Below are 56966 nucleotides of genomic sequence, written 5' to 3'. Positions count from 1 at the left end.
TAGTAATGATATCGCCCGCTTGAAGTCCTGACTTGGAGGCGGGGGAGTTGGGCAATACACCGGTGATGTATAACTTGTCATTATAGAAACGAAGCGTAACTCCGATCCCAACGAATTCCTGATTTACGCCATTCTCGAAGTCCTGCAGCTCCTCTTTGGAGTAATAATCGCTATAGGGGTCGTCCAACGAATAAACCATGCCGCGTATCGCATGATCCAGAAATTCCTGACGCTCCACGCCTTCAATATTGTAGGCTTCCAAATAGTCCAAGACTTCCTGAAGCGCTTGGAGGTCGGAGGAGGTTTCCGTTGAACCGAGATGAATAATCGTTCCGGCCTCGGCGGTCAGGGGCGTTCCTGCCGCAGCTGCAGCCCCTGCTGCTCCAGCAGCTTGCGGCAACCCCAGCAGCGTTAGGGACAACATCGGGATTAATGCGTACTTACGGAATGAAGTTAAGATCATATTCAGTTCTTCCTTTACATAGTTTTCGACATTCGGGAGCTTGTCTTCCCCTCGACTAGTCTAGGAATGCATTACGTACCCGGCTCCAAAAAGGAAACGGCCGATAGCGGACAAAGCTGATTTTCTGCTCGGACACCTGGCAGCGAACGGAGACCAAATCATCCATCGGCAGGTTGACGTGGTCAATCGTCAGCAGCAAATTTTGTTCCTTGCGCGAATAAATATCGCAGTGATGGTGCTTCGGCAGCACCAACGGGGAGCCCAGCGTTCGGAACACCCGATTGTTGATCGAAGCGATCTCCGTGATCTGCAGCGCTTCAATCGTTGGATGGATCATCGCCCCCCCCAAGCTTTTGTTATAGGCGGTACTGCCGGAAGGGGTGGATACGCAAATGCCGTCGCCGCGGAACATTTCGAATATTTGATCATTGATATCCACTTGGGCTACGACGGTGCCGTCGACGCCCTTCAGCGTAAACTCGTTTAAGCAGATATGGGAGGAGGACCCGGACTTCTTCTGGATCTCCAGCTCGATCAAGGGATAACGGACGATACGTGGCCTCAACAAGCCAGGATCCGCATGCCCGCTCATCATTTGCACCAGCTCGGGAATTTCGTCAGCTTTCCAGTCGGCATAGAACCCCAAATGGCCGGTATGAATCCCAACGAAGGCAATCGAATGGATTTGATCGATAAACGTATGGAAGGCATGAAGCATCGTGCCGTCTCCACCGATGGAGACGACGATATCCGGGGATTTCGCATCCAGCTCAAGCCCTTGCTGCGCAGCGAGTTCATGAAAGGTCTGGCTTAATTCGACGGATAGCTGATCCCCGCGGTCAAGTACATAGTATCTCAAGTTGACAAGCTCCTTTGAAAGAGGCTGTTCAAAAAAAATCTCCGTTTTGAACACGCGCTTGAATATCCTTTTGTAAAGATCATAATCAATTCGCCCGCAGAACACAACGTTTCATTTTCGGTGCCGCCAGCGGCGAATGAATCCGGACAAGAATGACAAAATAAGCAAGATGGCCATCGTCACCAGAAAGAATCGGAGCGCCCCCGGTACGGCTTGCCAACCGTAAAGCACTTCTTTCCGTCCATACTCGGGCACGGCCATCGCCCATGCCGGTGCCGCTCCCATGAGGGGATTCCAGATGAGCAGCAGCAGACCAGTGGAAAGGACAGCGTGAAGAAACCGCGCCACCAGGAAAGGAAAATAACGCAGGTCAGCGCCATTTAAGATGCTGGCAACCTGGGCATGGACGGATAAGCCGCCCCAAGAGAGGATAAAGGCTGCAGCTGCAGCTTTAAACATCAGGGGAATTCCCTCCGGTGCCGCCGCTGCTTTAGCGCCCAAGGTAACCTCGAACAGGCCGCCCATCAGCGGCTCGGCTAATGGGCTAGGCAGCCCCAAGAGCGGCAGCAGATCGCGAAAGCCGGTATATAAAGAGCTCATAAACCCTGAGGCTGTTAGGACCTCGAGGATGACGGAGAAAAACACCACCAGGCCGCCGACGACGGCCATCAGCTGCAGGGAAGACACGACGGCTTGACGCAGCAGCTCTCCGAGGCTGCGCCCGTCCTGAATCCGGGCCTCGTGCATGGCCCGCAGCGCCAGCTTTAGGCTGAATCGACCGGATTCGTCGCCTTTCTCCGCGCCTGCAGGCTCGTCACGGTCTGGACGATAGAATCGCATGACCAGGCCGATCAGCAAGGCCCCGCCATAATGGGCCAGAGCCAGCGCGCCGGCCAACTTCGGATTGCCGAAGAAGCCAACCGAGACCGCACCGATCAGAAAGATCGGATCGGATGACGTCGTAAATGAGACAAGCCGTTCTCCCTCGGCACGGGAAACAAGATTCTGCTCACGCAGCTTAGTTGCCAGTTTGGCGCTGACAGGATAGCCGGAAGCAAACCCCATCGCCAGCACGAAGCCGCCGCTGCCCGGGATGCGGAACACCGGTCTCATCAGCGGATCCAGCAGCTTACCGAGAAAATGGACAATTCCAAAGCCAAGCAGCACCTCGGAAATCACGAAGAAGGGAAACAGGGACGGAAACAGCACGTCCCACCAAATGGCCAACCCGCGAACACCGGCTTGCCAGGAAGCCTCCGGATAGCCGATCATCAGTACGGCCAGCAAAAGCGCGGCAAAGAGGAACAGTAAAGCGGTTAAGCGTTTGAATACCATGGGTACGCCTCCACATTAAATCATAGTGAAGTGTATGAGTGGACTGGGACAAACAGCACAAAAAAATGAAGGAAGCGGTTTCATTAGGGGCTGATATTTCGAGGCTTCTATGCTAAAATGATTCTATAAGACCAATGTGGATCTTTAGAACCAGCTAAGATTCTTTCATAAACGGTGCAGCAGCCAAATTTTGTGGATGGAGTGATGTTCATGAGCATTGTCGCAGGGATTCTCGTCTGTGCTTTTGTTTATGTAATCCGCGCCTCTCTCGTCCATTCCGGCGAAGAGGATTGGCGCAGCTACTGATAGATTTGAGACCTGCGTTTAAGTAGAAGCTCCGGTAGGAGCTTTTATTTTTTTTTGATATAATAAGGAAAAACGGAGGCGGTGAATTAATGAATCAAGGCTTAAGCCTATACGACAACCTGGGCGGCGAGGCGACGATCCGGCGGCTGGTTGAGGCCTTCTATCCCCGGGTTCAACGGGAGCCGCTGCTGGGACCTTTATTCCCGGAAGACATCACCCCGGTGATGGAGAAGCAATTTATGTTCTTGTCGCAATTCTTCGGCGGGCCTTCGCTTTATTCCGATGCCGTTGGCCATCCGATGATGCGTGCTCGGCATCTGCCGTTTCCGGTCACGAAGGAGCGTGCGGAGGCCTGGCTGGGCTGCATGCGCGAAGCGCTGGAGGAGATTGGAATCGAAGAGCCGTTGCGGGAATTCGTGCTGGAGCGGTTATCCGGTCCGGCTTTTCATTTTGTGAACACACCATAGAGGAAACAGACGATCCGCCGGGCGGACTTTTGAAAGGGAGTAGGACGATTTGGAACTAGAACCTCTATATCAGATCAAAGTCACTTGCATCCATTGCCAAAATGAGTTTTCAACCTCGCGCGTGCGCCCCAGCTTCAAACGGGCCGTACGCACGGATACGGACTTTTGCGGATATTATCAGAAGGAGAATCCGGATTATTACGTTGTTCGGGTATGTCCTTCTTGCGGTTTTGCCTCGACGGAAAACTCGGCATCCCGGTTAACCGACCGGCAGAGGGCCCTCTTCCAGGAGGCGATTGGCAGCCGGTTCAGTCAGAAGAGCTACGGCGGCCACCGCGACTGGGATGCGGCGATGGAGACCTATAAGCTCGCGTTGATCTGTGCCCAGACCATCGGAGAGACCGATCGGATCATTGCCAGCTTGCTGCATCACATCGCTTGGTTGTACCGGTATAAGAACAATGTAGAACAGGAGAAGCGTTTCATGGAGTATTCGCTGGAGGCATACATCCGCGTCTACGAGAATGAGGGCGTCGGCGGCAGCGATGCCCGCCTAATGTACCTGATCGGCGAGCTGTACCGGCGAGTTGGTAATTATAACGATGCGGTCAAATGGTTTGGGCGCGTCATCAACGACAAGCGGATCATGGATGCGGCGATGATTCGGGCCTCCCGCGAACAGTGGGCGCTGTTGCGTGAGGAAATGCTGAACGGCGGGCATGAGCTACCGGAAGAAATGCGCGGCTAACGGACAAGCATACTCCGAGATCTTACATCAAGAAAGGCCGTCTCTGTAAGAAACGGCCTTTCTTTGCGTATCGGATTGCCCTTCGGACCTTGATTCAAGCACTAGGGCTGCTGGATTTACCGGACAACCGTATCGGTTAAGAGGTAATCGTTATCGCAGTCCAGCACATGAAGCTTGTTCCCGCAGCAGGGAAAGACCAGCAGTTTTTTCTTTCCTTCATGGATCGTCTTGAGCTCGCGGGGCTTCAGCGGCAGCAGCACGTTGCTGCTGGAGCAAAACGGGCACTCATGTACATAGACGTCCCCCATGACCACGTCATAAGGCCAGGACTGATTGAAGGGGATCATGAAGGATCGGGTTCTTGACCGGCTTGACCGGCTTGGCCTGAAGCCCCGGAGTCGGAATCGACAGATGGATGAGCTGCTTCCTCTTTGGCCAGTTCAGCGATTTTTTGCATCAGAATGTGCTGCGGCATATGCATAAGGTGCTCGATTGGCACTTTGAGTTTGGCGGCTAATTTCACGGCGGTATCCGCCGAAATTTGCAACGGTTTCATCGAAATCCCTCCTGTATTCTGTAGCGGCTATATAATAGTGCAACCCCTACTAGCATACACTGTTATCCCATAAGCCATCAATAATAACGATTCGGAAAGGAAGCGAACCTATGTCACGATTCGCAGGAACGATTCAACCCACTTGGGAATTGGAAACGATTTTTCCGGGAGGCTCTGCCTCCCCGGCGCTGCGCGATCATTTAGATGCTTTGGAACGGGATATTGCCACGTTCCGCGCCAAGCTGCAAGAACAAGAGGCCCCGTCCACCTTGGAGGAGACGAAGGCTTTGGACGGTTTGATCACGGATTTGCAAGCAGCGGCAGCCCGTCTGTATGAGGCGATCAGCTTTATTGGCTGCCTGACCGCTCAAGACCAGCACGATAAGAAGGCGGTCCAACTGGACGCTAGAGTCACCTCGCTAGGGGCTTCTTATAACAATGTCATGACGTTATTCTGGAACGTTCTCCGGTTAACGAACGATGAGGTTTGGGAAGCGTGGATGAAGCGGGAAGAAATCGCACCGATTTCCTTCATCCTCTCCGAGAAACGGGACCTGGCCCGGGAGAAGCTGGCACCGGAGCTCGAAAACCTGGTCTCTGACCTGGCCGTAGACGGCTACCATGGATGGGGTCAGCATTATGATACGATCGTCGCCAAGGTAGGTGTTCCCTTTGAAGAAGCCAATGGCGAAGTGAAGACGTTATCGGTGGGTCAAGCGGCCAATAAGCTGGACGATCCGGACCGGAACGTGAGGGAGCGCGTATTTGCGAGCTGGGAAGAAGCATGGACCCAATCGGAGGATTACTGTGCCGATACGCTGAATCGTCTGGCAGGGTTTCGGCTTAAATTATACGAGAAGCGCGGCTGGGATGACATTCTGAAGGAACCGCTGGCCATCAACCGGATGTCCAAAGCGACGCTGGATGCGATGTGGCAGGTGATCGTCGAGAATAAACCGAAGTTCGTCGCTTATCTGGAGCGCAAAGCCAAGCTGCTTGGCGTAGAGAAGCTGAGCTGGACCGATGTGGATTCCCCGCTGGGCCAAGCGTCTGGCCAAGTTACATATGAACAGGCAGCGGAGGACATCGTCCAGCAATTCGGTAATTTCAGTCCCAAACTGGCCGAGTTCGCCACGATGGCGTTTAACAAGCGCTGGATTGAGGCGGAGGACCGTCCGGGCAAACGCCCGGGGGGCTTCTGTACCTCCCTGCCGAAGAGCAAGCAGACGCGGATCTTTATGACGTTTGGCGGTACGGTATCTAACGTGTACACGCTGGCACATGAACTCGGGCATGCTTATCACCAGTATGTGATGGAAGAGCTGCCGATTTTCAACCAGGATTATGCGATGAATGTAGCGGAGACTGCATCAACGTTTGCTGAAATGATTCTGGCCGATGCTTTCGTGAAAAATGCGGCGAATGATCAGGAGAAAATCGTCCTGCTCGCCGATAAGGTACAAAATTCGGTCGCCTTCTTTATGAACATCCATGCCCGGTTCCTGTTTGAAACCCGCTTCTACGAGAAACGCCGGCAGGGGGTCCTGGATGCCGCTGAGTTGTCCGAGCTGATGGAGGAAGCGCAGCGGGAAGCCTTCCAGGGAGCGTTGGGCAGCTATCATCCACATTTCTGGGCATCCAAGCTGCATTTCTATATCACGGACGTGCCTTTTTATAATTTCCCTTATACCTTCGGGTATATGTTCAGCACCGGGATCTATGCGCTGGCACAACGTGAAGGCCAAAGCTTTGCGGCCAAGTATGATGCGCTTCTGCGGGATACCGGTCGGATGACGGTGGAAGAACTGGCCGCCAAGCATCTTGGTGTGGATTTAACCAAGCCGGATTTCTGGCGCGAAGCGATGGCGGTAAATGTGGCCGACGTCGATGCCTTTTTGGAACTAACCAAGTAACCCGCTTTCATAAATAGGCCCTCGAGAGAGGACCTATTTTCTTTGTTATTTTTTGTCGGATAGTGTAGAAAGTTCGATTCTCATTAGGTATAAATAACCAAATATGTAGCATATTGTTGATGCAAAGGAAATATTATCCTATAATGTGACATAAGCCCTATATCATAGGATGCAATCTTTGGGGGAAAGGTGGGAGAATATGCTGAGAGCTGAGCAAATTTCGCTCGTTCGGCAGATCGACATGGTTTTTAAGGAACTGGAGGAGGAGTTAGCGGGATTAACTTCCGGCACCGTATTTCTGCAGATCCGGAATAATACCGTCGGTAAATTTGGCATCCGCCACAATCCGATTGCGGGAAGGAACGGGCAGCTTTGTGAAGAAACGCACGGGTTAAATGCGGAACAGATCCGTTCTTTTCGGAGGATGGCGATCCAATCACTGCAGTTTAAGCGGTACTGGACGCATGGCGAAATCAGCTACGAATTCGCGCTGCGCCAAGGTGCCGTGGTGGTCGACGCGGTGATGGAATCGAACTATAACATGGCGAATTTGCTGATCCAGCGATATCCGCATAAGGATAACGGAACAAATACATACGGTAACCTGTCCTCCTAGGAGACAAAGTGATCATTTATCGATACTGATGGGTTTATGGGAAACAGGCGATCTGCTAAGCAGACCGCCTGTTTCTATAGAGGGTAATGGGAGAATGCAAGTTACAGGTTCGAACGACCCGACAATTGCTGCTCCGCCAGTTGAACCAAACGTTTCGTGATGTAGCCCCCAAGAGATCCGGTTTCACGGGAAGTATAGTTCCCATAGTAACCGTCTTGCGGAATTTGTACGCCCAATTCCTGAGCTGCTTCCATTTTCATTTGTTGCAGCGCAGCAGTTGCTTGAGGAACAATAAGGTTATTACGGCTTCCGCGGCTTTGACCTGCCATGTTTGTCACCTCCTTTGGCGTTTGTGATGTTAGTATGGTTTGTAGGGTGTAAAATATGCGGGGAATTACAAAGCTAGGGCAGTGGTAATTATTTCTTCTGGCCGAGAAACCGCACCAGAACGCAAAAAAACCGCCTTCCAGGGAAGGCGGAAATTTTGAAAAGAGGGTTGGAATCATCCGTTATTCGGATAGATCATCTCCAAGGAAAGCTTCAATTCCAGCGTCTGTTGCGGGGTAAGCTCAATCAGTCCGGTTTCGTTCGCCGGAAGCTTCAAGTTCGGGGCGTCCGGCAGCCAGGTATAGGGCTCGATGCAGAAAAATTGGTCCGCCTCGCCCTTCGAATAGATGACCCAAAATTTAAAATGTTCCGGGTCTGCTGTGTAGCGCAGCCCATAGCCGTCATTGCGCATCATCAGGGCTTCCACCGGTTTGTCGCCAATGCGCAGCATGGTATCGCAATTCACGCCTTGCAGATTCATGCCTTGGTTTAATGCATCCCAAATCCCCAGCGGCTTGGTTTCTCCGGTAGGGATATTCTCCTCATCGGAAACAAACAGATCCGTTACAGGCAACTGCAGGTTCCAGCGACCCGGCTCGCCGTCAATCATAAACCAGGTATGCAGTCCTAAACCGAAGGGAGCGGGATTTTGCCCCAGATGGGTAATCTTAAAGGTTTGCTGCAAGCTTGCCCCCTGCAGCCTAAGCGTCATCTCCAGTTTTAACGGCTCAGGATATTGCCGGATCCATTCCGGATCGTCGGAGGTCACGAATTCAGTGGTGACGGCGCAGCCATCATCATCTTCTTCAATATCGCTCACGCACCAGCTTTGCGTACGGTGCAAACCGTGGATGTGGTTATCGTTCGCCGTGTTGCGGTCGAACTGGTATTCTTGCCCGGCATATGTAAAATGCCCTCTGCGAATGCGCCCGGGGGGAGTTAAGAGCGGGATGCCGAAATGATAGGGCTTCTGCAAATAGAAATCAAGTTCGGTCTCTTCCGGATGACGCAGCACATCGCGCTGCTGGATGTTGTCCCATATGCGAATGACGTTATTTCCAAGGCGAGGTAGCAGCGTGACTTCAAGTTCGCGGCTATGTAAGATGTACGTATCGTAACCGTTCCATTGCCCTTTGGTCACCTTTTTCATATCGTTGCTCCTTTTCCCACATAATCAGTTCCTTTAAGCTAAGACTTATCATAACACTTTTTTCGTTGGACGAAAAATGGATTTGACACCGCCGCCGCCGCAATTTATGATGAAAGGCATAACGAGAATGCGTTGATGAGGGGAAGTAAGCGAAGTATCCGACCTACAGAAAGCCGGTGGTTGATGCGAACCGGAGGAGGAGCTTGCGCCGAATGGGCCTCGGAGCGCCGGGCTGAACGCAAGGGGCGGCAAGCACCTATTGTCAGTATGCCGGCCGGGGGAATCCACGTTACGGATTGGAAAGGCTGATGGTTGGAACAGGCGTGATTGAAGCGGTCTGTACGCTCTATCTATCGGCAAATAAGGGTGGCACCACGGTCTCACGTCCCTTGCGGACGTGGGGCCTTTTTGCATTGCGGCGGCTGCCCCCGCACGATCACCGACGCTCCACAGGAACCTTAACCATATGAAGGAGGAGTTATTGTCATGAAAAAAGTATTATCCGGTATCCAGCCCAGCGGGAAACTGACACTCGGCAATTACATCGGGGCCATCAAAAATTTCGTTACGCTGCAGCATGATCACGCCTGCAACTTTATGGTCGTGGATTTGCATGCGATCACCGTTCCGCAGGAGCCTGCCGCATTGGCGGAGCAATCCGAAGCGGTGGCGGCATTGTACATCGCCGCCGGAATCGATCCGAACAAAGCGAACGTATACCTGCAATCCCATGTGATGCAGCATGCGCAGCTCGGCTGGTTGCTGACGACGCTCACCTCGATGGGCGAACTGGAACGGATGACGCAGTTCAAAGACAAGTCGGCCGGCAAGGAATCTGTAGGGGCCGGGCTGTTCGTGTATCCCGCTTTGATGGCGGCGGACATTCTGATTTACAACGCCGACCTGGTGCCGGTTGGGGAAGACCAGAAGCAGCACCTGGAATTAACCCGCGATTTGGCTGGACGGTTTAACCACCGGTTCGGGGAGTACTTTACGCTGCCTGATCCTTACATTCCGGAAGTGGGGGCCCGGATTATGTCCTTGGACGACGCCTCCAAGAAGATGAGCAAAAGCAATCCGAACCCGGGCAGCTATATCGCAATGCTGGACACGCCGGACGAGATCCGCAAGAAGATCAGCCGGGCGACCACGGATTCGGGACGCGAAGTGAAATTTGATCCGGCGAGCAAACCGGAGGTCAGCAACCTGATTACGATTTACAGCCAATGCTCGGGACTTACGATCGCCGAGGTGGAGCAACGGTACGAAGGACAAATGTACGGGCCGTTCAAAAAAGACCTCGCCGAGGTTGTTGTCAGCGTACTCGAGCCGCTTCAGCAGCGTTACCGCGACATTCGCGAGTCCGGCGAGTTGCGCAGCATCTTGCGCCAAGGTGCCGAAAGAGCGTCCGAAATGGCGGAGAAGACGCTGCAGGATGTACAGCGTATGATGGGGTTTGTTGGGAGATAAACCGAATCTAGAACAGGAAAGGGTGTGCTTGAGGCAGGCATTTTGCCTCGGGCAGGCCCTTTTTTCAGTTTCCATCGTTCTCTCGTCATTTGGAGGGGGACAAAATTACGGTGCAGGGGGACACTTAAATAACCTTACGGATGAAAGCCGCCGGACGCGTCCGGCGGCTTTTGTGTCACTAAATTGTCAAAGTTCACCGGCGATATTCCATCGATTGTCAAACACTTCTGCGTTTTGATATGATAAAGTTTATAGCGAGAGGGTTAATTTGTTGAAAATTTTATGAATTATCGATATAGATACACCTAAACTAACCCTATTCCAATTGTAGGAGGATTGAATCGCGCGTGGACAAACCATTAAGTGTTCAGGCTTCTGCGGAATCCGCTGCGTTGTCCGTGAGACCTACTCCTCCGGGAGAGACGGCGACTTGGAAAGATTTCATCGCCTTGACGAAACCGGGCATTTTGCGTTCGAATTTGATTGCCGCGTTTGCCGGGTTCTGGGTGGCTTCCCGCTGGGAGCTTGATTATATTCAACTGATTGTCATGCTGCTGGGCACGGCGCTGGTGATGGCGTCGTCCTGTGTTTTTAACAATTATTTCGACCGGGAAATGGATACGAAGATGGCGCGGACGAAGAATCGCGCCCTGCCTACGGGAAAATTGTCTCCGAAGACGGTACTGTGGTATGCGGTAATCTTAGGCATCTTGGGTTTAACCGTGTTGTTTGTCTTCTCCGGACCGCTGGCTGGGGTGTTTGGCGTAGTAGGCATGTTTGTTTACGTGGTTGTCTACACACTTTGGCTCAAACGCAGTTCGACCTGGAGCACCTCGATTGGTGCGATTTCCGGCGCCATGCCGCCCGTGATCGGTTATGTTGCCGCTTCGGGCCACGTTGATCTCGGTGCCTGGATGTTGTTCGCTTTGCTGTTCCTGTGGCAACCGCCTCACTTCTGGGCGCTGGGGATTCGCCGTACAGAGGAATACCGGGCAGCCGGCTTTCCGTTGCTGCCTGTTGTCAAAGGCATCCCGCGGACGAAGGTACAGATGATTCCTTATCTCGTCTTGCTGATTCCGATTCCGATTCTAATGTATGCCTACGGTTACACCGGCGTTTGGTTCCTGGTTATCGGTACCCTTCTGTCGGTAGCTTGGCTGTTGATGTCACTGCAGGGATTCCGGGCGAAGGATAACGATGCATGGGCGAAAAAGGTCTTTCTATTTTCGGTCAACTATTTAACGATTGCCTTAATCGTGATGATTTTGGATACGGTAAGGCTGTAATGGGGGATGGGCATGGCGGTGTTGAAGAAATATAAATGGACTTGGATTTTGCTGGCGATTTGCGCTATTCTGGCCGGGTACCTGTTGTGGACGACGTATGCCAAAACCAAGCTGCCGGTGATTCGTCCTGTCGCCGATTTTAGCATGGAGAACGTGGATGGCAAGACCGTAACGTTGCAGGATACGAACGGCAAGGTCCGGTTGTTTTATTTCTTCTTTGCGAATTGCCCCGATGTTTGCCCGATTACGACCTTCCGACTGAGCCAGGTACAGGATATTTTGAAGGAAAAAGGCCTGTTCGGCAAAGAGGCTTCCATCGTATCGATCACGTTTGATCCAGAGCGCGACACGCTGGAGAACGTGAAGGCGTTTGGCGATAAATTTAAGGCGGATTATGCCGGATGGTATTTCTTGCGCGGGGATCAGCAGAAGACGATCGATCTGGCGATGGATTCGTTTAAGATCCTGATTAATCAGGACGCGGACGGTAATTTCGTGCATATGGATCTGATCGGTCTCGTCGACCGCGATGGCCAGCTGCGGGAAATTTACCGGCCTGAGGCAACGCCGGACGAAATCGCCGCAGGTGTTGTGGATCTGGTGAAGGAGTAGCGGAGCGTAGGTAGATCCTACGTGAGCAACGGAGCGACCGTCTGAATTCAAGATTCGATGTCGAATAGACATCTTTGAAATGACATCGCGATCAAAAGCCGTAGTAGGGGGCCGGTGTTGGGGGATACAGAATGTACTCCTCCAGCCCGGCTTTTTCTAATTGCGCGATGAGATATTCGTCAGGCGTCCCTTCCACGCCGGCATAACCCCGTCGGGTATAGATTTGCACCGCATCGGGAAAAGCGTCCCGCAGCACGCCGCGAATACGTTTGCCGGAAGGATCATTGTCGAGGAACAGGAATAGCTCATCGTCCTTGACCTTTTTGCGCAAGCTTTCCAGCTTCTCGTTGTTTAACGTGCCAAATGTGCAATAAATCTGGACTTCTTCGTTAAGCAGGCGCCGCAGCTTGCTGCGGTCGTTCTTGCCTTCCACGATGATGCTGATCGACAAAAGAATCCCCTCCCGGGTCTAGAAGCGTAATAAACCAAGCTGTGGTTGTTACGCTTCTAGTTTATACCCGGCAGGGGATCTCATGCAAAACAGGTAAAAATGAAGAAAATTAGGGCAGAAATCGATTCGAATTTATTTCAGTTCAATCTCGAAACGGGATCCCGGATCTCCGATCAACACGATCGTCCCGTTTTCAGGCAGCTTCACTTCGTTGTTTCCGCTGACCACCGAGAAGTTCACGCATACTCCGGCGGCATCGTATACCGCAAAGGAGGCTTTGGCCGGCAATTCGACAGTGATTGTTTTTCCGGCGGCTTTGGCTGGAACGGTATACCAGCGAGCTTGCTCCGACGGACGCAAGGTCACCGATGATTTTTTGCCAGGGTACAGCTCCTTGACTTGATCTCCGCTCAAGTACAAGGAACCAGCGGCTTCCAGGTATTCGCTCCCCGCTTGGGTGAAGAAGCGGTACTCCGCCAAGTCACGGCTTCCTGTGGTCGGAATCTGATGCTTGCCCATCAGCGAATCGGGGCCTGTAATTTGTTTATCCAACACGTAGCCGGGCAGGCTGTCGGTCCGGGTCATTTGGACGGTTGGCAGCATGATGAAGTAGGCGATCGAGCTGTATTTTTCCGATACCAGGAAATAGGACTTCCCGTCGCGCTGCTTCCAGGCCGCCTCAACGTCCGGCGTAAGCGCGTTCTCTTCCAGCTTCTCTGCAGAGTAAAAACTCAAAGCCAGCTGTCCCAACTCAGGAACCGTAGCGTATTGTCTTTCCCACAGATAGGTACGTCCGTTCTTCTCCTTCACAAAGCTGACCTTCAGCGAACCGTCTTCGCTGACAAAAGTCCCATCCTTCGTGTACACCAGCTTGGGAAGTCCCAAGGATTCCCCTGGTGCGAACGGGGACGTGATGTTGATTTCGCCATCGGCTACATCGATGCGGATCAACTGGTTGGTTGCCCCGTAAAATCCGCTGTACTCCGTTAACTCTTCCGGCATGGTTGCTTGTTCCGGGGTACCAAAGGATTTCGCCGGCTTCCGTTCTTTAATCGTGCCATTATCCTGCAGCGCCTGAAGCAGCAATTCATTGGCGAGCAGTTGGTTCAACGAGCTGGAGCCGCCGGAGGACAGGACGGCCGCAGCCATATTCTGTTCCGGCAAAACGACGAGCTCGGCGTGGTACAGGATCGTATCTCCGCCTTTGGCCAAGGCTTGGATGCCATACTCATTGAAAGGGAACAACCTCATGCTATCCCAGCCAAGTCCGAAATCGAAGCTATTGTCGGTGTCCTTCGGCCAAACGCCCCGTTTGTATTCCGGCTGAGCCATCGCGATGGCCGCTTTCTCGGACAGGATATCCTCCGCTTCGCCCGTAAACAAGCCGGCGAATTTCACAAGATCTTCGGCGGTTGAGTAGATGCCCCCTGTTCCGATCACATTAACCGTCTCATTCGGTAATTGTTCCGTAACTCCAGGCGTATAGATTGCGGCAAGCTTGCTTACGTCTAGTTCGTCCTGCGACGTCAGCGTATGCTTCAGGCCCAACGGCTCGGTAAATTCCTTGTGGATATAGCTGGTGAAATCCATGCCGCTGACGCGCTCAACCAAGAGTTCCGCCAGCGTAAATCCGTCATTGCTGTAAACCGAATACGCGCCCGGGTCGGCCTTCAGGGACTGATCGGCCAGTTGGTCGAGCAGCGTATCATGTGCATAAGGGTCATTGTCCTCAAACAAAAACGCGTTGGTGAGGCTGGAACCCTGAAGTCCGGAGGAATGGTTCAGCAGCATGCGCGGCGTGATTTGCTTATATCGCTCGTCTTTCATTTTGAATTCCGCTATGTAATTCACTAAAGGCGTATCCAGATTGATTTTGCCTTGGTCCACCAGTTTCATGACCGCAGCGGTCGTAAACATTTTACTGGTCGAACCAATACCGTACATCGTTTCGGGGGTTAGCGGGATGTTTCCGTCAGTGTCGTTGGTACCGGTTGCTCCAGAAACGATGATCTTGCCATTGTCCACCAAGGCGTACTGGACGCTTGTTGTTCCGTAAGTGGTGGTGAGCAATGCGGCCTTCGCGGCAGCGATCTCCTCCAAGCTTTGCGGTGCGGCGTTGGTTTCGGTCGCTTCGGCGGCCATGGCGCCGGTCGGCATCAGCAGTGTAAGAGCAAGGAAGATGGCAAGAAGCGCGTTTCGTTTTTTCTTCAAACTAAAACCTCCCTAAAATTTGATATACCTTTTAGTACGTTAACAGAGCGGGGAAGGGTTCAACTTTTTCGGAAACGCTTTTAACGCACACCGGCCTGCCGAAGGGCAGACCGGTGTGCAGGGGTAAGATTAGTTATAGAGATTAGTAAAGAGGAGCACGGAGGATGATTACCAGCAAAATGTACAGCACGAGGATCGTCCCCGTTGATGTCCAGAAGCCATAACCAGGACCTACCGGTCCGCAATTATCAACGCCACCCATCTATGTTCACCCCGCTTTCAACATGATCGGTTATCGGTTACTACACGATCATCTTATGTGGGAGCATGCCCTGTAGTCTGTGCTGCAGCCTAAAGACGGGATGAAATATCCGGGGCACCTGTCCCCAATTCTAAAGACCCTGAATCAGTGGTGTCCGGTGCCGGCGCCAACCGGGGGCGGGAGGGTTCCAGCGTACTTTTTTGGCGGCACGAGAATGATGGTTAACATCAGGATGAAGAAAGCCAGAAAATAAGGAGAATGCGACCCGTGGATCGCTCCCGCGGTAATCGGGCCGATAAAGGAACCCAGCGACATGGCGATCGATTGCAGCGAAAACACGGTACCGAGCCGCTTTCCACCGCTTAAATCGATAAATAACGAAGCGATGGCCGGAAATACCACCCCTTTCGCCATCCCCAAAGCAAACAGCGATACGGGGAGCGGAATAAATTCCAGGGCGGCCATGGCGAAGAAGGATAAGGCGATCCCCAGGATACCAAGGCCCGCTCTCAGATAAGGCGAATATTTGCTCAAAAACAACATGGACAACGTCACGAGCGCCCCTAAGCTGATAATGGAAAAATAGAGTCCCGTATGCAGGATGCCCTCTGTCCCGCCAGCTTGCAGCGGCAGCTCAAAAAATAAAATGCCCTGCGAGCAGGCAACGGCGAGCGGCAACAAGTAATAGCGAAGGGGGATGACGTTGATTTTGACCGGCACCTGTGCCTTGGCCGTTCCCGATGGGGTTAGGCCTTCGGCTAACATCCGAGAGGGTTCCTTGATAGTAAACATGGCGATGATCCCCGTCGAAATCAGCAGCCAGCCCAGCATCTGAAACGTGATCGTGTAGCCGGATTGGGCGACCAGAAAAGCGCCGGCGGCCGGCGATACGACGGAAGCGACGGTATGCATCACCCCGTGACCGGCCATCAGCTTGCCCTGCTGCACCGGATTTTTGGACAGTGAGGCGAGCATCGCCAGACAGGCTGGAGATAAGAAGGCCAGCACAAACCCGCTGATCGAGCGCAACACGAGCAGCTGCCATGGCTCTGTGACATGGGCTTGAAACAGCAGGATCGCCCCGGCGGTCAGCAGGCTGAAGATCATGTACCCCTTGCTGCCGTGGCGATCAACGCCCTGGCCGGCAAGCAGGTTGCCCGGCAAATGCGTCAGCGCATAGATGCCCATCATCCAACCGATGAACGTGGGCGCAGCTCCGAGCGACAAAGCAAACGGAGTCAGGATCGGGTACTGGGCGTGCAGATCAAAGAAAGCCAGAAACATAAAGAAGTACAGCCAGAAGGCGATTTTCACGCGTCGCCCCTCCTTTTTGTGAAATGAACCGTTGTTACTACTTGTACGCTTCCCGGGACGAACTTATTACCACGGCTGACCATCATGAAGTAGAGACATTCGGGCCATCCCGTGTTGGGGTTAAGCTGACATGGCCTTGGGCCATCATGTATAATGGGATTGAATTAAAATTAAGGAAATCAAAGGTGGAGGTTTCATCATGTTTGATGTACAAGTATGGACCGAATTTCTGAAAGAAAACTGGCTGGTGATCGTTGTAGCGCTGGTCATTCTATTCCTTGTGCTGAATTTCGTCAGAACGGTCGTGAAATGGGCGCTGGTGCTGGTCATCGCCGCATTTATCATCATTTACAGCGGCATCACGATGAAAGACATCGGAGATGCGGTAACTACGGTTAAAGAACAAGCCCTCGACATCAGCAAAACCGAAGCGTTGAACATGATGAAAAACGAAGCGAAGGAAGCCGAGCTGACGCAAAATCCGGACGGGACGTTCATCATTACGACCCCAAACCTGGAAGTGGTTGGACAAGCGGGCAGCGATAAAGTGAAGGTATCTTTCCGCGGAGTCTCGCTGGGGGAATGGTCGATGAACGATACGCTGGAGGCATTTATCCAGGAAGCGAAACGGAATTCCCAGTAAAGTAGGTCATTACACACCCAGATTTGAACGGAGGAGCTCATGAAGTTGGACGTAACGACATTGCTGCAAACCTTAAGCGAATACAACTGGATCACCGTGTTGTTGCTGGTCGTATTGCTCGGCTCAGTACTGCAAGGATTGGTACGCGGCGCCTCCCGCTCGGCAGGCCGTCTGTTCGCGCTGCTTAGCGGAGGCGTGTTATCGCTGGTTGGCATCGCGATTGCCGTCCCGTTAACGATGTGGGCTTCGCCGAAGGTTCAGGTTTGGCTGTCGGCGCTGCCGTTGCCAGAGCGGGAGTTGGCCCGTTGGGAGCAGGTGATGTATACACTAGTGATGGCGGTGCGGGATTTTCCGCTGATGCGGTTCGCCGTTGTATTCCTTCTGCTCTATTGGCTCATCCGTACCTTAGCCGGCTTCGCGATGCTGTTCTTCCGCGGGGGAAGCGGCCTGTTTGGCTGGCTGTTCTCCGGCGGAGATCGTCCGGCTTCTTTGCTTAGCCGCCTGACCGGGGCCGGGATTGGCGCGGTGATTGGGGCGGCGCGTTGTCTGATGCTGATCGCCTTGCTCTTTATCGCCGTGACACTGTATCCGAACAGCGGGTTCAGCCGCTACGTCGAAGCGTCCCCGGTATATCAGCAGGGGGCAAGAACGGTGATTGAGCCGCTTACCGGGAATTTGATCAAGGAGAAGCTGCCGGTGTTCACCCGCAGTGTGGAAGCCGAGCTTGGCAGTATCCTGCAGCAGAAATATGAGGTTATTGATGCCAACATTCCCGAGTCCATCGAGCTGGCCGCGGCGGAAATTGCCAAAGACGCCGATACCGATGAGGAGAAAGCCCGCCGGCTGTACAATTGGGTTGGGACAAGGGTGTCATACGATTACGATAAAGTGAAAGACTATGAGGAAGAAGGCATCTGGCACGAGCAAACCCCGCAAATGACGTTTGATACGAAACGCGGCGTTTGCATCGATTATTCGCGGCTCTACGCCGTGATGGCGAGATCCGTGGGCCTTCAGGTGAAGGTCGTGACCGGCCTTGGTTACGACGGCCAGGGCGGTTATGGACCGCATGCCTGGAACGAGGTGTATCTGTCCGAGAAGAACATCTGGGTTCCTCTCGACTCCACTTGGGCCAAGAGCGGCGATTGGTTTAATCCGCCGGCCTTCAGCGAAACCCACGTCCCCGACAAACTCATATAAATGGTATCGCTCAGAGAAGCGATATCGACGAAAATTGCTGGTAAAGAGGTGTAACTTCACCGTGCCTTATTTCGTTATGGTACTATAGAGTAGGTTGTCACCCATGACTCATGATTTAAGGGATAGAAAGTAGGGAAACACACCTTGAAAAGCGCTTATGTGAAAGATGCTCAAGATCAGGAAATTGCTATGCAACGCCATTTTAATATACGGTTGAATATGTTTTTCTTTAGTGCTTTTGCCATTTTTACCGTGATTATTGTTCGCCTCGCCATCTTGCAGTTCGTGGAAGGGCCAACCTTGTCCCAGCAGGAGAGCAATCTCCGGGTGAAGGACGTGCCGTTATCTCCGACCCGAGGGACGATTTATGCGGCTGGGGGCGAGAAGTTAGCCTACTCCACGCCGGTCCAATCGCTCTATATCACTCTGCAGAAGGACTATAGCAACGCAACGGAAAAAGGAAAAACCAATCGTCCGGAAGCTTTGGCTTTGGCCAAAAAGCTGAAGGAGGTTTTTGATAAATTCGGTACGCCGGACACGAAAATGTCGGAAGAGGACATCATCAAAGCGATGGATCTTGATTACCGGCAAAACAATGGATTTACGCCCCGTCGGATCAAGATTGACCTGACGGCCGCGGAGGTTGCCTATTTCCTGGAACGGAAAAGCGATTTTCCGGGGATCGATATCGTGGAGGAGAGTATTCGTCACTACGACCCCGATACCGTAGCCGTTCAAACGATCGGCTATATCAAGAAATATAAAGGTGCTTCCACATCCCTTGAGAAGTACAAGCAGATTCGAGAATCAAACAACGATGATCCGGCCATGCAATATACGGAAACCGAGGACGTTGGTTACGATGGTCTGGAGCTATTTTACCAAGATGAACTCCGCGGGAAGAACGGATACAAGAGTGTACCCATCGATCCACGGAACATGGCCACAGGGATCGCGGAGATAACGCCGCCGGAAAAAGGCCATGATCTCCACACAACGATCAACAAGAACATCCAAATGATTGCCGAACAGGCGATTCTCGATCAAATCGAATGGGTGCATACCCATCCGGTGTCCGGCAAGGTCCATCCGAATGCCAAAACCGGCTATGCCGTGGCGATGGAAGTAGAGACCGGCAACGTCGTAGCCATGGCCAGCATGCCGGACTACGATACGAACGTATGGCAATCCGGCGGCGTATCCGCAGATAATTGGAGTCAAATCTCTTCGAACTACCAGAACGGGACGATCACGCCAATCAGTTCCGGACGGTCGGGACATAACATGGAGTCCGTTATCTTGCTGGGTTCCACGGTTAAACCATTATCGGTGTTGATCGGATTAAACGAAGGTTTGTTTACGACGAGCACTTATTATCCTGACTCGGGGATTGCTTATTTCGGGAGAAACGATTCTGCCAGCGTCCGCAACTCCCAGCGTCATGCTTATGGCTCGATCGATCCAGCCAGCGCGATCCGTCATTCCTCAAACACGTTTATGGTCGATATGGTTGGCGAGAGACTCTATAACAAATACGGTTCCAAAGGCATTGAGATTTGGGACAGCTACATGAAGCAATTTGGTCTCGGGATTTCAACCGGCGTGGACCTGCCCAATGAATATTTGGGCAAACTGGAGTATACAAATGAATCGGAGACGGCATTATCCCGACTCGCGTATGCCTCCTTTGGACAGCAAGGGAAATACACCGCGATGCAGCTCGCTCAATATACAACAACTTTGGCAACGCGGGGCAAACGTATGGAACCGCACCTCGTCAGCAAAATCACCGACACGGACGGCAATATCGTCAAGGAATTTAAGCCGGTTGTCCTGAATGAGGTCAACTTTAACAACGCTTACTGGAAAGAGGTCATTAGCGGGATGGAGACCGAGGTCTCCTTTGCCTTCTCGGGTTTCCCCTACGACTTTGCTAGAAAAACCGGGACCTCGGAGCAGTGGGCCGACGGAGCTAACCGCGATAACGGCGTATTTATCGCTTTCGCGCCGCGGGAGAACCCGAAATTGGCGGTGGCGGTCGTAATTCCGGAAGGTGGGTTTGGTGCCTACAGTGCCGCTCCGGTCGCCCGCAAAATCTTCGATGCGTATGACCAGGAATATGGCCTGGATGGGATCCCGAAGAAAACGAAAAATCAACAGCAGCAACAGAATGGGAATACCTCATCTGACTCAACCAAGCAAAACGAAGATAACGGGAACCAAACCGAGTAAATGAATCCTCAATTGAATCCCATGACAGCAGCGACCTTTTCACATCATGTTGAAAAGGTCGCTTTTTTATTGCGGGCGAACAAACGATTTGCCCCATTCATCCTACAGGGAGAGGCGGGAATGGCGATGAACAAATACGTCCCGGAGGATCCGCGGGAACAACAAGCCTCCATGCGACGTCACTTTCATATTCGGCTAAACCTGTTTTTCTTTAGTGCCTTTGCGATGTTCACGCTCATGATTGTCCGACTTGCCCTCATCCAGTTTGTCGAAGGGCCTACGCTCTCCATGGAAGAGGTCAAAATGAGGGTCAGGGAAGTTCCGATGCCGCCAGTCCGGGGATCGATTCTGGCTGCAGGGGGAGAGCAGCTGGCTTATTCCACGCCGATCCAAACCTTGTATTTGACGCTGCAGAAAAGTAACTTCGATTCAACGACCGAAGCAGGTAAAACCAATTTGGCTGAAGCCTCGACTCTGGCTAAAGAGCTGAAAAAGGTGTTCGATATCTATGGTGCTCCGGAATCCATGATGTCCGAGGAAGAGATTCTGGATGCGATGGATTTGAAATTCCGGCGTAGCGGCGGGTTTGCCCCGCGCAGAATCAAAAGCGACCTAACCGAACGGGAGATTGCGTATTTCCTGTCCCAGAAAAACAGATTCCCCGGTTTGGACCTTATCGAGGAGTCGGTGCGGCATTACGATCCAGATCGGGTGGCGGTACAAACGATTGGTTACCTCAAGAAGTACCAGTCCACTTATGATTTAGAGGCGTACAAACCAATGAGGGAACGGAGGGACGCAGACCCGGCACTGCAATATACAGAAGAGGAATTCGTGGGCTTCGACGGGCTGGAGATGTATTATCAGCAAGAGCTGCGCGGCAAGAACGGGTATAAGCGCGTCCCGATTGATCCGCGGAACATGGCGAACGGAGTTGCCGAAATCGTACCCCCGGAAAAAGGATATGACCTGCATACGACACTCAATAAGAACGTACAGCTGGCGGCAGAACAAGCGATCCTGGAGCAAATCGAATGGGTACACAATCATCCTGTATCCGGGAGTGTGCATCCTTTCGCCAAAACGGGTTATGCCGTGGCGATGGAAGTCGACACGGGCAACGTGATCGCGATGGCGAGCATGCCGGATTACGATACGAATGTGTGGCAATCCGGCGGGGTAAATGATGAAGTGTGGAACCAAATTTCCACAAACTATCGAAACGGTACGGTTACGCCGTTTTCCTCTGGGCGTTCCGGCCATGAATTTGACTCGACAGTGTATCTGGGGTCGACAATTAAGCCGCTGTCGGTGTTAATCGGGCTGAACGAAGGGCTGTTTACGACGGCTACGAAATATAATGACCGTGGGATCGCTTATTTTGGCCGCAACGACTCGGCGAGTGTGCGAAACTCCTCGGGTCATGTGTACGGCTCCATCTATCCGGATGATGCCATTCGCTTTTCATCCAATGCGTTTATGGTCGATATGGTCGGGGAAAAGCTGTACAACAAATATCGAGCCCAAGGGATTGATATTTGGGACGATTATATGAAACAGTTTGGGTTAGGCGTCTCCACGGGGATTGATTTGCCCGATGAGTATCGCGGGATATTGGATTATAAAGACGAATCGCAAACGGCGTTGTCCCGCTTGGCCTACGCCTCCTTCGGGCAGCAAGGGAAGTATACAACGATGCAGTTGGCGCAATATGCTGCGACGCTGGCCAATCGGGGGAAGCGGATACAACCTAGACTCGTGCAAAAAATGACCGATGCCGAAGGCCGGGTGGTGGTGCAATTTGAGCCAAGGGTACTAAACGAAGTCAAAATGAAGGACGCCTATTGGGATGAAGTCATCGGCGGGATGCGAACGTCCGTGAGCGCATTTGATGGGTTTCCGTACGATTTTGCGCGCAAGACGGGGACTTCGCAGCAGGCTAACAACAAGGGAGAGCTGTTGGATAACGGCGTGTTTATCGCGTTTGCACCGAGGGAGAATCCCAAGCTGGCTGTGGCAGTTGTTATTCCTGAGGGCGGCTTTGGGGCTTATAGCGCTGCACCGGTTGCCCGGAAAATTTTTGATGCATATGATCGGGAATACGGTTTGGACGGCAAACCCAAAAAATAATTAACTTCCTCAAACGAAGCCCTGCTTGCCAAGAGCGGGCTTTTTAGTTTGGGGAAGTTTTCGAGAACTCGGAAATTCCCCTTGCCTTTTGGGAATCTTTTGCTTAGAATTTGCACTAGGGAAACACTTTTATATATAACTAACAAACAAAGCCGAGGTAAACAAGTGTTTACTTGTACAACATTAGGCTATGAGTGAGTTGACAAGGGGAGGAGAAGCAAAATGGATGAACTGAAGGTGAAGAAAAGCCCGTTGGAAAGGGCAAAAATTACGCTGGGTGTATTGGCGTTAATCGTATTAGCAGCGTGTTCCAAAGTAGAAGGTCAGGCGGATCAAGTTCGGGATGCGGCGCTTGATTCACCGGTACAGGTGGTGGCTACGATCGGGATGATTACGGATGTCGTTCAGGAGGTTGGAGGCGAGCGGGTTGAAGTGAGCGGCCTGATGGGCCCTGGAGTGGATCCGCACTTATACAAGGCGTCGCAGGGGGATATCGAGAAGCTGGATAACGCGGAGATCGTTTTTTACGGCGGGCTGCATTTGGAAGGGAAAATGACGGAGATTTTCGAGAAATTGGAGCAGAAGAAGCGGACCGTGGCCGTCTCAAAGGACATTGATCCCAGTGAATTGCGCTCAGGCGCGGATGCCGGCGGATCGCAATACGATCCGCATATCTGGTTTAACGTCCAGCATTGGGTGACGGCAACCGAAACGATCCGCGACACGTTGTCGGCCTATGATCCGGACCATGCGGACATGTACCGGAAGAACGCCGAGGCGTATATCGCAGAATTGGAGAAGCTGGATGCGGAAGTGAAGGAACGGATCGCGGAGATCCCCGAGCAGGACCGGGTGTTGGTCACGGCGCATGATGCGTTTGGGTACTTCGGAGATGCCTACGGGGTTCGGGTCATGGGCCTGCAGGGGATCAGTACGGCGGCGGAATACGGTTCGAAGGACGTCGCCAAGCTTCGGGATTTCTTGGTCGAAAACAAAATCAAAGCCGTGTTCGTGGAATCGAGTATTCCGACCAAATCGATGGAGGCGGTGATCGCTGGAGCCGCAGAGCTGGGGCATACAGTCAAGATCGGCGGCGAACTGTATTCCGATTCGCTGGGCGAACCCGGTTCCGAGGCGGATACCTACATCAACATGGTCCGCCATAATGTCAACACGATCGTTGAGGCGTTGAAATAAGTCGATGCAGAAAGGGAGAACAGAGATGAACGGATATCCGCTTGAAGTCAGTCGCTTAACGGTGGCTTATCAGAAAAAGCCGGTGTTAAGATCGGTATCTTTTCAAATCCCGGAGGGTCAGTTGATTGGGATCCTCGGTCCAAACGGAGCGGGGAAGTCCACGCTGCTGAAAGCTGTCCTGGGGTTGCTTCCGACCATGGACGGTGAGATTCGTATCTACGAACGGTCTTACCGGGAGCAACGTAAATTGGTCGGTTACGTACCGCAGCGAGAATCAGTGGATTGGGATTTCCCAACCAACGCGCTGGATGTTGTGATGATGGGGCGGTACGGCCAGCTTGGCTGGTTCCGTCGTCCCGGGGTGAAGGAGCGGCAGATCGCCCTCGAGTGTCTGGCGAAGGTCGGGATGGGGGAGTATGCCGGGCGCCAGATCAGCCAATTATCCGGCGGCCAACAGCAGCGGGTGTTCCTGGCACGGGCTTTGGCGCAGGACGCGCAGGTTTATTTTATGGATGAACCGTTTGCCGGGGTGGATGCTACCACGGAAAAAGCGATCATCGCTCTGCTGCACGAGTTGAAAGAGCAAGGAAAAACGGTGTTGGTCGTCCATCACGATTTATCCACGGTTAGGGAATATTTCGATCACGTTTTGCTGCTGAACGGTGAACTGATTGCCGCCGGCCCCACCGGGGAGACGTTTACACCGGAAAATCTGCACAAGACCTACGGCGGGAAGATCGCCATGCTGGCGGATTTTGGCGCTGTACCTGCGGGGACGGTGTGATACGATGCTAACGAATTTATGGAATTGGATTACCGACCCCAATCTGCAGTGGATCCTGATGGGCTCCCTGCTGCTTGGCTTAGGCAGCGGTGTCATTGGCTCTTTTACGTACCTTCGAAAACAAAGCTTGCTTGGCGATGCGTTGGCGCACGCCGCACTGCCGGGGATTTGCATCGCCTTTATGCTGAGCGGCGTCAAATCGGTGGGCCTGTTTATGCTCGGCGCGATCCTCGCCGGGATGGCGGCGACGTTTGGCATCTCCGCCATTACCCGGTATACGCGGATCAAGCAGGACGCGGCGCTGGGGATTGTGCTGTCCGTGTTTTTTGGCATCGGGATCGTGATGTTGACCAAAATCCAGCACAGCGGCAACGGGAACCAAAGCGGGCTCGACAAATACATGTTTGGCCAGGCGGCCTCGATGATGCTGGCAGACGTCTACCTGATGGGCGCGGTATCCGTGCTGCTAATTGCCATATGCGCTTTGCTCTTTAAAGAGTTGAAGCTGGTGAGCTTTGATCCCGGCTTTGCCCGGGGCATGGGGCTTAAGGTCGCCTTTCTTGAGCAATTGCTGCTGTTGATGACCGTTGTGGCGGTTGTTGTGGGCATTCAAGCCGTGGGCGTCGTGCTGGTGGCCGCCCTGCTGATTACACCGGCGGTGGCTGCCCGATATTGGACCGACGCGTTAGGTGTGATGGTCATCCTGGCCGGTGTATTCGGAGCGTTGTCGGGGGTCACCGGCACGCTGATCAGCTCCACCTTATCGAACCTGCCGACGGGTCCGGTAACGGTGCTTGCCGCAACTTCCTTGTTTTTCGTCTCCGCCGTGTTTGCGCCGAATCGGGGGCTGGTGGCCAAGTGGGTTCGCCGCTGGCGCAGCCGCAGTGAGGTACAGCAACCTGCGGAGCTGGCGATGATCCGGCAAGCGGGAAACGCGGTCGAAAGGGGAGTGGACTAACATGGCCGATTTTTGGATTATTTTAACCGGCACGCTGGTCGCGGCGTCTTGCGGAATTTTAGGCTGTTTTCTCGTCTTGCGAAAAATGGCCATGGTGGGGGACGCCATCAGCCATTCCGTGCTGCCGGGTATCGCGATCGCGTTTCTGATCAGCAGCTCGCGGGACTCCCTGCTCATGCTGATCGGAGCGGCCGTGTTAGGGCTGATCACCGTGTTCTTGATCCAGGCGCTACAGCAAAGCGGACTTCAATCCGATGCCTCGATCGGCATTGTGTTTACGGCACTGTTTGCCGTCGGCGTGATCCTGATCAGCCGTAACGCTTCGCATATTGACCTGGACCTGGATTGCGTGTTATTCGGTGAAATCGCCTATGTTCAATGGGACACCTGGGTTTGGAACGGCTACGATATGGGGCCGATCGCCGTCTGGATGTTGGGCGGAACGCTCCTCTTCGTGCTGGCGGCTATCCTGCTCTTCTACAAGCAGTTTAAGCTTTGTGCTTTTGACCCGGCATTGGCGGCCGCGGTGGGGATACCGGTAGCGTTGTTCCACTATTTGCTAATGGGATTAGTTTCGCTGTCGACGGTCGCCTCTTTTGAGAGCGTAGGAGCGATTCTGGTCGTCGGCATGCTAATCATCCCAGCTTCCGCAGCGTACCTGTTGACCGATCGGCTTAGCGTGATGCTCGGGTATAGTGTGCTGATCGGGGCGATTAGTGCCGCTGGCGGCTACTATGCGGCCAAATGGCTGGACGCCTCCATCGCTGGCTCGATGGTTACGGTCGCCGGCATTCTGTTTCTGCTGGCGCTGGTGGGCTCCCCGAAACAGGGTCTGATCGCCCGGTTCGGGAGAAGAAGACGCCTGGACTCCGCAGCCGTTTAAGTTGACGGAAGGGCCTCCATACGCGCGGCTTGAAAACGATGTGTTCATGAAGGCGATACATTTTCGTCAAGTTTTTGCTACCAAGTACCGTTCTTCTCCGTATTACTTGATATATAGTTAGCCGGTTAACAGGACCGGTCAGACCATACAGTAAGGGAGAGGGATTCATATGGAGGCAGGTACGCAGCAACAGCCAAAGAAAAATGTACCCGTGGGGAAATGGATATCAACGGCTATCATCGTCATCGTCGTGCTGATCGTCGGATCCAACAGCTATGCACAGGTCGAGTACGGTCATGTCGGCTTGTACAAAACGTTCGGGAAGTTGAACAACAATATCTTGTCCCCGGGCATGCATTTCAAAATACCTTTTATGCAAACCGTCATTCAGGTCAATACGCAGGTCACCAAGACGGAAACGGACACGACCGCTTCCTCCAAGGATCTACAGCCGGTCTCGACCCATGTTGCCGTTAACTATTCGGTAAATAAGGATTCGGCGTACAATCTGATGAACAATATCGGCGGTAATTTTGATACGGTTATTATTAACCCGGCTGTGCAGGAAATCGTTAAGGAAGTAACGGCCCGTTACCAGGCCGAGGACTTGATCGCCAAGCGGGATGTGGTTGCCGGGGAGATCAGTGAACATTTGACTTCCCGATTAGCCAAATATGACTTGATTGTTAATGAAATTAACATCGTCAATTTTAAGTTTTCCGACGCGTTTAACCAATCGATTGAAGCCAAGCAGGTTGCTCAGCAGCAAGCCCTGAAAGCCAGCAACGACCTGAAGCGGATTCAGATCGAGGCACAGCAGAAGATCGCTCAGGCTGAAGCCGAGGCCGAAGCCCTGAAGCTGAAGAAACAGGAAGTTACGCCGGAGCTGGTACAACTCAAGCAGATCGAGGTGCAGGAGAAGGCGTTGGAGAAATGGGACGGCAAGCTTCCGCAAGTGACGGGCGGCGCCACGCCTTTCATCGACATTGATTCTTTGACCAAGTAATGATAATTTAATTGAATTTGAGCAGAGCCAGCCCGCCCTCAGGAGAGCCCTGCAAAACGAATACAGTTTCTGTAAAAAGCAACCCAGTACCCCTTCGGTACTGGGTTTGCTGTATACTGGAAGAAAAAAAGAAGCGAGTTGAGCCGTTTTGCTGCAGCCAGCCAGACAACTAACCGCATCATTCCATGCGGAGCTATATCAGCTTGTGCCGAAAGACCATCTGCTTCGCAAGATCGATGCTGCGGTGGATTTCGGATTTGTATATGAATTAGTGGAAAATTCCTACTGCAAGTATTACGGCAGGCCGGCAAATGAGCCGGAACTGCTGTTTCGTTTGCTGTTTTTGCAGCTCCTGTACAACCTCTCGGATGAGCGAATGATTCAGGAAGCTGAGGTGAATCTAGCTTACAAGTGGTTTCTCGGGATCAATCCGGAGGATCCGCTGCCAGACGCCTCCCAGCTATCGCGGTTCCGTAATCACCGGCTAGGAGCAAGTCAGGTCGAAGACATACTGAAGCATGTGGTCAGTCAATGTATCAAGCAAGGCTTGGTCAAAAGCAAAACTATCATCATGGATGCCACGCATACACTGGCCGGCAGCCCAAAACAAAAGCCATTCGAAGTGCTGCGTGACGCGGCCAAGCGTCTGTTTCGCGTCGTAGTCAAACGCCACCCCAAGTTGGAGAAGAAACTACCTAAGCTGCCCTCTGTTAAAAGCGAAGATGCGGAGGCGGAGAAAACCATGCTGAGCTACTTGGCACAGCTGGGAGAGACTGTGGAGGAACTGCTACCGGACCATGAAGGAGCGGTGAGCGAGAAACTGGGCATCGCCAAACAAATCATCGAGGATGAGCGATTACTCTCACACAAGGGGATTCTCTCCGCCATCGACCCGGATGCACGTTTCGGCTGGAAGAGTAGTTCGAAATCGTTTTTTGGCTACAAAGAACATATCGCCATGACGGAAGAAGAGATCATTACCGCGCTGGAGGTAACACCAGGAAGCACCGACGACGGCAAGCAATTACCGGCATTGCTCGAACAAACCACAGCTAACGGCGTAACCGTAAACGAAATCATAGCGGATACCGCCTATTCCGGCAAGGATAATCTGGCCAGAATGAAAAAGGAACCCATATCGCCTGTCGTGCCCTTAAACCCGATTGTCCACGAAGGGGGCGAGCGTCAAGAAGGGTTCGAATATAACAAAGATGCCGATTTCGTCGTTTGTCCGGCCGGTGAGCGAAGCAAACGCAAGGCGATTCAAGGCAGCAAGACCAGCGGAGAGAGTCGTTCGCTTGTCTATTACTTTGACGTCGAGAAGTGTAAAACCTGTCCGCTGCGCGAAGGATGCTACAAGCCGGGCGCCAAGAGTAAGACTTACTCGATTCGAATCATCGCTGAACACTATAAGGAACAGATCGAGTTCGAATTCAGTGATACGTTCAAGGAACGAATCAAGCGCAGACCGATCATTGAACACAAGAATGCGGAAATGAAGAGATTCCACGGTATGGATACAGCCAGATACCGGGGTCTCTTCCGCATGCGAATACAAGCCTACCTCACCGCGTTTGTGGTAAACGTAAAACGGATGGTGAAGTTAAAAGAGCAAAAGCAGCCCATCCTCGGGTGAGGATGAAGCTGCTTTTTCCGTCTTATCAAATTTATTTTCCAGTTCCGAGCCCCAATACCCTAAAAACGAGGCTTTTGCAGGGCTCTCCCTCAGGGGCGGCTTTTTTTCGTGCAGGCGGACTGCTTTGCCGTGTGACGCTAAGCTTTGTCGGAACCTGGGATTATGGTAAAATGTCGGTATGCTGTTTAGAGAGTAAGATCAATTGTGGATAGGGGAGCTGTCTGTTGTTGAAATACAAACTGTTGGCGCTGGATATGGATGGAACGCTGCTAAATGATGAGCACCAAATTACGCCGGAGACGGAACGCTGGATTCGCAAGGCGGCGGCCGCTGGGGTTCATGTCTGCTTGTCGACGGGACGCGGATATCAGGAGGCGGTTCCTTACGGCGATCAACTTGATCTCGGAACGCCGATGATCACGGTGAACGGAAGCGAAGTGTGGAAATCGCCGCATGAGTTGTACAGCCGGGTGCTTCTCGACCGATCTGTCGTTTCGAAAATGTACGACATTTCCCGGGAAAAGAAAGTGTGGTTCTGGGCTTATGCCGTCGAAGGCAGCTATAATGAAACGAATTGGCAGCCTGAACTATTGGAGCGGAATCAGTGGATGAAGTTCGGGTATTTTACCGAGGATGATGTGGTGAGGGAAGATATTTTGCGGCAGCTGCAAGTGATGGGCGGTCTAGAAATCACGAATTCTTCCCCGCACAATTTGGAGATTAACCCCAAAGGAATAAGCAAAGCCAGCGGTATTCATGCCGTTTGTGGACTGCTTGGGCTGGAGATGTCCGAGGTCGTGGCGATTGGTGACAGCTTAAATGACCTGGCGGCAATCGAAGCCTCGGGGCTTGGCGTAGCGATGGGCAACGCCCAGGAGGCCGTGAAGGAGAAGGCGGATGTCGTCACCGCGTCGAATAATGAGGATGGAATTGCCTGGATCATTCGGGATTATATTTTGACGGAGGAGTGAGAGGATGGCGCTGTCCGTAATTGGCTGGATTCTGGTGATCGCCTTGTTTGCCGTGGGGATGGCCGGAGCCGTGTATCCCATATTACCCGGGGTGCTCGCGGTTTATTTTGCCTTTTTCGTATATGGATGGTTTTTCTCGTTTGAACCGTTTGGCCCGTTTTTCTGGATCCTGCAAACCCTAATCATCATCGTACTGATGGTAGCGGATTACGCGGTTGGAGCCTGGGGGGTTAAAAAATTCGGAGGCAGTAAGCTGTCGGTTTGGCTCAGTACGATCGGCATCATCGTGGGGCCGTTTGTGATCCCGGCTTTTGGCTTAGTACTGGGTCCGTTGATTGGCGCGATGATCGGAGAATTAATCAAAGGCGAGTCGCTGGCCAAATCGTTCAAAGTTGGCGTCGGTTCGGTCGTTGGCTTGTTTAGCAGCATGGTCGTTAAGGTGATTTTGCAGTTGGTTATGATCATCGTATTTATCATATGGATCGTTGCGTTTTAAGGCTTGATTCTTGATTATAGATAGATACAGATAGCACTCATCAGGATTGCGGGAAAGAAGGAATCGGTTTTGTCGAAAAAGGAATCGTTCATTAAAGGTACGTTAATATTAGCGGGGGCTGCCCTGATCGCGAGGGTGCTCGGCTTGTTCCAGCGCGTTCCGTTGGAGCACATTCTCGGTGATATCGGGAATGCGTCGTATTCGCAAGCAAATGCGGCTTATTTCATGCTGTTAACTTTAGCGACAGCGGGGATTCCAAGTACGCTGAGCAAAATGGTGTCGGAGCGGCATGCGCTAAACCGGCCGGAGGAAGCACGTCGCGTTTATCAAGCGGCGCTTTTATTTGCAGGCGCGGCAGGCGTGGTGATGTTCGTGCTGTTGTTTGCTCTGGCGCCTTATTATGCCAAGGCTTCCGGCGTTCCGGAATCGGTCGTCGCCATTCGGGCATTAGCTCCAGCGCTGCTACTCTTCCCGCTAATCGCTATTATCCGCGGTTATTTGCAGGGGCGGAACATCATGATCGCCGGTGGCGTGTCGCAGGTTATTGAGCAAATCGTGCGGGTAGCCACCGGCATTATTTTGGCGTTTGTGTTGTTTAACTGGGGATACTCGGGCGAACAGATCGCGGCGGGCGCGACGTTTGGCGCAGTACTCGGCGGTGTGGCGGCACTGATCGTGATGCTGGTTTACAGCATGAAGTTACAGCGGAAGGACCAGACCGAGGGACAAGTGAAGCCGCAGAACGACGCCGCGCGTATATCGTTTAAGCGAATCTATGCGGAGATCTTCAAGCTGTCGATTCCGATCGTGCTCACTGCGCTGGCCGTCCCGGCGGTTAACTTCATCGACAACTCGATCCTGAAGCCGCTGCTAACCGGACAAATCGGTTCCGGACAAGCCACCTACATCCTCGGGATTCTCGGGAACCGCGCGCAGATGATCGCCGGGATTCCGCCGATTCTGGCGATTGCGCTTAGCCAATCGCTGGTGCCGATCATCTCCGCCGCATACGCGCGCAAAGACCAGGAGCATCTGCAACGTCAGGTGACCCTGGCGATGCGGGTTGCGGTGCTGAGCGGGATGCCGATCATCCTTGCGCTGGGCACGGCGGCTTACTCCGTCAACGGGCTGCTGTTCAGCACCCGGGACGGCAGCAGCATCGTGGCGTTGTTGACGTTTGCGACGATCTTCCAAATTACGATGATGACCAGCAATTCGATCCTGCTGGGCGTAGGCAAAGCCAATTTGTCGATGGTGCATGTGGCGATCGGCATTCTCGTGAAGCTGGCGGCCAGCTATGTGTTGGCGCAGTTTTGGGGGATTTATGGCATCATTATCGCCACGGGGCTTTGTTTCCTTGTGATCACGTTGCTGAATGTACGGGCGATGAAGCAAATCGTGCCGTTCTCATTGATGGGCAGCCGCTGGGGCGGGTTCCTGGTGACGGTGGTTGCATTGTCCGGTGTCGGCTACGGCTTGAATCAAGCCGGGATCCAGATGGTTGATCTGATGCCGGCGCGGGTCGCCTTCTTCTTGACCTGCTGCATCGTAGGCGTGGCGGTGGTCGCGTTGTACCCGGTACTGCTCATCCTGCTGCGCGTCGTCCGAAAGGACGAACTGGCCGGTTACCCTGCCCCCCTGCGCAAAATCCTCTCCCCGCTGATGCGGTTGCAGCGCGGAGGCCGGCAAGCGGGATAACGCCGGTCCCTCCCCTCTACGACTCTTTCTCTATAGGCGCCTTTGCATGATTATCCCTTTGATTCAGGCCAGGGAAGTCGTGCTTGGCGCCTTTTGCGTGATTATCCCTTTTGCTCAGGGTGGTGTGGCGTATTGCTGCCTTTGCACGATTATCCCTTTGGTTCAGAACAGGTGGTTGTCAGACCCCTTTGCATGATTATCCCTTTTGCTCAGTTTGGATGGGCGTTTGCTGCCTTTGTATGATTATCCCTTTGGTTCAGGTTAGATGATAGTCGGATGAACTTTGCATGATTATCCCTTTTGTTCAGGTGAGTAGAAGTAGCAGAGTGCGTTCCCGATTTGGCATTTTGCCTATATTCTAGGTACCTGATCATACGGGATAATGGTGCAAAGGGGGCTGGACAAGGGGTTCCTAGCCCCTAGGGTAAGCACTCTTCCATCACATCGAGCTCCCGGCTCAGGGTGGTGGGGCGTTTGTTCCCTTTGTGTGATTATCTCTTTGGTGGGCTATTTTCCAGGTACCTGATCATACGGGATAATGGTGCAAAGTGAGCTGGAGAGAGGGGGACCCGCATGTGGGCGAACCGCGGATAGACGAACTGCTGGCCAAGGGTGGGCGAACTGCAGATGGACGAACTGCTGGACCAAGGGTGGGCGAACTGCGATAGACGAACTGCTGGTGGCGACCCATAGGTGGGAGACCTGTGGCATTGACTGGCCCGTGGCATGGCAGACCCGCGGGATAGGGAGACCGCGGGTCAGCGCTCCTCCACCGCATCGTGCACGAATGCGGTCTCGAGGATGCCGTTCCTGTGCGACCGGCTGATGTCGCACAGGAACGGCGCTTTTGGCGCGCTGATGCCGTCCAGCGCGCGGGTGTCCTTGAGCCAATCCTCCCGGGTGATTGGCTCGTAGGCGGTGTCGCCCCAAGCGCTGAGCAGCTTGGGGCTGTAGAGACGCTGGCCCGGCGGCAGCGTCTCCTGGGCGAGAAGCTCTGACCCCTGCACCTTGGTGGTCAGAGCTTCTTCTAAATTGGCCGTGAACAGCTCCGGCCAATAGTCCGCCCGCGAGCCGCTGTGCGGCACGCTCGCGGCGAACCGCTCCGCGCCGTTTCTTGGGCGGCTTTTGTCTCTTTTGGGTTGACCAGAAAAACCCCAAAAGACCTGCAATTATCCTCCCGGCTCGGCCTCTTATCCCCATCTAGAGTTGAATAAGAGACGGCGGCGCGGTAGCCCATGAGCATCGCGTATAGGCTCTTGCCTAACGCGATGCGGGCCGGCAGGCTGCCGAAGTCGGAGACGGTGCGCCCCGCTAAGCGGCGCACCTTCCCGCCGGCAGCCCCGTCGCCCTTCGCCTGTTCAATCAGCGGGAACACCACCTGGTTTAATCCAGCCAGGCTGAACAGGCGGAAGTTCATTTTTCCCGTGACGTGCTTCTGGAAGTAGGGGTGGCGGACCACGCGTTTTTCGATATAGTTCTGCTCGTTAATGATCAGTCCGATGGTGAGCAAAGCGCTGCCGCGATCGATCCAGAACCGTTCCCAGAACGGACGCATAAAACGAGAGACGTGAAAAAACGGCAGCAGGTGGAATCGGCTGGCTCCAAGCTCCCGGCTCTTCATATACAACCGAAGCTGCGGGTAGGCGTCCTGGAAAATCAAAGCGTTGCTGCGTTCCAGAAACCGATAGGTGAGCCGTCTCTCCTCGGCGTCGACGACATCGGCCATCCGGCTGCTGTGCAGGTCCGTCATATTCCAGCCGGCATTCCGCGAGACCATATGCGCGAGGAACGCCCAATGCAGCTCCGGGCAGGTTTGATAGCAGGCGAGGTACGCCGCCGTCCGGCTGATGTTGTTCGCCCCGGCCAACCGCGTCTCCTCGGCGATGGCTTCGACCAGTCGCAAATCCTCGGCGCTGTACTCTTCCCCAGTCGATGCGGGTCTGGAGGGGGCGGTGCGCCGCAGCTGCTCCTCGATTTCGGTGATCACCGTGCTGGCAGCCGCCTCGTTCCAGCCCAAAGAAACCGTCTCTTTCCGCATTCGGGACGAATCGGAGAACGAGGCGGTTTTGCTTCGAAGCATGGTTGAAAAAACGGCGGGCAGGCGAAACACCAATCTCCGCAGCTGGATTGCCTTCCGCTTGGTCTGACGGGGATCGCCCATTGGGTTCCGCCCTCCCTTCCTCCGACTCGCGAATATTTGTCCGCTGACAAGGCATAATACATTACCAGTATGTCCGAAAGATTTGACTTCCACTCCCGGTTTTGGTTGACTAGAAGTACCTTAATGGAAAGGAAGGTTTATCGAATGAAAAAAATAACTTCCCCCGCGGAATTTCAAGTCAGCATTCAATCCAGCAACCTAATTGTGGCTGTGTTTAAAGCTGATTGGTGCGGGGATTGCAAATTTATAGATCCGTTTATGCCAGAGGTCGAGGAGAAGTACGAAGGTCGCTTGACGCTGATTGAGGTCGATGTCGATCAGGTTGGCGATGTCAGCCAGGAGCAGAATATTTTGGGGATCCCCAGCTTTGTCGCTTATACCGATGGGCGCGAGTTGGTTCGGTTCGTTAATAAATTGCGCAAATCCCGCGAGGAGATTGAAAATTTCCTAAACCAAGCGTTGGATGTGTACCATACGCTGCATGACACACCGGAAACTCGGGATACTTTGTAAAACGCCATTATATCCATCACACCGCCGCAGGAATTCCTCTTGCGGCGGTGTCTATTTTTCAACATTTTCTATGAAAGAAGTTGCATCATCGGTTATAATGAAGGGGATTTAGCGATTAACTAAAAGGTGTGAACCGTTTGAATACGAAATTGTTGAAATGGCTGAGTTACGCCTCCTGCTTCGTGATGTTCCTGGCCACGCTGGGCGGCAGCGTGGTGACCAAAACGGAATCGGGGCTGGGCTGCGGCAATGATTGGCCGCTTTGTCACGGGAAATTTGTACCCGCACATACGCTGGCTTCCATGATCGAGTATTCTCATCGTGCCGTCAGCGGGGCGGCTGGATTATTTTCTTTGGCGGCGTTTGTCGCTTTTTGGTTGTACCGAAAAAACCGCAAAGACCTGCAATTATACTCCCTGCTAGCCTTGATCTTCGTGATGGTCCAAGCCGTCATGGGGGCGATGGCGGTGATCTATCCTACCTCGTCCGCCGTTATGGCGCTGCATTTTGGGTTCTCATTAATCGCCTTTGCCAGCTCGGTCATGCTGGTGTTAGGCGTCCGCCAGGAAGAACGCGGACAAGTTGGTAAGGCGTCCAAAGCCCAAGACCCTGCCCTGGATCAGGTCCAAGTCCATGCTCCCGCGGCCCGTGTGTCCAAAGCGTTCCGCAACTTGACCTGGTTGGCTACGGGTTACACGTATATTGTTGTGTATATTGGGGCTTATGTCAGCCATACGGACTCGGCCGGCGGGTGCAGCGGATGGCCGTTATGCAACGGACAGCTGGTTCCCGGTTTGTCCGGAGGGGAAGGCATCGCCTTCATCCATCGGGTCGCGGCCGCCCTATTGCTGGTCGTGATCGCCACGGTTGGGCACTTTGCCTTCCGTAAGCACCCCGGTCTGCCGGAAATCCGCAAGCTGGGCGTCGCCGCAACGCTGCTGGTGATCGTTCAGGTGTTTACCGGGGCGACCATCGTGCTCACGCTAAACAACTACCACGTCTATCTGTTTGCTTCGTTGGCGCACATTCTCGTGTTGGCCGCTTTATTTGGCGTCCTATGCTATCTTAGCGTTCGGACCTGGCAACTGAGCCGAACGGCTGAGGTCCAGGCACCGCCGACCGGCAAGGCGGTCTAACTCACAGGCTGAGGGCGACAAGCTCCAGCAACGAGGCGGCGAGTTGCGATTGTCATGAATCTGTAGAATGACAGACGCTCAGGCAGCCGCTTAGGTAAGGTATACTTTTCTCTATAAGTAAACGTACTGCAACGACTGGGCAACAACCCCGTCTCATTAGGAGGATCAACGAGATGACTTACAAGAACCTGCGGCAATGGATCGATGCGCTGCAAAAAGAAAACGACCTGGCCATCATCGACGTACCCGTCGACCCCTACCTGGAGTTGGCCGAGATTCACCGGCGGGTCATTGATGACGGGGGTCCGGCTTTGCTGTTCACCAACGTCAAAGGAACGCCGTTCCCGGTGGCAACTAACCTGTTCGGGACGCCACGCCGGGTGGAAATGGCGTTTGGTCCCCGCCCCGAAATGCTTGCTAACCAGCTGGTCGAGGCTATACATAAACTCTTGCCGCCGACACCCAAAGCAATTTGGAACGAGCGCGGGCTGATTCGCGACGTGTTGAAGGTTGGTATGAAGACCGTATCCAAAAACGAAGCTCCCATCCTCGAGGTCTGCCGGACGGAAGCGCCGCTGAAGGATCTGCCGAAAGTGACAAGCTGGCAGAAGGACGGCGGCCCTTTTATCACGCTTCCGCTTGTGTATACGGAAAATCCGCTGCAGCCAAAGGAAAACAACCTGGGCATGTACCGGATTCAATTGTACGATGATCAGACGACCGGTGTGCACTGGCAAATCCAAAAAGGCGGCGGCTTCCACTACCACGAAGCCGAGAAGCGGGGCGAACCGCTGCCGGTTTCCGTGTTCCTGGGCGGGCCACCCGCCATGGTCGCTTCGGCGATTTCGCCGGTTCCTGAGCATCTGTCCGAGCTGCTCGTCGCTTCGTTTATCCTGGGCGAGAAGCTGCCGATGGCGGAAAATCCGCTCGGCGGCCACCGAATTCCGGCCGAGTCTGAATTTGCCATCTCCGGCCTGGTGCCGCCGCATGAACGCCGACTCGAAGGGCCGTTCGGCGACCATTTCGGCTACTATTCCTTGCAGCATGAGTTTCCGGTGCTGCACGTCAATCACATGTGGCATCGCAAGGATGCCATCTATCCGGCAACGATCGTTGGCAAACCACGCCAGGAGGATTATTACTTAGGCGATTTCCTGCAAAAGCTGCTATCCCCAGCGTTTCCGATCGTCATGCCGAATGTGCGCTCCTTGTGGACTTATGCGGAGAGCGGGTTCCACGCGCTCAGCTCGGCCGTGGTTCGCGAAAGCTACTCCCGCGAAGCGCTGGTATCGGCGTTCCGCATTCTGGGAGAAGGTCAGCTGTCGCTGACCAAAGTCCTCATGCTGACGGACAAGCTGATCGATCTGGCGGACTTCCGCCTGCTGCTTAAGACGGTGCTGGAGCGTTTCGATCCACGTACGGATCTGTTTATTCTCAACAATACGTCGCATGATACGCTGGATTATACCGGCCATAAACTGAACCACGGCAGTAAGGCGATTCTGATCGGCGTTGGCGATCCGGTGCGCGAGTTGCCTCGTGCGTACGAAGAAGGCGAAATCGCCGAAATCGATCAAATCCAAGTTTTTCATGATGGATGTCTTGTCGTTTCCGGTGCATCCTATGAGGACGAGCCGGAGCTGGCCCATCGGCTGCTTGGTCGGTTGCGCGAGCGCGGGACCGCATGGCCTTTTGTGGTGCTGGTGGATAACGCAGAAGCGGCTGCTCATGATCAGACGGCGTTCCTGTGGACGGTGTTTACGCGGTTTAATCCAGCAAGCGACATTTACGCCGCTTCCGAGGTGCGCCAGCATCATCTGGCCTATGGACTGCCGCTCGTGATTGATGCCCGCATGAAGCCGGGTTATCCGGATGAGCTGTTCCCGCAGGAGGACATCGTGTCCTTAGTGGATCAGCGTTGGAAATCCTACTTTCTGTGAAACGAGGAATGCCTATGCTGCGAAGCTTGCTGGGCGAGCCGCCTCGGCAAAACGAGGGCCGGCTGGCCGAAACGATCGACGCGATGGTGCAAACGATCAGGCTGCTGCAAAAGGAAATCAAGGAGCATCAGGATCCTTCCCATGATTTCCGCAAGCTGGAGATTTGGGTACACGGCTTGATCTCTTCGTTGGATGAGCTCGAACAATGTTTGTATGCGGCAACCTATTTCCGCCAAAAGGTACGGACGGAATCCGTCGAGGATATGGATCCGGTAGAGCGGTCTGATTACGCGCGGTACGTGTATTTCTACAAGGACGGCTTCATTCGAGTGTTCTCGGCGCTGGACAAGTTGGGGACGGTGCTGAACGAGCTGTTTGATCTGAAAACGTCGAAGGTGAAGACGCATTTTTCTTATTTTACCGTGCTGCGCCAGTTTGCTTATCTGAAGACCCATACCGAGCTTGGGAACCGGCTGAACACCATTAAGGAAACCAACCGGGAAGCGCTTGGCGTGCTGCGGCGCCGGAGAAACACGGAGATCCACTACATGAACTCCGAAATGAAAGACGATTTGTGGCAGCGGCATCAAGCGCTGTTTGGGAAGATTGCGCTGGAGGATCTGGACCAGCATATCCGCGAGCTGGAGCAGGGCTACCGCATGGTGTGCGACACATATTTCACGACATTTGATTACGTCAATCAGCGCTGGAAAAAAATAACGGCGATCTAATCCGATCGCCTTTCTTATTTTTCCTCTTTACAAAATAGGCAAAACTCATTATACTCATCAATAGTTTACATCTACTGATAATTTCATATTTTTCTTATCGAGAGAGGCGGAGGGAAAGGCCCGATGAAGCCCAGCAACCGATTCACCCGTGATGGCGGAAGGAGTAGCCGCACTCGTCACGGACTGAATGTCATGGTGCTAATTCCTTCAAAACCGATGCGTTTGCAGCAGATGGTTTTGGCAGATGAGAAGGCATTGTCTTTACGTAAAGAGAGCCCTTTGAATCTGTGAGGGCTCTTTTCTTTTTTTCATACGCCGGTCGATAATTGTTTATGCTAGGTACAGGAGGTTAGCCGATTGATTGAACTTAAAGGGATTACTAAAATATACGGCACGAAAAAAACGGCGACCACCGCGCTGTCCGGGTTAAACCTGAGCGTTCGCAAAGGGGAAATCTTTGGCGTCATCGGCCACTCTGGCGCTGGCAAAAGCACGTTGATCCGCTGCATCAATTTGCTGGAGCGGCCAACCGAAGGCGAGGTGTGGGTCGGTGGGGTCGAGCTGACGCGGCTTGGCAAACGTGAGCTGCAGCAGCAGCGCCGCAAGATCGGAATGATTTTTCAACATTTTAATCTACTCTCCTCGGCGACGGTATACGATAACATCGCTTTTCCGCTGACGCTGATCGGAACGCCGAAGGCGGCGATCGCGGAGAAGGTGAATGAGCTGCTGGCTCTGGTCGGCTTGGAGGAGCACCGCCACAAGTATCCGGCTCAGCTCTCCGGCGGTCAAAAGCAGCGCGTTGGTATCGCTCGAGCGCTGGCCAGCGATCCGGACGTGCTGCTATGCGACGAGGCGACCTCGGCGCTTGACCCGCAGACGACGGATTCGATCCTGAAGCTGTTGCTGGACATCAACCAGCGGTTCCAACTGACGATCCTGCTGATTACGCATGAGATGCACGTCATCCAAAGCATCTGCGATCGCGTGGCGGTCATTCACGAAGGCGGCATTGTGGAGCAAGGTCCGGTGACGGAGGTGTTCCTGAAGCCGAAGCATGGGGTGACCCGGGAGTTTATTCACCGGGGTGCAGCGGGGGATGAGGGCATCCGGCTGCCGTCTTCTGTTCCGCCTCCGGCGTGGTCCAGACTGGTGAAGATCACCTTCTTAGGCGCAAAAACCTACGAATCAGTGTTATCCCAGGTCGTGCGAGAAACCGGCGTTAACTTCGCCATTCTGCAAGGGACGATCTCCACGATCAAGGATACCCCGTACGGTCAACTGACCGTGTCGTTCGAAGGTGATGATGACCGGGTGGAGCGTACACTGTCGCTCCTGCGGGAACGCGATCTTGATGTGGAGGTGATCGAATCATGAGAGGTCTGGATCTCGGAGCAATCGATTGGTCGGAGATGGGCGCGGCCACGCTGGATACGTTGGAGATGATGGGGTATGCCACCTTGTTCACCTTCGTGATCGGGCTCCCGCTGGGGGTGCTGCTGTTTACCTTCTCGCGTTCCCAATCCTTGGTATTAGGATGGGTTTACCGTTTGATTTCGCTGGTCGTTAACATTCTTCGCTCGGTTCCGTTCATCATCTTGATCGTTGCGTTGATCCCGGTCACGCGGGCCATCATGGGTGTATCCACCGGCGTCGAAGGGACGATTCCGCCGCTGGTGATCGGGGCTGCCCCGTTCTTCGCCCGGCTGGTGGAGACGGCGCTGCGCGAGGTGGACCGTGGGGTGATCGAAGCTTCTCAGGCGATGGGGGCTTCCTCATTCCAGATCATCCGTAAGGTGCTGCTGCCGGAATCGCTGCCCGGCCTGATTGCCGGCATGACGATCACCGTAGTTACGCTGGTCTCCTATACCGCAATGTCGGGTATGGTGGGCGGCGGCGGACTTGGCGATCTGGCGATCCGTTACGGCTACTACCGGTATGAGACGGGGATCATGATCGTTTCGGTCGTTTTCATGGTGATTCTGGTACAGGTGCTGCAAATGCTGGGAGACCGGCTGGTGATCTTTTTTACGCGGAAATAAGGAAACATAAATATATAGAACTATCCTTATTCAAAAAAACACTCTTAAGGGGGAGAACCTGCAATGAAAAAATGGACTTTATCTTTGTTAACGCTCGTATTGGTTATGGTGCTGGCTGCTTGCGGTAATAACGCTGCTAATAATGGAGCCGCAGGAAACACGGCAGGAGAATCGTCTGCAGCGGAAGGGAATGCTGCGGAGAATAACCCAACTTCGGCCGAGCCGGTGAAACTGGTTGTAGGGGCTACTGTACCACATGCCGATATTTTGAAATTTATCGCGCCGAAGCTGAAGGAAGAGGGCGTTGAGCTGGAGGTCAAAGAATTCACTGATTATGTACAGCCTAACGTACAGCTGTATGAAAAAGAACTGGATGCGAACTACTTCCAGCATCAGCCTTACCTGGACGAACAAAATGCCCAAAACGGTTTTGATCTTGTTTCGGTCGTAGGGGTTCACGTTGAACCGTTTGGCGCTTACTCCAACAAATTTAAATCCGTTGAGGAGCTTCCGGACGGCGCGAAAGTCGCTATCCCAAATGACCCGACCAACGGCGGCCGCGCGCTGCTGCTGCTGCAAAAGCAAGGGTTGATCAAGCTGAACGATGGCGCCGGGATCACCGCAACGCAAAAGGACATCGTGGAAAATCCGAAAAACCTGAAAATCATCGAAGCCGACGCAGCGATGTTGCCTCGTCAATTGGCTGAAGTCGATCTGGCGCTGATCAATACGAACTACGCGCTGGAAGCGAAGCTGAATCCAACGAAGGACGCTCTGTTCATCGAGGATAAGGATTCGCCATACACGAACATCCTGGTTGCCCGTCCGGACAACAAGGATTCTGACGCGATCCAGAAGCTGGCGAAAGCCCTCACTTCCGATGAAGTTAGAACGTTCATCAACGACACGTACGAAGGTGCGCTTGTCCCTGTATTCTAAGTAGGTATGAAGCAGAAATGTCCCGCTGCGGGTGCAGCGGGATTTTTTTTACCCTTTACTGCCCGATGGAGGCACGCTGATCCCCTCTCAACTGTAAAAGTACAGTTCATTTTCGGTAAAACCGCGATTTTGGGACAATGAAATGTAAAAGTACATCTCGTTGGAGGTGAATCGGCCCTAAGATACACTTTTGACGTGATTTCAACTGTACTTTTACATTTGAAGGCGGTGGTTTGGGCGTTTTTGATGGAAATCAACTGTATTTTTGCATTTGGCAGAGTGTTGTAACGTTGTGAGGTGAGGGGAGAGGAACGGGCAGATGGTTCGTAGCGCCGCAGCCGTTTGTGAGAATCCCTTAAATCTTTTATACTTAAGGGTGTACTGCACCTGGGAGGAGGAGAAGGAACGTTGCACGGCAAAGTTGCCTTAATTACCGGGAGCGCCAAGGGCCTCGGGAAAAAAACAGCGCTGACCCTGGCAGAGCAAGGGTGCCATATCGCGCTGAATTACGTACATAGTGAAGCGGAAGCGCTCTCCCTCCGATCGGACATCGAGCGGCTGGGCGTCCGCTGTATCGCAGTGCAAGCCGACATCTCGCGCCGGGAGCAGATTGAAGAACTGGCCCGGCAGGTGAAGGAACAGCTTGGTACGATTGATATCCTGGTCAACAATGCCGGACCGTTTATCCGCGAACGCAAGCTATTTGCCGACTACAGCCAGAGTGAAGTGCTCGGGATGATCGAAGGGAATTTTGTGGGCACTCTGCTGCTGGATCATCTCGTGCTGCCGGGGATGCGGGAGAAAAAGTGGGGGCGGATCATCCATTTTGGCTTCGGCCATGCCGCTGAATCACGCGCTTGGCCGCATCGGGCCGTTTACGCCGCCGCCAAAACCGGGCTCGTGTCCTTTACGAAAACGCTCGCCGTCGAGGAAGCGCCTTACGGCATTACCGTGAACATGGTTTGCCCCGGCGACATTCGCGGGAACAAGAAGGAGATGTCCATCCATGAAGTCCGGGGCCTCCAGGACGGAGAGACGCCGCTGGGGCGTCCAGGAAGCGGGGAGGACATCGCTCGGGTGATCGCTTTTTTGTGCCATCCGGACTCGGATTTCATCACCGGCAATATCATGGACATCTCCGGTGGGCTTGACCCGATCCGGCCATGGATTAAGCCGTCCTGAACCAACACCTGAACCTGAATCAGAGGGGAAGCCATAACAAAAAACCCGGCCTTCCGGCAAATTGCCGGAGGCCGAGTTCGTTTAAACCCTCCTGCTGAAGAGCGATGCATTTATGGAGTGCTAATTAGAATACTTGAACAACCTCTTCTACGCCTTCCACTTCTTCAAACAGGGCGCGTTCGATCCCGGCTTTGAGGGTGATCGTGGAGCTTGGGCAGCTGCCGCAGGCACCCATCAACTTCAGTTTCACGATGCCGTCTTCTACGTCGACAAGCTCAACGTCGCCACCGTCACGCTGCAGGAAAGGCCGCAGTTTGTCCAATACTTCCAATACTTCATCATACAATTTATCTTGTACGTGTTCACTCATTGTGCTCAACTCCTTTCTTGCCTTATTATATTACAAAAAGTCAAAAATTTAAATGCTTCTTCATGGGGAGGACGGAAGATGAAACCGATCCTTGAATTTTGTGCGAATAACGCTAGTTTAGGTACGGGGGAAGCGATCCGGAAAGTCCAAGAACAAGTGGAATGCGACGTGTATGAGTACGGTTGCCTTACCTCTTGCGGAACCTGTTATTTGTTCCCGTACGTGTTAGTTGACGGCGAGCAAGTAGAGGGAGAAGACGCGAAGCAGTTGGCGGAACGCATTTTGCAAAAAATCAGGGAGACACATCCGTAAGGCCTGATGAGGCCTTGGTTGTGCTCCCTGTCTTAGTTTACCCAATATGATGCTTGGACATCCAGAGTACGCCGCTTTTCAGTAGACGGGGGACGCGGCCCGTGACTTGCGTTCGCCCCATCAGGCCGAACCCAGCTTTCTTGCCTAACGAACCCAGCGTCCCCTTGAGCTTGATCTGCGAGAGCCGCGGCGTCTCGCCCCGCCATAACGCGCCGGTGATTTGGCCGATCTGGGCGCCTTGGGCTTCGGCGGCCTGGGCGCTTGGCGAGAATGGCAGGCTCGCGCAATCGCCGCAGACGAACACCTCGGGGTGCTCGGGGATCTGATAATACTCGTTCAGCAGGACGCGGCCTTGTCGGTCCTTGGCTACGTCTAGCGCCTGCACGATCGCTGCCGGCTGGATCCCGGCCGTCCAAACGGTGACATCGGAGTTGATGTCCCCTCGCTCATGATGGATCACGCCGTCTTCCACGGCCTGGATCGAAATGGTCGACAACGTCTCGACCTCGTTCTCGTGGAACCATTTGGCGACGTAATCGGATACCTTTGCCGGAAAAGCGGAGAGAAGCCGGGTCCCCCGATCGATGATCGCGATGTTTAAATCAGGGCGGCTCTCCCGCAACTCGGCGGCCAATTCGACGCCGCTGAGTCCACCGCCAACAATGTTGATTTTTCCATAGGGCTTAGTACTGTTCAGCCGCATGTAGGTCTCGCGGGTCGAAGCAAACGATTGGACACTGCACGAAAACTCGGCAGCGCCAGGGACATGGTGATAGTTATCGGTACAACCTAAAGCGATCACCAGTTGGTCGTATTCCAGCGGCTCCTCCTCCACGAAATGGATCAGCTGCTGCTCCATATCGATGGAAGCGACCTCGCCGTATTTCAGGACCAGACCGGGGTAAGCGGTAAAAGGGACGCGCAATTCATAATCGCTGGCCGTCCCGGCCGCCAAGGCGTAATATTCGGTCTTCAGGCTCTGGTAGGGCACCCGGTCGACCAAAACGACTTGCACATCCGAAGGAATAGGCGATTTGAACAGCTCGTGAATGACGGCGGTTCCCCCATATCCTCCCCCAAGCACAACGAATTGCCTCATACGTGACGATTCCCCTTTTACCGTGAAATAGCCGCTGGCTGCTGCTGGATAAAACTATTCGTATACCCGAATTTCGTTATAGAACGTGTCCCGTTCAACCGGAATGCGTCCAGCCCCTTTTACGAGCCAGATCAGTTCTTTGAGCGTCAATCCTTCCGGGGTTTGGGCGCCGGCCGCGTGGCTGATTTGCTCCTTCAAGATCGTGCCGTGCACGTCCGAGGCCCCGAAGGCCATGGCTACTTGCGTCAGTTGCACGCCGATATTGATAAAGTAAGCTTTAATGTGTTGGATGTTATCCAGCATCAAGCGGCTGATCGCGATCGTCTTGAGGTCCTCGTAGGCCGAGTTACGGCGCATAATGCTGGCGTTCTTGTTGCGCGGCTGCATGGACAACGGGATAAATACCTGGAACCCGCCGGTTTCGTCTTGCAGCTCGCGGATCTGCATCATATGGCGGATGCGATCCTCATAGGATTCGATCGAGCCGTACAGCATGGTGGTTGGCGTCTTCATTCCAAGCAGGTGCGCAGTCCGATGGACGTCCAGATACTGGTCGACGTTGGCTTTCTCGACCTTCATCTTTTCCCGATATTGGTCGGACAAAATTTCCGCGCCGCCGCCGGTTAACGATTCGAGGCCGGCTGCCTGCAATTGAAGCAGCACTTCCTTGGTGCTCAGGCCGCTGATCCGGGTGAAGAATTCAATCTCCGCCGCCGTGTAGGCCTTAATCGTGACCTGCGGGAAGTTCTCCTTCAGCGCTTTGAGCGAATCGACATAATACTGGAACGGGACATGATTGTTATGCCCGCCCACAATATGAAACTCGCGAACACCCGGGGTGATATGCTGGTTCACGTAAGCGACCATTTCCTCCCCGGAAAGTGTATAAGCCCCTTCTTCTCCCTGATCCTTGCGGAAGCTGCAAAACGCGCAGTGAGATTCGCAGACGTTCGTGAAATAGAGGCTCATATTTTCGATGAAATATACCTTTTTACCGTTCTTGCGCAAATTGACTTCATTGGCTAATTGTCCAATGGTCAATATATCATCGCTTTCATATAAATAGACACCGTCTTCGAGGGTGAGACGTTCGCCTTGCCGGACTTTGTCCACAATTTCGGCCATTCTCTTATCGGTGTTTGGGGTGACTACAGTGAACATGACGTTCCCTCCGTTTCCAAATGCATGAAATGCCTCGTATCCTAACTGTATGAATTACCTACCTATTATAAACCTCACATCCCACGCGGGCAATAAGCCTAGGGAGAAGAAAAGGATTTGGCAACAAGAAATATCACAATTGTTGAGGGATTGGGGGAGAAGGAGTATAATTTTCGTAAAGGAGTGAGTACACGATGATTACGATAAGCGACAGCGCTATGGCGCGGATTAAAGATATGTTAGCTCAAGAAGAAACACCAAATATGTTCCTGCGGGTCGGGGTGAATCCCGGAGGCTGCAGCGGCTTCTCCTATGGCATGGGCCTGGATGATCAGGAGAGCGAAGAGGACGTATACATGGATATCAACGGACTGAAGGTGGTCGTGGATAAGGAGAGCCTCCGCTATCTGAACGGCCTGGAGATCGACTTTAAGGAATCCGGTATGAGCGGCGGGTTCACCATCCACAACCCGAACGCCATCGCCACCTGCGGCTGCGGCCAATCGTTCCGCTTCAAGGATGAAGAGGGCCAGCCACAGCCTTGTGATTGATAAGAGAAAAAAAGGACTCCTCCATCCGGAAGAGTCCTTTTTTGGTTATGGCTGCTGGGAGTCGTCCGCGATCTCGGAAAGGGTAACCTGCCCCGGGGCAGGAGCGTCTGGCTCTGGTTCCTCATACAAATGCGAACGCTGTTCAAACCATTGGAACAGGTGGGTGAAGATGACCTTCAACACGGCGTAACCCGGTACGGCCAGGATGACGCCCAACACCCCAAACAGATTGCCGGCGGTCAGGATCACGAAGATAATCGTGATCGGATGAACCCGCAGCGTCTTGCCCATGATTTGCGGCGAGATGAACTTGCCTTCGATCAGCTGGACAACCGTCCAGACGACGATCAGCTTGAGCAGCATGATCGGCGAGGTGACGATGGCCACGATAATCGCTGGCGTGATCGCGATGGCCGGTCCGAGGTACGGTACGATGCTCGTAAACGAGGCGATGATCGCAAGGGTCAGGGAATAATCCAGGCCGATGATCAGGAAGCCGACGTACATCAGCGCCCCGATACAGAAGCTGACGATGATCTGACCGCGGATATAAGAGCTGATCTGGCCGTTCATCTCGGTCATCACGTGGTGCGTCTGTTCGCGGAAGCGAACTGGAACGTAACGCAGGATGAACTTCGGCAGCTTCTGGCCGTCTTTCAGCAGATAAAATAAGATGAACGGCACGGTGACGATCGCCAGCACGACGTTCTTGACGGCTCCGAGGAAGCCGCCGATGCCGGACCAGGCGTTGTTCAGCAACGCGCTACCTTGCTCCGACAACGAACTCGAGACATCGTCGAGGTTAAAGCCGGTGGACTCCTGAACTTGGTGGAAGAAGTTGCTGCCAATCATGCTTTCGAATTGTCGTTGCACCTCCGCGGTGTACCTTGGCAAGTTTTCGATCAAGCTTGTGATTTGCTCCTGAACCAACGGGATAACGGTCATAATCAGCACCGTGAGGATCCCTGCGATAAATAGGTACAACCCGGTGATGGTATACACTCGGCGGATGCGTTTCGTTTCCAGCCAATCCACCAGTGGGTTTAACAGATAATAAATCGCTCCGGTCAGCAGAATCGGCAGCAGCACCGTTTTGAGCAGCACCGTCAGCGGTTTGAAGACAAACGGGATTTTAGCGAACACCAGAATATTTAAGCCAACCAGTAATAAGACAAGCAAAAACACCACGAAACGGTTATTTAGAAAAAACCTCTTAAATCGGTCTCCCCAGGGTTGCGTACTTCCCATGCCATTAGACCCTCCTGTATCTTCCTTCTATCCCAAACAACGATAATTTCTATGTAGTAATACGTATAAAAGTGATTTGGTTTCCACAATTTTTATGGAAAAAAGCTCGGACCCCATCCGCAGGGGATGTCCCGAGCCTTTCATCACCAGCCGGGCGTCAATCCCAACCTGCTATTAGAAAAATTGCCGATTCACCATCAGAACGACCAGTGAGGCAGCGACCAGCGAAAAGATCATACAGCTGATTCCCAGACCTTTGCGCGTTGTCTTGGCCATTTTTAAGCCCGTGAGGAACAAAGCAACGGTGATCCCAGCCAGCACCAGCGACATGGCGATCATGGCAAACCAGTAAAGCACCTCAAACAGAGCTGCCTCAAACGAAGAACTCCCCGTATTCAAAGCTTGTGATTTCTCCTTCCTCTGCTAGGTATAGACCAACGTCCCCCCTTAATATACGCGAAATCCCTCTTTTTGCATAGAAAGCGCCTGTGGACGAACGCGCCGGAGAAAGGGCTTAAGCCGTGGACAATCATCCAAGAATATCAATCTAGAAATGAGTAGGATAACGTATAGTGCGAGAAAGGGGATGGTGTCATGGCGGGGAGACAATTGGCCAATAAATGGCTCAAGACCGAGGCGCTTCTAAGCAACGCGGACGTGGCCGCCCACATACCGCAAACCCGATTGTACAGTGCCAATTCGTTAAGGAGCATGCTGCATCAGTTTGGCATGGTTGTGATTAAGCCGCTCCGCGGCGGCGGGGGGTATGGAGTGATCAAGGTGTCTTATGCCGGCGGAGTGTATGCGTATACCTATATGTCGCGGACCCATAGCTTCCGAAGCTTTGAGGCGATGTTCCGGGCATTAAATCGTGTGAAGGTTGGACGCAAGTACATGATTCAGCAAGGCATTCATCTGGCCCGAATCGGCGGACGCCCCATCGACTACCGGGTGAAGGTTGTAAAGGAGAACGGAGCTTGGGTCTACCGCTCAATGGTTGGCCGGTTAGCCCGACCGGGGTTGTTCGTGACCAATTTATGCAAAGGTGGTACGATGCTCAGCGCACGTCAGGGGCTCAGCCTTTCTTTTAGTCGTAAAGCTTCCGTCCGCAAACGGCGGGAAATGCGCTCATTGACCAATACGTGCGTACAAATTTTGGAGGCCCGGTTCCCGGGGATCGGACAGTTGGGCTTTGATTACGGCGTAGATCGGAGCGGAAAGATTTGGATTTTCGAAGTTAACACACGGCCGCAATAAGCTCAAAAAGTCGAAGAATAAAAAAATTTTTGGAGAAATATGGGAACAAATGTCCTGTGAATAACTTTTGTCCACATTATCCCACTAGTTTTTTCAACGCTTTTCGATAATTACTAACACGTTATTCACAGGATTTCCACAAGGGATTGTGGATAAGAGGAACACTTGTTCTACTAAACTTTTCCTGTTATGATGAGGAAAATACTAGAAAGGATGTGTTATCAATGGCGCTGTTAACGGATGAGTTGCTCCTGGAATCCTATCAGAAGGCGACCGAACTGCAATTAGATCGGGAGTTTATCGCACTGCTGTTAGCAGAAATCCGCAAACGCGAATTAGAGCTTGCCGCGGCGTCCGTTCTGCACTAATTGTGGACAACCTGGCTATCTCCTAGTTTTACCGTGAAGTTATCCCCAACCATCAAGGCGCCTGCCAGGCGTTGACATGATATATATAAGCTTCATGACAATGCGGACACTGTACGACATGTTCGCAGCCGGAAGGAATACGCGCGGAGATGGCTGAGGTATATTGATCAGCGGACCCGTAAGGGCTGTAAGGCCCGGCGTAGTCTTCTTTTTTTCCCGCATTCTCCAGAGTGTATCCGCAATCGGGGCAGGTGGCGGTTAATGCAGCTAAACCGTTACATAACGGGCATATAAATGGCAAAGGGTATCTCTCCTTTACGGCAGAATCTTCCGTAAGGTTAAGATACCCTTTTATTTGTTAGAACATGTAAGTCCGTAAAGACTCTCCGGGAACTAAACTACAGCTTCATGTTGCTGCTGTGGCCCGGGGACAGCTTCGCTTCCGGATCGATGTAGACCTTGGCGTTGTTGACCGCTGTTGGCGCTTCGCCAAATCCGACCGCAATGAGGTCCAATTTGCCGGGATATGTCGTAATGTCACCGGCGGCGAAAATGCCGGGAATCGAGCTTTCCATCCGGGAATCGACGACAATAGCGTTGCCTTCAATGTCGAGACCCCATTCGGCGATCGGTCCCAGCGAGGAAACGAAACCGAAATTGACGATCACGTCGTCCACGGCGATTTCTTGCGTTTCCTTCGTTTTAACGTCGGCCAGGGTAACGCGCTCAATCCGCTCGTCCCCATGCAGTTCAGCGATCTCCGTTGGCGTGATGACCTGCACCCGGGAAGCCATCAGCTTCTCAACGCTGTGCTCATGCGCCCGGAACTTGTCGCGGCGGTGAATCAGCGTGACTTGCTCGGCGATCGGCTCGAGCATCAGCGCCCAGTCGACGGCGGAATCGCCGCCGCCGCTGATCAGCACTTTTCTCCCGCTGAACCGGTTCATGTCGCTGACGAAATAATGCAGGTTTGTTTTCTCGAAACGGGCGGCGTTCTCTAGATCCAAGCGACGGGGTTCAAAGGCGCCGACCCCTGCGGTAATGATAATAGCACGTGCATGGTGCACATCTTTATCGGTTGTTACCACAAAATGGCGCTCCTCTTTCTTCTCAATCTGCAGCACCCGCTCTTCCAGACGAACGTCCGGCTCGAACAGCTTCAACTGCTCATTCAGGTTGTTGATCAACTCCTGGCCTGTCACTTTAGGAAAACCGGCCACGTCGTAAATATATTTCTCAGGATAGAGGGCAGCAACTTGCCCCCCAAGCTGAGGCATACTTTCAATCAGTTTGACGGAAGCTTTTCTCATTCCGCCGTAAAATGCGGCAAACATGCCCGCCGGTCCGCCTCCGATAATCAGGAGATCGGTGAATTCGGCGTTGTTTTGGGATGACACGGGCCAAACACCTCCAGATGGTTTCTTTTCTTTCTAAACTATAATGTCAATTCTACTTTATTATAATCGTCACACACCCGCTTGCAAAGGCAAGATCAAAACTGTCGAAAATATGGAAAATAATCCGTTGAAAGTCCTACAGTTACAGGTAAAATAAGACTTGATCTTTTAGGCAAAAGTCGATATCATTCAAATGTATGCACTCATATTTGTGACGAAAAAAGTACATTTATGATTATACGACAGAAGGCTTTTGCTCATCCTATAAATAAGGGTTAAACTAATTGTGACAAATGTCTCTAATTTCATGAATCGGTTAGTACTGGTAAGTAGGATTGGGTTTTTATGTGTTAATTTTCACATTGCGTTTTTTGGTTTAATTCAAATATAGAGTGTGCAAAATTGGAAGGAGAACAAATACATGAGTACCATACCCAAAATTGTAATTCTAGGTGCGGGTTATGGCGGCATTCTTACCGCGCAGCGGCTGCAGAAAGAACTGAATTACAATGAAGCGGACGTCACCCTGGTGAATCGGCACGACTATCATTATTTCACGACCCATCTGCATATGCCGGCTGCCGGGACGGACTCCATCGAACATACCCGGGTAGCGATTTCCAAACTGATTGACGAGTTCAAGATCGACCTTGTGAAATCGAATGTACAAGAGATTCGTCTGGCCGACAAGAAGGTCGTGTTGCAGGACGGAACCCTTTCTTATGATTATCTGATTATCGCGCTGGGCGGCGAGCCGGAATCCTTTGGCATTCCGGGGTTGACGGAATACGCGATGACGATTCGCAGCATCAACTCCGTCCGCCTGATCCGTCAGCATATCGAATATCAATTTGCGATGTACAAAATGGACGAAAGCCGGACCGACCGCCTGAACTTTGTGGTGGGCGGCGCGGGCTTTAGCGGCATCGAATTCGTGGCCGAGCTGGCGGATCGCATCCCGCAGCTGTGCAAGGAATACGACGTGGATCCGAACTTCGTGAACGTGTACAACGTCGAAGCCGCACCAACGGCTCTGCCGGGCTTTGATCCGGAGCTGGTCGAATACGCGATGGACGTGCTCAAGAAGAAAGGCGTACAGTTCAAAATCGGCGTAGCGATTAAAGAATGCACGCCGGATGGTGTTATTTTGGCCACCGGTGAAGAAATTAAGTCGCAAACAGTCGTATGGACCGGCGGTATCCGCGGCAATCGATTGATCGAAGCAGCCGGCTTCGAGACCGCACGCGGGCGGGTGAAAATCGACGATTATCTGCGGGCACCTGGACATGACAACGTGTTTATCATCGGCGACAATTCGCTGATGTTTAATCCGGAAGGCCGTCCGTATCCGCCAACGGCACAAATCGCCATGCAGCAAGGGGTGACCTGCGCGCAGAACGTGGTGGCATCGATCCGCGGCAAGGAGCTCAAGAAGTTCGTATTCAGCAATAAAGGAACGGTGGCTTCGCTGGGCAAAGGGGAAGCCGTCGCCAGCGCCTTCGGCAAGAAATATAAAGGTTGGGTAGCCGCCCAATTGAAGAAGCTGGTGGATATGCGTTATCTGTTCATTATCGGCGGAATTCCGCTTGTGTTGAAAAAAGGAAGATTCTTCTAAGATGCGTCATTGCAGCGTACAGGTGCGAGGGCTGCTGACGCGGGACGAGCTGGATCGATACAACGCTTTGATGGAAGTGGGATCTTACTTGGAATCGCAGCAGCGTTACGATTTAGCTTATACGGTGCAGAAGGAAGTGGACCTGCTGATCCTGCCGGCGATCGAACGGTTAAAGGAGAAGAGCCGCGACCGTGATCGGGCAACGGCGGAGTTTCTGAAGTCGTTGGAGGCGGAAGAGGATGAATAAAAAGGGTGTGCCGCTCGGAGGAGCTGGCACACCCTTCTTTTAGTGCGCCACGCATGGCGCGTAGCTAGGCGGTGAAAGTCCGCTATGGGGGCTGGCAGTTGCCAACCATTAGCCAAGAGCAAGGGTGTCCATCGTGAGGTGGAATCTGAAGGAAGCTGGAGGCAAAGTCCCGGCCTGAGGAACACGAATCGCATCAGGCATCCAAAGTGGGATGAGTCTGCTAAACAAGACGAAATCCAATAAACTGCACGGACACGCGGATGTAAATGCGGCGGGTATACGGGATGAAAGTTACGCGTCTTACCGTGGGAGGTCTCATGGACGTGAGGAGATGAATTTCAAATCATGGTTGAAACAAGATTTATCATGAGAAGTCAGCAGACGCCATAGTACCTCGGTTAGTCGACAACTTGAGGGAAGGGCTGAACCTAAGGAGGTGTGGGTTAATGAATGGTACCGAAACAGGAGTCAAGTGCAGCCAACTTCGAAGAGAAGGCTCGACGCAAAACGTACATGCGGAACATGGAGAATATGCGGGAGCGCACAGTCCTGAGCGGATACCTGAAACCGACAGCACCGACGCAACCGAGTCGAAGGACGAGTTGCTTGAGAAAATCGTTAGCAGAGACAACATGAACGAAGCGTTCAAGCGGGTCAAAACTAACAAAGGATCTCACGGAATCGACGGGATGGGAGTAGATGAACTTCTACAATATCTCCGAGAGAACGGAGAAACCATCAAGGAATCCATTCTGGACGGAACCTACCGTCCGAATCCTGTTCGAAGGGTAGAAATCCCGAAAGAGAACGGAAAGAAGAGAAACCTGGGAATTCCTACGGTTGTTGACCGAGTTATCCAACAGGCGATCGCTCAAGTGCTTACCCCGATCTACGAAAAACAGTTTTCGGAGAACAGTTTCGGATTCCGACCCAAGAGAAGCGCACATAACGCTATTCAGAGAAGCCAATCAAACATCGAAGAAGGGTACAAATACGTGGTCGATATGGACTTGGAGAAATTCTTTGACACCGTTAACCAAAGCAAATTGGTGGAAGTCTTATCCCGAACCATTAAAGACGGGCGGGTCATCTCGCTCATCCACAAGTACCTGAAAGCCGGCGTTGTCGTGAAGCACCGCTTCGAGGATACGGAAATCGGCGTACCGCAAGGGGGCAATCTGAGTCCAATTCTCAGCAACATTATGCTGAACGAACTGGACAAGGAACTGGAAAGCCGCGGGCACCGCTTCGTGCGCTATGCGGACGATCTCCTGATCTTCAACAAAAGCAAAAGGAGCGCGGAACGGACACTGGAGAACATTCTTCCCTTCATTGAAAAGAAGTTGTTTCTCAAAGTGAACCGGGAAAAGACAGTGGTGGACGAGGCGTGGAAGGTTAAATTTCTTGGGTTCTCCTTCTACAAAAGGAAAGGAGAGACACGAGTCCGCATTCATCCGAAATCCGCTGCCAAGATGAAAGCCAAAGTAAAGGAGCTCACGTCCAGAAGCAACGGGATGGGAAATGAAGAACGAGCCGAAAAGCTTAGACGCTACATCATGGGGTGGATCAACTACTACAAAATAGCGGATATGAAAAGTATGCTCCAATCCACGGATGAATGGATGAGAAGGCGGATTCGCATGATCTTCTGGAAGCAGTGGAAACGAGTGAGGACGAAATTCGAGAAACTGCAATCGCTCGGAATCCAAGGACAAAAAGCATGGGAATACGCAAACACGAGAAAGGGCTACTGGAGAATCTCCAATAGCCCCGTCCTCTCGAAGTCCCTCGGAAATAACACCCTCAAGGGCTTAGGATTTCTCTTCTTCTCGGATTATTATCGACAAGTAACTGCGTAAACTTAGGAACCGCCGTATACCGAACGGTACGTACGGTGGTGTGGGAGGTCGGCTACTCAATTAATGGGTAGCCTCCTACCCGATTATTATGAATTACATCTTCAACATATCGTCCAGCCGTTCGGCATTCAGCAGGTTGCCGACATAGAAGGCACCAAACTCGCCGTACCGGGCGCTGACCTCGTCAAACCGCATTTCGTAAACCAGCTTCTTGAATTGCAAAGCATCGTCGGAGAACAAGGTGACGCCCCACTCCCAATCATCGAGGCCAACGGACCCGGTGATGATCTGCTTCACCTTCCCGGCATAGCTGCGGCCGATCAAGCCGTGGCTGCGCATCATCTCGCGGCGCTCGTCCATCGACAGCATGTACCAGTTATCGCTGAGGTCGCGTTTTTTGTTCATCGGATAGAAGCAAATATGGTTCGATTTCGGCAGGATCGGCTGCAGGCGCGCCATCACCTCCGGGTTCGCCTTTGGATCGCCGCCGCCGGATGCGAGATAATTGCTCAGCTCGACGACGCTGACGTAAGAGTACGATTTGATCGTATATTCGGCAAACGTTGTTTTGTTGAAGGCGGTTTCCAGGGCGTTCAGCTCTTCCAAGCTTTCGCGCAGGTGCATAAACACAATATCAGCCTTCTGCCCGACGATCGAATACACGGCGGAGCTGCCCGTCTTGGCTTCCTCCATGAGGTTCCATTCCTTCAGGAACGTATGTAGCTCTTCTAAAGCTCCTGCGCGTTCCTCGTCATCCGCCTCTTTCCAAGCGGTCCAATCGATGGTGCGGAAATCGTGAAGCGCATACCAACCTTCTAAGGTTAAGGTAGCTTCGTTCATGTATAATCACTCCTAGATAGATTCTGGTTCACGAATAGTCAATCCGCTTCTTATTGTATCGCAAGGAGTCCAAGCGGGGCAAATCGATTCACCACATTTTCATGCAAAGTTCATTGCTTCGTTACATAATATCTAGTAAACTAACTACTAGCTTGATTTGGTGTGACTTATGTTATAGTGAAGGCCTGCTTCGTGATCGAAAGATGCCTTTTTGAACTACATATAGAAAGGTGGGGGAGCGCGATGGGTTGGCTCATCGTACTGGTGCTGATGGTGTTATTCTTCGTAATGATGTTCGGCATCGGTTTTATTTTGAATATGTTAATGAAAACAACCTGGTTCCCGGCATACATCTTTATTATCGTGATTTTGCCGATTGTGGTGTATACGCTGTGGGATCATGATCAGAGCTTTGGCGCCTATCTCGCGTCGTTCCGGCTGGTGGATTATTTAACGGCGTTCGCCGGGCTGTGCGGGGCGATCCTGAGCGGATGGACGATCCGCAAACTGCGGTTGGGCGGGTACAAAATGTTTTAGGAAAATGTTTAAAAAGCGCGAGCGTCGTGGGGATTCCCTGACGTCTCGCGCTTTTTTCATGCGTGTGCCGTTATTCCTGTTGTCCTCGCTTCCATTTCTGATATTCGAGGAAGTCCTTAAACTCCTTCTTACTGACGCCCGAAGTCATAGCTTCCTGCACCAGCTCCGACCATTCCGGATCAAGCAATTCCGGTGCGGGGCGGTCGCCATACAATAACAGGTTGATCGAGACGTTAAGAGCGTCGGCTATTTTCTCGATGAAGGAAATGGAGGGATTCGATTGAATATTGCGTTCCACATTGCTGAGGTAGGATTTAGCCACATCCGCCTTCTCCGCCAGCTCGGACAAGGAATACCCTCGGTCTTGCCGAATTTTCTGAATACGCTCGCCAATATGTTCTGCCATGTAGCCGTCGCCCTTCTATCAGAATAATTTGATGTCATTATATCAGAATAAACGGGATCGGACAAAGGAGTTAAGTCGGAATTTAAACCAAGCAAAGAACACCTTAGTCCCAAGATCGGGGCAAGGTGTTCTGCTTCGGCAAATCCGATATTATCTGATTTCGCCTGCGCCTTGTTTTGCTTCAAATGTCCAAGTCAGGTTCAAGGCATCGCCTTGGAATTGGTTTTGGTCTTGACCGTTGTCAACGAACTCAAAGTCAACGATCATCGTGTCGATGGAGCCGGCTCTTAAGCCGCTGCGCTCGCCGAGGAAGAATCCTCTTTCAACGGCATCCGGAGTTTGATTTTGCAGATCATACAACGTCGTTTCGTAAATAACATCATTTAATTTGTCGACGTTGTACAGGAATTTCACTTTAATATGTTTGCCGAAATCGTCCGTGTTTGCTGGAGCGCCGGCTCTATTCGTTACCGTGTAGCTGGTTTTCAACAGCACTTCATTGATATCAAGCGTGCCGTCGTTTTTCAATTTGAACGTGCGCGGAATGTGGTCGCCTGGTTTCAAGTTACCGATATCCACAATCGCCGTTGGATCGGCGTTGATGTCCAATGTACCTGCGGCGAACGTCCCGGTTGTTTCTACCGTATCGCTAAAGTAAGCGAACGTGCCTCCGCCGATCAAAGTCAAACCAAGTGCTGCAGTTGCTACTCCGAAACCTAATGTCTTTTTGATACCCATTCCTAAATTCCTCCCTGATTTTAAAAAGATTTTTTTATATATTGCATCCTTATGAATACATAAGGAGAACAACCAATGAGAATGGCTAGATTTGGGTGGACGCGTCAATCACATCCGGATGCTTGGCGTCCGGGGAC

At 52.8% G+C, this 56966-nt stretch carries 59 protein-coding genes and 1 riboswitch (2 of these 60 only partly in view); of the genes, 36 read left to right on the top strand and 23 right to left on the bottom strand.

Annotated features, from left to right (window positions below):
• From BN3277_RS04710 to ylbJ, 3 genes are all read right to left on the bottom strand, one after another.
• Positions 1–463, bottom strand: the start of a protein-coding gene (locus tag BN3277_RS04710; RefSeq protein WP_059041130.1) for a S41 family peptidase. Its footprint begins 1040 nt before the window's first position; 463 of the gene's 1503 nt are visible here — the first part of the coding sequence; its start codon is at positions 461–463; the stop codon falls past the left edge of the window.
• A gap of 55 nt (positions 464–518) precedes the next feature.
• The gene (locus BN3277_RS04705) at positions 519–1322 is read right to left on the bottom strand and encodes an NAD kinase (protein ID WP_059041204.1); all 804 of its coding nucleotides are present in this window, start codon (positions 1320–1322) and stop codon (positions 519–521) included.
• Between the two features lie 111 nt (positions 1323–1433).
• Complete coding sequence (gene ylbJ, locus BN3277_RS04700) at positions 1434–2657, bottom strand: sporulation integral membrane protein YlbJ (protein ID WP_059041129.1); 1224 nt, start codon at positions 2655–2657, stop codon at positions 1434–1436.
• Between the two features lie 395 nt (positions 2658–3052).
• Between ylbJ and BN3277_RS04695 the strand changes: the two genes are divergently transcribed.
• Entirely contained in the window at positions 3053–3430 is a 378-nt protein-coding gene (locus tag BN3277_RS04695) for a globin domain-containing protein (protein ID WP_059041128.1), read from the top strand.
• Between the two features lie 49 nt (positions 3431–3479).
• The gene (locus BN3277_RS04690) at positions 3480–4178 is read left to right on the top strand and encodes a DUF2225 domain-containing protein (protein ID WP_059041127.1); all 699 of its coding nucleotides are present in this window, start codon (positions 3480–3482) and stop codon (positions 4176–4178) included.
• Between the two features lie 116 nt (positions 4179–4294).
• Here BN3277_RS04690 and BN3277_RS04685 read toward each other — a convergent pair whose 3' ends face one another.
• Both BN3277_RS04685 and BN3277_RS04680 read right to left on the bottom strand, forming a co-directional pair.
• Positions 4295–4525 (bottom strand): hypothetical protein, encoded by a 231-nt coding sequence (locus BN3277_RS04685; RefSeq protein WP_059041126.1) that lies wholly within the window; start codon positions 4523–4525, stop codon positions 4295–4297.
• The gene (locus tag BN3277_RS04680; RefSeq protein WP_059041125.1) at positions 4522–4734 is read right to left on the bottom strand and encodes a YycC family protein; all 213 of its coding nucleotides are present in this window, start codon (positions 4732–4734) and stop codon (positions 4522–4524) included. The genes BN3277_RS04685 and BN3277_RS04680 overlap by 4 nt, the downstream gene beginning before the upstream one ends.
• Positions 4735–4844: 110 nt before the next feature.
• Between BN3277_RS04680 and BN3277_RS04675 the strand changes: the two genes are divergently transcribed.
• Both BN3277_RS04675 and BN3277_RS04670 read left to right on the top strand, forming a co-directional pair.
• On the top strand, positions 4845–6647 hold the full coding sequence (locus BN3277_RS04675) for a M3 family oligoendopeptidase (protein ID WP_059041124.1): 1803 nt from the start codon (positions 4845–4847) through the stop codon (positions 6645–6647).
• 199 nt (positions 6648–6846) lie between these two features.
• Entirely contained in the window at positions 6847–7263 is a 417-nt protein-coding gene (locus BN3277_RS04670; RefSeq protein ID WP_059041123.1) for a hypothetical protein, read from the top strand.
• A gap of 101 nt (positions 7264–7364) precedes the next feature.
• Here BN3277_RS04670 and BN3277_RS04665 read toward each other — a convergent pair whose 3' ends face one another.
• Together BN3277_RS04665 and BN3277_RS04660 are read right to left on the bottom strand one after the other, a co-directional pair.
• Positions 7365–7592 (bottom strand): alpha/beta-type small acid-soluble spore protein, encoded by a 228-nt coding sequence (locus BN3277_RS04665; RefSeq protein WP_059041122.1) that lies wholly within the window; start codon positions 7590–7592, stop codon positions 7365–7367.
• Between the two features lie 173 nt (positions 7593–7765).
• The gene (locus BN3277_RS04660; RefSeq protein WP_059041121.1) at positions 7766–8740 is read right to left on the bottom strand and encodes an aldose 1-epimerase; all 975 of its coding nucleotides are present in this window, start codon (positions 8738–8740) and stop codon (positions 7766–7768) included.
• A gap of 486 nt (positions 8741–9226) precedes the next feature.
• Here BN3277_RS04660 and trpS point away from each other — a divergent pair, with 486 nt between their 5' ends.
• From trpS to BN3277_RS04645, 3 genes are all read left to right on the top strand, one after another.
• Complete coding sequence (gene trpS, locus BN3277_RS04655; protein ID WP_059041120.1) at positions 9227–10210, top strand: tryptophan--tRNA ligase; 984 nt, start codon at positions 9227–9229, stop codon at positions 10208–10210.
• Positions 10211–10557: 347 nt separating this feature from the next.
• A complete protein-coding gene (cyoE, locus tag BN3277_RS04650) occupies positions 10558–11496 on the top strand; it encodes a heme o synthase (protein ID WP_059041119.1) in 939 nt (312 codons plus the stop codon).
• 12 nt (positions 11497–11508) lie between these two features.
• Complete coding sequence (locus tag BN3277_RS04645) at positions 11509–12108, top strand: SCO family protein (RefSeq protein WP_059041118.1); 600 nt, start codon at positions 11509–11511, stop codon at positions 12106–12108.
• 91 nt (positions 12109–12199) lie between these two features.
• Here BN3277_RS04645 and BN3277_RS04640 read toward each other — a convergent pair whose 3' ends face one another.
• From BN3277_RS04640 to BN3277_RS04630, 4 genes are all read right to left on the bottom strand, one after another.
• On the bottom strand, positions 12200–12559 hold the full coding sequence (locus BN3277_RS04640) for a toprim domain-containing protein (RefSeq protein ID WP_059041117.1): 360 nt from the start codon (positions 12557–12559) through the stop codon (positions 12200–12202).
• 132 nt (positions 12560–12691) lie between these two features.
• A complete protein-coding gene (locus BN3277_RS04635) occupies positions 12692–14770 on the bottom strand; it encodes a serine hydrolase domain-containing protein (protein WP_059041116.1) in 2079 nt (692 codons plus the stop codon).
• 142 nt (positions 14771–14912) lie between these two features.
• Positions 14913–15032 (bottom strand): sporulation protein YjcZ, encoded by a 120-nt coding sequence (locus tag BN3277_RS25950; RefSeq protein ID WP_082691314.1) that lies wholly within the window; start codon positions 15030–15032, stop codon positions 14913–14915.
• Between the two features lie 144 nt (positions 15033–15176).
• Positions 15177–16346, bottom strand: coding sequence for an MFS transporter (locus BN3277_RS04630; RefSeq protein WP_059041115.1), 1170 nt, complete (start codon positions 16344–16346; stop codon positions 15177–15179).
• A gap of 199 nt (positions 16347–16545) precedes the next feature.
• On the opposite strand from BN3277_RS04630, the gene BN3277_RS04625 reads away from it, so the two are divergent.
• From BN3277_RS04625 to BN3277_RS04565, 13 genes are all read left to right on the top strand, one after another.
• Entirely contained in the window at positions 16546–16989 is a 444-nt protein-coding gene (locus BN3277_RS04625; RefSeq protein WP_059041114.1) for a hypothetical protein, read from the top strand.
• Positions 16990–17028: 39 nt separating this feature from the next.
• A complete protein-coding gene (locus BN3277_RS04620; protein WP_059041113.1) occupies positions 17029–18189 on the top strand; it encodes a transglutaminase domain-containing protein in 1161 nt (386 codons plus the stop codon).
• A 189-nt stretch (positions 18190–18378) separates the two neighbouring features.
• Positions 18379–20421 carry a peptidoglycan D,D-transpeptidase FtsI family protein gene (locus BN3277_RS04615; RefSeq protein ID WP_059041203.1) on the top strand — a complete coding sequence of 681 codons (2043 nt, stop codon included), beginning with the start codon at positions 18379–18381 and terminating at the stop codon, positions 20419–20421.
• A 126-nt stretch (positions 20422–20547) separates the two neighbouring features.
• Positions 20548–22551: a peptidoglycan D,D-transpeptidase FtsI family protein gene (locus tag BN3277_RS04610; RefSeq protein WP_059041202.1), complete on the top strand. Its 2004-nt coding sequence runs from the start codon at positions 20548–20550 to the stop codon at positions 22549–22551.
• A gap of 222 nt (positions 22552–22773) precedes the next feature.
• Positions 22774–23748 (top strand): metal ABC transporter solute-binding protein, Zn/Mn family, encoded by a 975-nt coding sequence (locus BN3277_RS04605; protein WP_059041112.1) that lies wholly within the window; start codon positions 22774–22776, stop codon positions 23746–23748.
• 25 nt (positions 23749–23773) lie between these two features.
• A complete protein-coding gene (locus BN3277_RS04600; protein ID WP_059041111.1) occupies positions 23774–24532 on the top strand; it encodes a metal ABC transporter ATP-binding protein in 759 nt (252 codons plus the stop codon).
• Between the two features lie 4 nt (positions 24533–24536).
• Positions 24537–25490, top strand: a complete 954-nt coding sequence (locus BN3277_RS04595) for a metal ABC transporter permease (RefSeq protein ID WP_059041110.1) — start codon at positions 24537–24539, stop codon at positions 25488–25490.
• A 1-nt stretch (position 25491) separates the two neighbouring features.
• Positions 25492–26373 (top strand): metal ABC transporter permease, encoded by an 882-nt coding sequence (locus BN3277_RS04590; RefSeq protein ID WP_059041109.1) that lies wholly within the window; start codon positions 25492–25494, stop codon positions 26371–26373.
• Positions 26374–26542: 169 nt separating this feature from the next.
• On the top strand, positions 26543–27379 hold the full coding sequence (locus BN3277_RS04585; RefSeq protein ID WP_059041108.1) for a prohibitin family protein: 837 nt from the start codon (positions 26543–26545) through the stop codon (positions 27377–27379).
• 148 nt (positions 27380–27527) lie between these two features.
• Entirely contained in the window at positions 27528–29015 is a 1488-nt protein-coding gene (locus BN3277_RS04580; RefSeq protein ID WP_262362860.1) for an IS1182 family transposase, read from the top strand.
• A gap of 227 nt (positions 29016–29242) precedes the next feature.
• On the top strand, positions 29243–29986 hold the full coding sequence (locus BN3277_RS04575) for a Cof-type HAD-IIB family hydrolase (RefSeq protein ID WP_187380035.1): 744 nt from the start codon (positions 29243–29245) through the stop codon (positions 29984–29986).
• A 10-nt stretch (positions 29987–29996) separates the two neighbouring features.
• Entirely contained in the window at positions 29997–30482 is a 486-nt protein-coding gene (locus tag BN3277_RS04570; protein ID WP_059041199.1) for a DUF456 domain-containing protein, read from the top strand.
• A 69-nt stretch (positions 30483–30551) separates the two neighbouring features.
• Positions 30552–32180, top strand: a complete 1629-nt coding sequence (locus tag BN3277_RS04565; RefSeq protein WP_059041107.1) for a putative polysaccharide biosynthesis protein — start codon at positions 30552–30554, stop codon at positions 32178–32180.
• Positions 32181–32938: 758 nt separating this feature from the next.
• On the opposite strand, the gene BN3277_RS26390 is transcribed toward BN3277_RS04565, so the two are convergent.
• Together BN3277_RS26390 and BN3277_RS04555 are read right to left on the bottom strand one after the other, a co-directional pair.
• Complete coding sequence (locus tag BN3277_RS26390; protein ID WP_059041106.1) at positions 32939–33265, bottom strand: DUF2515 family protein; 327 nt, start codon at positions 33263–33265, stop codon at positions 32939–32941.
• Positions 33208–34341, bottom strand: coding sequence for a DUF2515 family protein (locus tag BN3277_RS04555; protein WP_392396614.1), 1134 nt, complete (start codon positions 34339–34341; stop codon positions 33208–33210). Before BN3277_RS04555 ends, BN3277_RS26390 begins: the two co-directional genes overlap by 58 nt.
• A 144-nt stretch (positions 34342–34485) precedes the next feature.
• Between BN3277_RS04555 and BN3277_RS04550 the strand changes: the two genes are divergently transcribed.
• The 8 genes from BN3277_RS04550 (at position 34486) to BN3277_RS04515 (ending at position 42824) form a co-directional block, all read left to right on the top strand.
• The gene (locus BN3277_RS04550; protein WP_059041105.1) at positions 34486–34854 is read left to right on the top strand and encodes a thioredoxin family protein; all 369 of its coding nucleotides are present in this window, start codon (positions 34486–34488) and stop codon (positions 34852–34854) included.
• Positions 34855–34991: 137 nt separating this feature from the next.
• Positions 34992–35990 (top strand): COX15/CtaA family protein, encoded by a 999-nt coding sequence (locus BN3277_RS04545; RefSeq protein ID WP_059041104.1) that lies wholly within the window; start codon positions 34992–34994, stop codon positions 35988–35990.
• A gap of 173 nt (positions 35991–36163) precedes the next feature.
• Positions 36164–37930 carry a UbiD family decarboxylase gene (locus BN3277_RS04540; protein WP_059041103.1) on the top strand — a complete coding sequence of 589 codons (1767 nt, stop codon included), beginning with the start codon at positions 36164–36166 and terminating at the stop codon, positions 37928–37930.
• 14 nt (positions 37931–37944) lie between these two features.
• Positions 37945–38661, top strand: coding sequence for a Cthe_2314 family HEPN domain-containing protein (locus BN3277_RS04535; protein ID WP_059041102.1), 717 nt, complete (start codon positions 37945–37947; stop codon positions 38659–38661).
• A 91-nt stretch (positions 38662–38752) separates the two neighbouring features.
• Positions 38753–38912, top strand: a riboswitch (SAM riboswitch).
• Between the two features lie 106 nt (positions 38913–39018).
• On the top strand, positions 39019–40038 hold the full coding sequence (locus BN3277_RS04530; protein WP_059041101.1) for a methionine ABC transporter ATP-binding protein: 1020 nt from the start codon (positions 39019–39021) through the stop codon (positions 40036–40038).
• The gene (locus tag BN3277_RS04525; RefSeq protein ID WP_059041100.1) at positions 40035–40703 is read left to right on the top strand and encodes a methionine ABC transporter permease; all 669 of its coding nucleotides are present in this window, start codon (positions 40035–40037) and stop codon (positions 40701–40703) included. The genes BN3277_RS04530 and BN3277_RS04525 overlap by 4 nt, the downstream gene beginning before the upstream one ends.
• 63 nt (positions 40704–40766) lie before the next feature.
• Positions 40767–41642, top strand: coding sequence for a MetQ/NlpA family ABC transporter substrate-binding protein (locus BN3277_RS04520; RefSeq protein ID WP_059041099.1), 876 nt, complete (start codon positions 40767–40769; stop codon positions 41640–41642).
• Between the two features lie 408 nt (positions 41643–42050).
• Complete coding sequence (locus tag BN3277_RS04515) at positions 42051–42824, top strand: SDR family oxidoreductase (protein ID WP_059041098.1); 774 nt, start codon at positions 42051–42053, stop codon at positions 42822–42824.
• A gap of 124 nt (positions 42825–42948) precedes the next feature.
• Here BN3277_RS04515 and BN3277_RS04510 read toward each other — a convergent pair whose 3' ends face one another.
• Entirely contained in the window at positions 42949–43194 is a 246-nt protein-coding gene (locus BN3277_RS04510) for a NifU family protein (RefSeq protein WP_059041097.1), read from the bottom strand.
• Between the two features lie 78 nt (positions 43195–43272).
• Here BN3277_RS04510 and BN3277_RS04505 point away from each other — a divergent pair, with 78 nt between their 5' ends.
• Entirely contained in the window at positions 43273–43506 is a 234-nt protein-coding gene (locus BN3277_RS04505; RefSeq protein WP_059041096.1) for a YuzB family protein, read from the top strand.
• A 37-nt stretch (positions 43507–43543) separates the two neighbouring features.
• On the opposite strand, the gene BN3277_RS04500 is transcribed toward BN3277_RS04505, so the two are convergent.
• Positions 43544–44605 (bottom strand): NAD(P)/FAD-dependent oxidoreductase, encoded by a 1062-nt coding sequence (locus BN3277_RS04500; protein ID WP_059041095.1) that lies wholly within the window; start codon positions 44603–44605, stop codon positions 43544–43546.
• A 54-nt stretch (positions 44606–44659) separates the two neighbouring features.
• Entirely contained in the window at positions 44660–45766 is a 1107-nt protein-coding gene (gene mqnE, locus BN3277_RS04495) for an aminofutalosine synthase MqnE (protein ID WP_059041094.1), read from the bottom strand.
• Between the two features lie 194 nt (positions 45767–45960).
• Between mqnE and BN3277_RS04490 the strand changes: the two genes are divergently transcribed.
• A complete protein-coding gene (locus tag BN3277_RS04490) occupies positions 45961–46317 on the top strand; it encodes a HesB/IscA family protein (protein ID WP_059041093.1) in 357 nt (118 codons plus the stop codon).
• Between the two features lie 45 nt (positions 46318–46362).
• Here BN3277_RS04490 and BN3277_RS04485 read toward each other — a convergent pair whose 3' ends face one another.
• Both BN3277_RS04485 and BN3277_RS04480 read right to left on the bottom strand, forming a co-directional pair.
• Positions 46363–47565: an AI-2E family transporter gene (locus tag BN3277_RS04485; protein ID WP_059041092.1), complete on the bottom strand. Its 1203-nt coding sequence runs from the start codon at positions 47563–47565 to the stop codon at positions 46363–46365.
• Positions 47566–47739: 174 nt separating this feature from the next.
• Positions 47740–47964: a hypothetical protein gene (locus BN3277_RS04480; RefSeq protein WP_059041091.1), complete on the bottom strand. Its 225-nt coding sequence runs from the start codon at positions 47962–47964 to the stop codon at positions 47740–47742.
• A 195-nt stretch (positions 47965–48159) separates the two neighbouring features.
• Here BN3277_RS04480 and BN3277_RS04475 point away from each other — a divergent pair, with 195 nt between their 5' ends.
• Both BN3277_RS04475 and sda read left to right on the top strand, forming a co-directional pair.
• On the top strand, positions 48160–48822 hold the full coding sequence (locus BN3277_RS04475) for a YheC/YheD family protein (RefSeq protein WP_059041090.1): 663 nt from the start codon (positions 48160–48162) through the stop codon (positions 48820–48822).
• A 224-nt stretch (positions 48823–49046) separates the two neighbouring features.
• Positions 49047–49190 carry a sporulation histidine kinase inhibitor Sda gene (gene sda, locus BN3277_RS04470; RefSeq protein WP_082691310.1) on the top strand — a complete coding sequence of 48 codons (144 nt, stop codon included), beginning with the start codon at positions 49047–49049 and terminating at the stop codon, positions 49188–49190.
• A 398-nt stretch (positions 49191–49588) separates the two neighbouring features.
• Here sda and BN3277_RS04465 read toward each other — a convergent pair whose 3' ends face one another.
• Complete coding sequence (locus tag BN3277_RS04465) at positions 49589–50587, bottom strand: NAD(P)/FAD-dependent oxidoreductase (RefSeq protein ID WP_059041089.1); 999 nt, start codon at positions 50585–50587, stop codon at positions 49589–49591.
• A 421-nt stretch (positions 50588–51008) separates the two neighbouring features.
• Between BN3277_RS04465 and BN3277_RS04460 the strand changes: the two genes are divergently transcribed.
• The 3 genes from BN3277_RS04460 to ltrA all read left to right on the top strand — a co-directional run bounded on the left by BN3277_RS04460 (position 51009) and on the right by ltrA (position 54308).
• Positions 51009–52202, top strand: a complete 1194-nt coding sequence (locus tag BN3277_RS04460; protein ID WP_059041088.1) for an NAD(P)/FAD-dependent oxidoreductase — start codon at positions 51009–51011, stop codon at positions 52200–52202.
• A gap of 1 nt (position 52203) precedes the next feature.
• Positions 52204–52449 carry a hypothetical protein gene (locus BN3277_RS04455; protein WP_059041087.1) on the top strand — a complete coding sequence of 82 codons (246 nt, stop codon included), beginning with the start codon at positions 52204–52206 and terminating at the stop codon, positions 52447–52449.
• A 446-nt stretch (positions 52450–52895) separates the two neighbouring features.
• Positions 52896–54308, top strand: a complete 1413-nt coding sequence (ltrA, locus tag BN3277_RS04450; protein ID WP_059041086.1) for a group II intron reverse transcriptase/maturase — start codon at positions 52896–52898, stop codon at positions 54306–54308.
• A 93-nt stretch (positions 54309–54401) separates the two neighbouring features.
• Here the strand turns inward: ltrA and hemQ are convergent, their stop codons facing one another.
• On the bottom strand, positions 54402–55148 hold the full coding sequence (hemQ, locus tag BN3277_RS04445) for a hydrogen peroxide-dependent heme synthase (RefSeq protein ID WP_059041085.1): 747 nt from the start codon (positions 55146–55148) through the stop codon (positions 54402–54404).
• Between the two features lie 243 nt (positions 55149–55391).
• Here hemQ and BN3277_RS04440 point away from each other — a divergent pair, with 243 nt between their 5' ends.
• Positions 55392–55685: a YuiB family protein gene (locus tag BN3277_RS04440; protein WP_059041084.1), complete on the top strand. Its 294-nt coding sequence runs from the start codon at positions 55392–55394 to the stop codon at positions 55683–55685.
• Between the two features lie 70 nt (positions 55686–55755).
• Here the strand turns inward: BN3277_RS04440 and BN3277_RS04435 are convergent, their stop codons facing one another.
• From BN3277_RS04435 to sipW, 3 genes are all read right to left on the bottom strand, one after another.
• Positions 55756–56091 carry a helix-turn-helix domain-containing protein gene (locus tag BN3277_RS04435; protein ID WP_059041083.1) on the bottom strand — a complete coding sequence of 112 codons (336 nt, stop codon included), beginning with the start codon at positions 56089–56091 and terminating at the stop codon, positions 55756–55758.
• A gap of 150 nt (positions 56092–56241) precedes the next feature.
• Positions 56242–56829: a CalY family protein gene (locus BN3277_RS04430; RefSeq protein WP_059041082.1), complete on the bottom strand. Its 588-nt coding sequence runs from the start codon at positions 56827–56829 to the stop codon at positions 56242–56244.
• Positions 56830–56914: 85 nt separating this feature from the next.
• On the bottom strand, positions 56915–56966 hold the 3' end of the coding sequence (sipW, locus tag BN3277_RS04425) for a signal peptidase I SipW (RefSeq protein ID WP_059041081.1). 563 nt of this gene lie beyond the right edge of the window; 52 of the gene's 615 nt are visible here — the last part of the coding sequence; its start codon lies off the right edge, out of view — the gene reads right to left on this strand; it ends in the stop codon at positions 56915–56917.

The organism is Paenibacillus rubinfantis (assembly GCF_001486505.1).
Classification (GTDB): Bacteria; Bacillota; Bacilli; order Paenibacillales; family Paenibacillaceae; genus Fontibacillus; species Fontibacillus rubinfantis.
Note: the sequence above shows the minus strand (reverse complement) of the source record. Positions and strands in the feature narration are given on the sequence as shown.

What these genes read in the sequence shown, in the direction of transcription:
- BN3277_RS04490 (WP_059041093.1), top strand. Translation starts at nt 45,961, where the DNA reads ATGATTACGATAAGCGACAGCGCTATGGCGCGGATTAAAGATATGTTA.
- BN3277_RS04500 (WP_059041095.1), bottom strand. Translation starts at nt 44,605, where the DNA reads ATGAGGCAATTCGTTGTGCTTGGGGGAGGATATGGGGGAACCGCCGTC.
- BN3277_RS04585 (WP_059041108.1), top strand. Translation starts at nt 26,543, where the DNA reads ATGGAGGCAGGTACGCAGCAACAGCCAAAGAAAAATGTACCCGTGGGG.
- BN3277_RS04645 (WP_059041118.1), top strand. Translation starts at nt 11,509, where the DNA reads ATGGCGGTGTTGAAGAAATATAAATGGACTTGGATTTTGCTGGCGATT.
- BN3277_RS04550 (WP_059041105.1), top strand. Translation starts at nt 34,486, where the DNA reads ATGAAAAAAATAACTTCCCCCGCGGAATTTCAAGTCAGCATTCAATCC.
- BN3277_RS04485 (WP_059041092.1), bottom strand. Translation starts at nt 47,565, where the DNA reads ATGGGAAGTACGCAACCCTGGGGAGACCGATTTAAGAGGTTTTTTCTA.
- BN3277_RS04525 (WP_059041100.1), top strand. Translation starts at nt 40,035, where the DNA reads ATGAGAGGTCTGGATCTCGGAGCAATCGATTGGTCGGAGATGGGCGCG.
- BN3277_RS04600 (WP_059041111.1), top strand. Translation starts at nt 23,774, where the DNA reads ATGAACGGATATCCGCTTGAAGTCAGTCGCTTAACGGTGGCTTATCAG.
- BN3277_RS04615 (WP_059041203.1), top strand. Translation starts at nt 18,379, where the DNA reads ATGCAACGCCATTTTAATATACGGTTGAATATGTTTTTCTTTAGTGCT.
- BN3277_RS04695 (WP_059041128.1), top strand. Translation starts at nt 3,053, where the DNA reads ATGAATCAAGGCTTAAGCCTATACGACAACCTGGGCGGCGAGGCGACG.
- BN3277_RS04510 (WP_059041097.1), bottom strand. Translation starts at nt 43,194, where the DNA reads ATGAGTGAACACGTACAAGATAAATTGTATGATGAAGTATTGGAAGTA.
- BN3277_RS04430 (WP_059041082.1), bottom strand. Translation starts at nt 56,829, where the DNA reads ATGGGTATCAAAAAGACATTAGGTTTCGGAGTAGCAACTGCAGCACTT.
- hemQ (WP_059041085.1), bottom strand. Translation starts at nt 55,148, where the DNA reads ATGAACGAAGCTACCTTAACCTTAGAAGGTTGGTATGCGCTTCACGAT.
- BN3277_RS04670 (WP_059041123.1), top strand. Translation starts at nt 6,847, where the DNA reads ATGCTGAGAGCTGAGCAAATTTCGCTCGTTCGGCAGATCGACATGGTT.
- trpS (WP_059041120.1), top strand. Translation starts at nt 9,227, where the DNA reads ATGAAAAAAGTATTATCCGGTATCCAGCCCAGCGGGAAACTGACACTC.
- ltrA (WP_059041086.1), top strand. Translation starts at nt 52,896, where the DNA reads ATGAATGGTACCGAAACAGGAGTCAAGTGCAGCCAACTTCGAAGAGAA.
- BN3277_RS04665 (WP_059041122.1), bottom strand. Translation starts at nt 7,592, where the DNA reads ATGGCAGGTCAAAGCCGCGGAAGCCGTAATAACCTTATTGTTCCTCAA.
- mqnE (WP_059041094.1), bottom strand. Translation starts at nt 45,766, where the DNA reads ATGTTCACTGTAGTCACCCCAAACACCGATAAGAGAATGGCCGAAATT.
- BN3277_RS04455 (WP_059041087.1), top strand. Translation starts at nt 52,204, where the DNA reads ATGCGTCATTGCAGCGTACAGGTGCGAGGGCTGCTGACGCGGGACGAG.
- BN3277_RS04660 (WP_059041121.1), bottom strand. Translation starts at nt 8,740, where the DNA reads ATGAAAAAGGTGACCAAAGGGCAATGGAACGGTTACGATACGTACATC.
- BN3277_RS04475 (WP_059041090.1), top strand. Translation starts at nt 48,160, where the DNA reads ATGGCGGGGAGACAATTGGCCAATAAATGGCTCAAGACCGAGGCGCTT.
- BN3277_RS04440 (WP_059041084.1), top strand. Translation starts at nt 55,392, where the DNA reads ATGGGTTGGCTCATCGTACTGGTGCTGATGGTGTTATTCTTCGTAATG.
- sda (WP_082691310.1), top strand. Translation starts at nt 49,047, where the DNA reads ATGGCGCTGTTAACGGATGAGTTGCTCCTGGAATCCTATCAGAAGGCG.
- BN3277_RS04520 (WP_059041099.1), top strand. Translation starts at nt 40,767, where the DNA reads ATGAAAAAATGGACTTTATCTTTGTTAACGCTCGTATTGGTTATGGTG.
- BN3277_RS04620 (WP_059041113.1), top strand. Translation starts at nt 17,029, where the DNA reads ATGAAGTTGGACGTAACGACATTGCTGCAAACCTTAAGCGAATACAAC.
- BN3277_RS04610 (WP_059041202.1), top strand. Translation starts at nt 20,548, where the DNA reads ATGAACAAATACGTCCCGGAGGATCCGCGGGAACAACAAGCCTCCATG.
- BN3277_RS04595 (WP_059041110.1), top strand. Translation starts at nt 24,537, where the DNA reads ATGCTAACGAATTTATGGAATTGGATTACCGACCCCAATCTGCAGTGG.
- BN3277_RS04685 (WP_059041126.1), bottom strand. Translation starts at nt 4,525, where the DNA reads ATGATCCCCTTCAATCAGTCCTGGCCTTATGACGTGGTCATGGGGGAC.
- BN3277_RS04605 (WP_059041112.1), top strand. Translation starts at nt 22,774, where the DNA reads ATGGATGAACTGAAGGTGAAGAAAAGCCCGTTGGAAAGGGCAAAAATT.
- BN3277_RS04675 (WP_059041124.1), top strand. Translation starts at nt 4,845, where the DNA reads ATGTCACGATTCGCAGGAACGATTCAACCCACTTGGGAATTGGAAACG.
- BN3277_RS04435 (WP_059041083.1), bottom strand. Translation starts at nt 56,091, where the DNA reads ATGGCAGAACATATTGGCGAGCGTATTCAGAAAATTCGGCAAGACCGA.
- BN3277_RS04625 (WP_059041114.1), top strand. Translation starts at nt 16,546, where the DNA reads ATGTTTGATGTACAAGTATGGACCGAATTTCTGAAAGAAAACTGGCTG.
- BN3277_RS04535 (WP_059041102.1), top strand. Translation starts at nt 37,945, where the DNA reads ATGCTGCGAAGCTTGCTGGGCGAGCCGCCTCGGCAAAACGAGGGCCGG.
- ylbJ (WP_059041129.1), bottom strand. Translation starts at nt 2,657, where the DNA reads ATGGTATTCAAACGCTTAACCGCTTTACTGTTCCTCTTTGCCGCGCTT.
- BN3277_RS25950 (WP_082691314.1), bottom strand. Translation starts at nt 15,032, where the DNA reads ATGGGTGGCGTTGATAATTGCGGACCGGTAGGTCCTGGTTATGGCTTC.
- BN3277_RS04460 (WP_059041088.1), top strand. Translation starts at nt 51,009, where the DNA reads ATGAGTACCATACCCAAAATTGTAATTCTAGGTGCGGGTTATGGCGGC.
- BN3277_RS04555 (WP_392396614.1), bottom strand. Translation starts at nt 34,341, where the DNA reads ATGGGCGATCCCCGTCAGACCAAGCGGAAGGCAATCCAGCTGCGGAGA.
- BN3277_RS04540 (WP_059041103.1), top strand. Translation starts at nt 36,164, where the DNA reads ATGACTTACAAGAACCTGCGGCAATGGATCGATGCGCTGCAAAAAGAA.
- BN3277_RS04590 (WP_059041109.1), top strand. Translation starts at nt 25,492, where the DNA reads ATGGCCGATTTTTGGATTATTTTAACCGGCACGCTGGTCGCGGCGTCT.
- BN3277_RS04505 (WP_059041096.1), top strand. Translation starts at nt 43,273, where the DNA reads ATGAAACCGATCCTTGAATTTTGTGCGAATAACGCTAGTTTAGGTACG.
- BN3277_RS04680 (WP_059041125.1), bottom strand. Translation starts at nt 4,734, where the DNA reads ATGAAACCGTTGCAAATTTCGGCGGATACCGCCGTGAAATTAGCCGCC.